51 protein-coding genes, 1 tRNA gene, 2 rRNA genes and 1 pseudogene (1 of these 55 running past the window's edge) are annotated in these 56,924 nt (G+C 63.8%); 24 read left to right on the plus strand and 31 right to left on the minus strand.

Going from position 1 to position 56,924, the window contains the following annotated elements; translation table 11 throughout:
• The first annotated feature begins 217 nt into the window (after window positions 1-217).
• The 5 genes from QRN45_RS14530 to QRN45_RS14550 all read left to right on the plus strand — a co-directional run bounded on the left by QRN45_RS14530 (window position 218) and on the right by QRN45_RS14550 (window position 8,852).
• Window positions 218-3,356: ribosomal RNA gene (locus tag QRN45_RS14530) — 23S ribosomal RNA — on the plus strand.
• A gap of 169 nt (window positions 3,357-3,525) precedes the next feature.
• A 5S ribosomal RNA gene (rrf, locus tag QRN45_RS14535) occupies window positions 3,526-3,642 on the plus strand.
• Between the two features lie 681 nt (window positions 3,643-4,323).
• Window positions 4,324-4,608 (plus strand): HU family DNA-binding protein, encoded by a 285-nt coding sequence (locus tag QRN45_RS14540; protein WP_184739845.1) that lies wholly within the window; start codon window positions 4,324-4,326, stop codon window positions 4,606-4,608.
• 105 nt (window positions 4,609-4,713) lie between these two features.
• Window positions 4,714-6,879: a bifunctional copper resistance protein CopD/cytochrome c oxidase assembly protein gene (locus tag QRN45_RS14545; protein ID WP_284763815.1), complete on the plus strand. Its 2,166-nt coding sequence runs from the start codon at window positions 4,714-4,716 to the stop codon at window positions 6,877-6,879.
• Window positions 6,879-8,852: an NHL domain-containing thioredoxin family protein gene (locus QRN45_RS14550; RefSeq protein WP_284763816.1), complete on the plus strand. Its 1,974-nt coding sequence runs from the start codon at window positions 6,879-6,881 to the stop codon at window positions 8,850-8,852. Before QRN45_RS14545 ends, QRN45_RS14550 begins: the two co-directional genes overlap by 1 nt.
• 23 nt (window positions 8,853-8,875) lie before the next feature.
• On the opposite strand, the gene QRN45_RS14555 is transcribed toward QRN45_RS14550, so the two are convergent.
• Entirely contained in the window at window positions 8,876-9,868 is a 993-nt protein-coding gene (locus QRN45_RS14555; protein ID WP_241710722.1) for a hypothetical protein, read from the minus strand.
• 197 nt (window positions 9,869-10,065) lie between these two features.
• Here QRN45_RS14555 and QRN45_RS14560 point away from each other — a divergent pair, with 197 nt between their 5' ends.
• A complete protein-coding gene (locus QRN45_RS14560) occupies window positions 10,066-10,644 on the plus strand; it encodes a DinB family protein (protein ID WP_241710719.1) in 579 nt (192 codons plus the stop codon).
• A gap of 51 nt (window positions 10,645-10,695) precedes the next feature.
• Here QRN45_RS14560 and QRN45_RS14565 read toward each other — a convergent pair whose 3' ends face one another.
• Complete coding sequence (locus tag QRN45_RS14565) at window positions 10,696-11,217, minus strand: GNAT family N-acetyltransferase (RefSeq protein ID WP_241710718.1); 522 nt, start codon at window positions 11,215-11,217, stop codon at window positions 10,696-10,698.
• Between the two features lie 56 nt (window positions 11,218-11,273).
• Window positions 11,274-13,226, minus strand: coding sequence for an FAD/NAD(P)-binding protein (locus QRN45_RS14570; RefSeq protein WP_284763817.1), 1,953 nt, complete (start codon window positions 13,224-13,226; stop codon window positions 11,274-11,276).
• Window positions 13,227-13,490: 264 nt separating this feature from the next.
• On the opposite strand from QRN45_RS14570, the gene QRN45_RS14575 reads away from it, so the two are divergent.
• The 8 genes and pseudogenes from QRN45_RS14575 to QRN45_RS14610 all read left to right on the plus strand — a co-directional run bounded on the left by QRN45_RS14575 (window position 13,491) and on the right by QRN45_RS14610 (window position 21,676).
• Window positions 13,491-14,573, plus strand: coding sequence for an amino acid ABC transporter permease (locus tag QRN45_RS14575; RefSeq protein WP_284763818.1), 1,083 nt, complete (start codon window positions 13,491-13,493; stop codon window positions 14,571-14,573).
• Window positions 14,570-15,397, plus strand: a complete 828-nt coding sequence (locus QRN45_RS14580) for an amino acid ABC transporter ATP-binding protein (RefSeq protein WP_284763819.1) — start codon at window positions 14,570-14,572, stop codon at window positions 15,395-15,397. The genes QRN45_RS14575 and QRN45_RS14580 overlap by 4 nt, the downstream gene beginning before the upstream one ends.
• A gap of 13 nt (window positions 15,398-15,410) precedes the next feature.
• A complete protein-coding gene (locus tag QRN45_RS14585) occupies window positions 15,411-16,409 on the plus strand; it encodes an ABC transporter substrate-binding protein (RefSeq protein ID WP_241710714.1) in 999 nt (332 codons plus the stop codon).
• A pseudogene (locus tag QRN45_RS14590) lies at window positions 16,406-16,601 on the plus strand (LLM class flavin-dependent oxidoreductase); the annotation flags it as partial. The gene QRN45_RS14585 and the pseudogene QRN45_RS14590, both read left to right, overlap by 4 nt.
• A gap of 150 nt (window positions 16,602-16,751) precedes the next feature.
• Window positions 16,752-17,612 carry a DUF1684 domain-containing protein gene (locus tag QRN45_RS14595; RefSeq protein WP_284763820.1) on the plus strand — a complete coding sequence of 287 codons (861 nt, stop codon included), beginning with the start codon at window positions 16,752-16,754 and terminating at the stop codon, window positions 17,610-17,612.
• Window positions 17,609-18,763 carry an LLM class flavin-dependent oxidoreductase gene (locus QRN45_RS14600; protein WP_241710712.1) on the plus strand — a complete coding sequence of 385 codons (1,155 nt, stop codon included), beginning with the start codon at window positions 17,609-17,611 and terminating at the stop codon, window positions 18,761-18,763. The genes QRN45_RS14595 and QRN45_RS14600 overlap by 4 nt, the downstream gene beginning before the upstream one ends.
• A 9-nt stretch (window positions 18,764-18,772) precedes the next feature.
• Entirely contained in the window at window positions 18,773-20,155 is a 1,383-nt protein-coding gene (locus QRN45_RS14605; RefSeq protein WP_284763821.1) for an NtaA/DmoA family FMN-dependent monooxygenase, read from the plus strand.
• A 570-nt stretch (window positions 20,156-20,725) separates the two neighbouring features.
• On the plus strand, window positions 20,726-21,676 hold the full coding sequence (locus QRN45_RS14610; protein WP_241710710.1) for a tetratricopeptide repeat protein: 951 nt from the start codon (window positions 20,726-20,728) through the stop codon (window positions 21,674-21,676).
• 218 nt (window positions 21,677-21,894) lie between these two features.
• On the opposite strand, the gene QRN45_RS14615 is transcribed toward QRN45_RS14610, so the two are convergent.
• The 5 genes from QRN45_RS14615 to QRN45_RS14635 all read right to left on the minus strand — a co-directional run bounded on the left by QRN45_RS14615 (window position 21,895) and on the right by QRN45_RS14635 (window position 26,152).
• Window positions 21,895-22,467, minus strand: coding sequence for a hypothetical protein (locus tag QRN45_RS14615; RefSeq protein ID WP_241710709.1), 573 nt, complete (start codon window positions 22,465-22,467; stop codon window positions 21,895-21,897).
• 31 nt (window positions 22,468-22,498) lie between these two features.
• Window positions 22,499-22,837 carry a hypothetical protein gene (locus QRN45_RS14620; protein WP_241710708.1) on the minus strand — a complete coding sequence of 113 codons (339 nt, stop codon included), beginning with the start codon at window positions 22,835-22,837 and terminating at the stop codon, window positions 22,499-22,501.
• A gap of 712 nt (window positions 22,838-23,549) precedes the next feature.
• Window positions 23,550-24,500 carry an SDR family NAD(P)-dependent oxidoreductase gene (locus QRN45_RS14625; RefSeq protein WP_241710707.1) on the minus strand — a complete coding sequence of 317 codons (951 nt, stop codon included), beginning with the start codon at window positions 24,498-24,500 and terminating at the stop codon, window positions 23,550-23,552.
• A 141-nt stretch (window positions 24,501-24,641) separates the two neighbouring features.
• Window positions 24,642-25,214, minus strand: a complete 573-nt coding sequence (locus QRN45_RS14630) for a TetR/AcrR family transcriptional regulator (protein ID WP_284763822.1) — start codon at window positions 25,212-25,214, stop codon at window positions 24,642-24,644.
• Entirely contained in the window at window positions 25,211-26,152 is a 942-nt protein-coding gene (locus QRN45_RS14635; RefSeq protein WP_284763823.1) for an AvrD family protein, read from the minus strand. Before QRN45_RS14635 ends, QRN45_RS14630 begins: the two co-directional genes overlap by 4 nt.
• 80 nt (window positions 26,153-26,232) lie before the next feature.
• On the opposite strand from QRN45_RS14635, the gene QRN45_RS14640 reads away from it, so the two are divergent.
• On the plus strand, window positions 26,233-26,829 hold the full coding sequence (locus QRN45_RS14640) for a TetR-like C-terminal domain-containing protein (RefSeq protein ID WP_241710705.1): 597 nt from the start codon (window positions 26,233-26,235) through the stop codon (window positions 26,827-26,829).
• 21 nt (window positions 26,830-26,850) lie between these two features.
• Here QRN45_RS14640 and QRN45_RS14645 read toward each other — a convergent pair whose 3' ends face one another.
• From QRN45_RS14645 to QRN45_RS14655, 3 genes are all read right to left on the minus strand, one after another.
• Complete coding sequence (locus tag QRN45_RS14645; protein WP_241710704.1) at window positions 26,851-27,543, minus strand: ABC transporter ATP-binding protein; 693 nt, start codon at window positions 27,541-27,543, stop codon at window positions 26,851-26,853.
• A complete protein-coding gene (locus QRN45_RS14650; RefSeq protein ID WP_264637056.1) occupies window positions 27,543-29,774 on the minus strand; it encodes a bacteriocin-associated integral membrane family protein in 2,232 nt (743 codons plus the stop codon). Before QRN45_RS14650 ends, QRN45_RS14645 begins: the two co-directional genes overlap by 1 nt.
• Window positions 29,775-29,905: 131 nt before the next feature.
• Complete coding sequence (locus QRN45_RS14655) at window positions 29,906-30,214, minus strand: lactococcin 972 family bacteriocin (protein WP_241709371.1); 309 nt, start codon at window positions 30,212-30,214, stop codon at window positions 29,906-29,908.
• Window positions 30,215-30,527: 313 nt separating this feature from the next.
• Here QRN45_RS14655 and QRN45_RS14660 point away from each other — a divergent pair, with 313 nt between their 5' ends.
• Window positions 30,528-31,037: a GNAT family N-acetyltransferase gene (locus tag QRN45_RS14660; protein ID WP_241709372.1), complete on the plus strand. Its 510-nt coding sequence runs from the start codon at window positions 30,528-30,530 to the stop codon at window positions 31,035-31,037.
• 111 nt (window positions 31,038-31,148) lie between these two features.
• Here the strand turns inward: QRN45_RS14660 and QRN45_RS14665 are convergent, their stop codons facing one another.
• Window positions 31,149-31,607 (minus strand): hypothetical protein, encoded by a 459-nt coding sequence (locus QRN45_RS14665; RefSeq protein ID WP_241709373.1) that lies wholly within the window; start codon window positions 31,605-31,607, stop codon window positions 31,149-31,151.
• 248 nt (window positions 31,608-31,855) lie between these two features.
• Between QRN45_RS14665 and QRN45_RS14670 the strand changes: the two genes are divergently transcribed.
• A complete protein-coding gene (locus QRN45_RS14670) occupies window positions 31,856-32,398 on the plus strand; it encodes a GNAT family N-acetyltransferase (protein WP_284763824.1) in 543 nt (180 codons plus the stop codon).
• A 9-nt stretch (window positions 32,399-32,407) separates the two neighbouring features.
• On the opposite strand, the gene QRN45_RS14675 is transcribed toward QRN45_RS14670, so the two are convergent.
• The 3 genes from QRN45_RS14675 to QRN45_RS14685 are packed head-to-tail and all read right to left on the minus strand — an operon-like array spanning window position 32,408 to window position 34,849.
• A complete protein-coding gene (locus QRN45_RS14675; RefSeq protein ID WP_284763825.1) occupies window positions 32,408-32,842 on the minus strand; it encodes a GNAT family N-acetyltransferase in 435 nt (144 codons plus the stop codon).
• Window positions 32,843-32,867: 25 nt separating this feature from the next.
• Window positions 32,868-33,818 carry a D-2-hydroxyacid dehydrogenase family protein gene (locus QRN45_RS14680; protein ID WP_284763826.1) on the minus strand — a complete coding sequence of 317 codons (951 nt, stop codon included), beginning with the start codon at window positions 33,816-33,818 and terminating at the stop codon, window positions 32,868-32,870.
• 59 nt (window positions 33,819-33,877) lie between these two features.
• Entirely contained in the window at window positions 33,878-34,849 is a 972-nt protein-coding gene (locus QRN45_RS14685; RefSeq protein WP_284763827.1) for an ABC transporter substrate-binding protein, read from the minus strand.
• 423 nt (window positions 34,850-35,272) lie between these two features.
• On the opposite strand from QRN45_RS14685, the gene QRN45_RS14690 reads away from it, so the two are divergent.
• Window positions 35,273-36,262 (plus strand): LLM class flavin-dependent oxidoreductase, encoded by a 990-nt coding sequence (locus QRN45_RS14690; protein ID WP_284763828.1) that lies wholly within the window; start codon window positions 35,273-35,275, stop codon window positions 36,260-36,262.
• Between the two features lie 124 nt (window positions 36,263-36,386).
• On the plus strand, window positions 36,387-39,026 hold the full coding sequence (locus tag QRN45_RS14695) for a trehalase-like domain-containing protein (RefSeq protein ID WP_284763829.1): 2,640 nt from the start codon (window positions 36,387-36,389) through the stop codon (window positions 39,024-39,026).
• Between the two features lie 94 nt (window positions 39,027-39,120).
• On the opposite strand, the gene QRN45_RS14700 is transcribed toward QRN45_RS14695, so the two are convergent.
• From QRN45_RS14700 to QRN45_RS14710, 3 genes are all read right to left on the minus strand, one after another.
• Complete coding sequence (locus QRN45_RS14700; RefSeq protein WP_241709380.1) at window positions 39,121-40,047, minus strand: AEC family transporter; 927 nt, start codon at window positions 40,045-40,047, stop codon at window positions 39,121-39,123.
• A 140-nt stretch (window positions 40,048-40,187) separates the two neighbouring features.
• Entirely contained in the window at window positions 40,188-40,616 is a 429-nt protein-coding gene (gene panD / locus QRN45_RS14705; RefSeq protein ID WP_171983469.1) for an aspartate 1-decarboxylase, read from the minus strand.
• Window positions 40,617-40,671: 55 nt separating this feature from the next.
• Window positions 40,672-40,998 (minus strand): putative antibiotic biosynthesis monooxygenase, encoded by a 327-nt coding sequence (locus QRN45_RS14710; RefSeq protein ID WP_241709381.1) that lies wholly within the window; start codon window positions 40,996-40,998, stop codon window positions 40,672-40,674.
• Between the two features lie 99 nt (window positions 40,999-41,097).
• Here QRN45_RS14710 and QRN45_RS14715 point away from each other — a divergent pair, with 99 nt between their 5' ends.
• A complete protein-coding gene (locus QRN45_RS14715) occupies window positions 41,098-41,691 on the plus strand; it encodes a TetR/AcrR family transcriptional regulator (RefSeq protein ID WP_241709382.1) in 594 nt (197 codons plus the stop codon).
• On the opposite strand, the gene QRN45_RS14720 is transcribed toward QRN45_RS14715, so the two are convergent.
• Window positions 41,675-42,529 carry a LysR family transcriptional regulator gene (locus QRN45_RS14720; RefSeq protein WP_284763831.1) on the minus strand — a complete coding sequence of 285 codons (855 nt, stop codon included), beginning with the start codon at window positions 42,527-42,529 and terminating at the stop codon, window positions 41,675-41,677. The two genes, QRN45_RS14715 and QRN45_RS14720, sit on opposite strands and share 17 nt — an antisense overlap.
• A gap of 150 nt (window positions 42,530-42,679) precedes the next feature.
• Between QRN45_RS14720 and QRN45_RS14725 the strand changes: the two genes are divergently transcribed.
• On the plus strand, window positions 42,680-44,077 hold the full coding sequence (locus tag QRN45_RS14725; RefSeq protein ID WP_241709384.1) for an MFS transporter: 1,398 nt from the start codon (window positions 42,680-42,682) through the stop codon (window positions 44,075-44,077).
• A 69-nt stretch (window positions 44,078-44,146) separates the two neighbouring features.
• Here QRN45_RS14725 and QRN45_RS14730 read toward each other — a convergent pair whose 3' ends face one another.
• From QRN45_RS14730 to QRN45_RS14740, 3 genes are all read right to left on the minus strand, one after another.
• A complete protein-coding gene (locus QRN45_RS14730; RefSeq protein WP_241709385.1) occupies window positions 44,147-45,280 on the minus strand; it encodes a N(5)-(carboxyethyl)ornithine synthase in 1,134 nt (377 codons plus the stop codon).
• Between the two features lie 17 nt (window positions 45,281-45,297).
• Window positions 45,298-45,432: a hypothetical protein gene (locus tag QRN45_RS14735; protein WP_264637052.1), complete on the minus strand. Its 135-nt coding sequence runs from the start codon at window positions 45,430-45,432 to the stop codon at window positions 45,298-45,300.
• A gap of 86 nt (window positions 45,433-45,518) precedes the next feature.
• A tRNA-Gly gene (locus QRN45_RS14740) sits at window positions 45,519-45,592 on the minus strand.
• A 237-nt stretch (window positions 45,593-45,829) separates the two neighbouring features.
• Between QRN45_RS14740 and QRN45_RS14745 the strand changes: the two genes are divergently transcribed.
• Window positions 45,830-46,276 carry an SRPBCC family protein gene (locus tag QRN45_RS14745; RefSeq protein WP_078107360.1) on the plus strand — a complete coding sequence of 149 codons (447 nt, stop codon included), beginning with the start codon at window positions 45,830-45,832 and terminating at the stop codon, window positions 46,274-46,276.
• Between the two features lie 3 nt (window positions 46,277-46,279).
• On the opposite strand, the gene QRN45_RS14750 is transcribed toward QRN45_RS14745, so the two are convergent.
• Window positions 46,280-48,064, minus strand: a complete 1,785-nt coding sequence (locus QRN45_RS14750; RefSeq protein WP_241709386.1) for a CAP domain-containing protein — start codon at window positions 48,062-48,064, stop codon at window positions 46,280-46,282.
• A gap of 148 nt (window positions 48,065-48,212) precedes the next feature.
• Here QRN45_RS14750 and dcd point away from each other — a divergent pair, with 148 nt between their 5' ends.
• The gene (dcd, locus tag QRN45_RS14755) at window positions 48,213-48,788 is read left to right on the plus strand and encodes a dCTP deaminase (protein ID WP_078107361.1); all 576 of its coding nucleotides are present in this window, start codon (window positions 48,213-48,215) and stop codon (window positions 48,786-48,788) included.
• 52 nt (window positions 48,789-48,840) lie between these two features.
• Here the strand turns inward: dcd and QRN45_RS14760 are convergent, their stop codons facing one another.
• From QRN45_RS14760 to QRN45_RS14795, 8 genes are all read right to left on the minus strand, one after another.
• Window positions 48,841-49,359 (minus strand): putative endonuclease domain-containing protein, encoded by a 519-nt coding sequence (locus tag QRN45_RS14760; RefSeq protein WP_264637051.1) that lies wholly within the window; start codon window positions 49,357-49,359, stop codon window positions 48,841-48,843.
• Between the two features lie 24 nt (window positions 49,360-49,383).
• Window positions 49,384-49,782 carry a hypothetical protein gene (locus QRN45_RS14765; RefSeq protein ID WP_264637050.1) on the minus strand — a complete coding sequence of 133 codons (399 nt, stop codon included), beginning with the start codon at window positions 49,780-49,782 and terminating at the stop codon, window positions 49,384-49,386.
• 126 nt (window positions 49,783-49,908) lie between these two features.
• On the minus strand, window positions 49,909-51,114 hold the full coding sequence (locus QRN45_RS14770) for a cation:proton antiporter (RefSeq protein WP_241709388.1): 1,206 nt from the start codon (window positions 51,112-51,114) through the stop codon (window positions 49,909-49,911).
• Between the two features lie 5 nt (window positions 51,115-51,119).
• Window positions 51,120-51,602: a cation:proton antiporter regulatory subunit gene (locus QRN45_RS14775; RefSeq protein WP_059389838.1), complete on the minus strand. Its 483-nt coding sequence runs from the start codon at window positions 51,600-51,602 to the stop codon at window positions 51,120-51,122.
• 77 nt (window positions 51,603-51,679) lie between these two features.
• A complete protein-coding gene (locus QRN45_RS14780; RefSeq protein WP_264637049.1) occupies window positions 51,680-52,465 on the minus strand; it encodes a glucosamine-6-phosphate deaminase in 786 nt (261 codons plus the stop codon).
• Window positions 52,466-52,500: 35 nt separating this feature from the next.
• Window positions 52,501-54,024 carry a glycoside hydrolase family 3 protein gene (locus tag QRN45_RS14785; RefSeq protein ID WP_264637048.1) on the minus strand — a complete coding sequence of 508 codons (1,524 nt, stop codon included), beginning with the start codon at window positions 54,022-54,024 and terminating at the stop codon, window positions 52,501-52,503.
• Between the two features lie 63 nt (window positions 54,025-54,087).
• Window positions 54,088-55,239: an ROK family transcriptional regulator gene (locus QRN45_RS14790; RefSeq protein WP_264637047.1), complete on the minus strand. Its 1,152-nt coding sequence runs from the start codon at window positions 55,237-55,239 to the stop codon at window positions 54,088-54,090.
• A gap of 74 nt (window positions 55,240-55,313) precedes the next feature.
• Window positions 55,314-56,717 (minus strand): MFS transporter, encoded by a 1,404-nt coding sequence (locus tag QRN45_RS14795; RefSeq protein ID WP_264637046.1) that lies wholly within the window; start codon window positions 56,715-56,717, stop codon window positions 55,314-55,316.
• Between the two features lie 86 nt (window positions 56,718-56,803).
• Here QRN45_RS14795 and QRN45_RS14800 point away from each other — a divergent pair, with 86 nt between their 5' ends.
• Window positions 56,804-56,924: the 5' portion of a Na+/H+ antiporter subunit A gene (locus QRN45_RS14800; RefSeq protein WP_264637045.1), read on the plus strand. It continues 2,966 nt past the right edge of the window; only the first 121 of its 3,087 coding nucleotides appear in the window; the start codon lies at window positions 56,804-56,806; the stop codon falls past the right edge of the window.

Genomic DNA, 56,924 nt, shown 5'->3' on the forward strand with positions numbered 1-56,924 from the left:
GGGGGGTGGTTGGTGTGCGGGGGTGTGGTACGGGGTTGTTGTTTGAGAACTACATAGTGGACGCGAGCATCTAGGCACGCGCATGGTCATTGCTTCTTTTGGGGGGTGGTGGTGTGTGTGTGTCTTACAGCAATTTCTTTTTTTGAACCTGGATCCGTTCGTGCTTTTGCATGTGGCGGTTTCCGTGGTTCTCTCGAGAAGTTTTTTGATCTTGTGTGGTCAAGTTTTTAAGGGCACACGGTGGATGCCTTGGCATTAGGAGCCGAAGAAGGACGTAGGAATCTGCGATAAGCCTGGGGGAGTTGATAACCGAACGGTGATCCCAGGATGTCCGAATGGGGAAACCCCGCCAGAGGCTGTGAGGTTATCTGGTGACCCGCATCTGAACACATAGGGTGCGTGGGGGGAACGCGGGGAAGTGAAACATCTCAGTACCCGCAGGAAGAGAAAACAAGAGTGATTCCGTTAGTAGTGGCGAGCGAACGCGGATGAGGCTAAACCGTTCCATGTGTGATAGCCGGCGGGCGTTGCATGGGCGGGGTTGTGGGACTTTCCGTACTGGTTCTGCCGGACCGGTGGGGTGAGAGCATGGACATAGGTGAACGGTCTTGAAAGGCCGGCCGGAGAGGGTGTTAGCCCCGTAACCGTAATGTTGTGTGCCGCCTGGAGAGGATCCCAAGTAGCACGGGGCCCGAGAAATCCCGTGTGAATCTGTCAGGACCACCTGATAAGCCTAAATACTTCCTAATGACCGATAGCGGACCAGTACCGTGAGGGAAAGGTGAAAAGTACCCCGGGAGGGGAGTGAAACAGTACCTGAAACCGTGTGCTTACAATCCGTCGGAGCCAGTCTGATTCTGGTGACGGCGTGCCTTTTGAAGAATGAGCCTGCGAGTTAGTGTTACGTCGCGAGGTTAACCCGTGTGGGGTAGCCGTAGCGAAAGCGAGTCTGAACAGGGCGAGTGTAGTGGCGTGATCTAGACCCGAAGCGGAGTGATCTACCCATGGCCAGGTTGAAGCGACGGTAAGACGTCGTGGAGGACCGAACCCACTTCAGTTGAAAATGGAGGGGATGAGCTGTGGGTAGGGGTGAAAGGCCAATCAAACTCCGTGATAGCTGGTTCTCCCCGAAATGCATTTAGGTGCAGCGTTGCGTGTTTCTTGCCGGAGGTAGAGCTACTGGATGGCCGATGGGCCCTACAAGGTTACTGACGTCAGCCAAACTCCGAATGCCGGTAAGTGAGAGCGCAGCAGTGAGACTGTGGGGGATAAGCTTCATAGTCGAGAGGGAAACAGCCCAGACCACCAACTAAGGCCCCTAAGCGTGTGCTAAGTGGGAAAGGATGTGGAGTTGCGAAGACAACCAGGAGGTTGGCTTAGAAGCAGCCATCCTTGAAAGAGTGCGTAATAGCTCACTGGTCAAGTGATTCCGCGCCGACAATGTAGCGGGGCTCAAGTACACCGCCGAAGTTGTGGATTTCAGATAGTAGACAAGCCTTCGTGGTTCAGTCGTCTGGAGTGGTAGGGGAGCGTCGTGTGGGCGGTGAAGTCGCGGTGTAAACCAGCGGTGGAGCCTACACGAGTGAGAATGCAGGCATGAGTAGCGAAAGACGGGTGAGAAACCCGTCCGCCGAATGATCAAGGGTTCCAGGGTCAAGCTAATCTGCCCTGGGTAAGTCGGGACCTAAGGCGAGGCCGACAGGCGTAGTCGATGGACAACGGGTTGATATTCCCGTACCGGCGAAGGACCGCCCATGCCAAGCGGGGGATACTAACCGCCCGGAGCCTGCCCAATCACCCTTGTGGTGTGCGGGTTTTGGCCGAGCGCGGGACCTGATCCCGGGAGGTAAGCGTATTAACAGGTGTGACGCAGGAAGGTAGCCGGGCCGGGCGATGGTTGCCCCGGTCTAAGGATGTAGGGTCAGCGATAGGCAAATCCGTCGCTGTGTCTTTGATGACGTTCCTGAGATCTGATGGGACCCCCGTCATGGGGGGATCCGGTGATCCTATGCTGCCTAGAAAAGCATCGGCGCGAGGTCTTAGCCGCCCGTACCCCAAACCGACACAGGTGATCAGGTAGAGAATACCAAGGCGATCGAGAGAATTATGGTTAAGGAACTCGGCAAAATGCCCCCGTAACTTCGGGAGAAGGGGGGCCCCAACCTTGAACACCACTTGCTGGTGGGAGGGGATCGGGGCCGCAGAGACCAGGGGGAAGCGACTGTTTACTAAAAACACAGGTCCGTGCGAAGTCGCAAGACGATGTATACGGACTGACTCCTGCCCGGTGCTGGAAGGTTAAGAGGACCGGTTAGCCGCAAGGCGAAGCTGAGAATTTAAGCCCCAGTAAACGGCGGTGGTAACTATAACCATCCTAAGGTAGCGAAATTCCTTGTCGGGTAAGTTCCGACCTGCACGAATGGAGTAACGACTTCCCCGCTGTCTCAACCATAAACTCGGCGAAATTGCAGTACGAGTAAAGATGCTCGTTACGCGCAGCAGGACGGAAAGACCCCGAGACCTTTACTATAGTTTGGTATTGGTGTTCGGAGTGGCTTGTGTAGGATAGGTGGGAGACGTTGAAGCCCGGACGCCAGTTCGGGTGGAGTCATCGTTGAAATACCACTCTGGTCACTTTGGACATCTAACTTCGGCCCGTGATCCGGGTCAGGGACAGTGCCTGATGGGTAGTTTAACTGGGGCGGTTGCCTCCTAAAAAGTAACGGAGGCGCCCAAAGGTTCCCTCAGCCTGGTTGGCAATCAGGTGTCGAGTGTAAGTGCACAAGGGAGCTTGACTGTGAGAGAGACATCTCAAGCAGGGACGAAAGTCGGGACTAGTGATCCGGCGGTACATTGTGGAATGGCCGTCGCTCAACGGATAAAAGGTACCTCGGGGATAACAGGCTGATCTTGCCCAAGAGTCCATATCGACGGCATGGTTTGGCACCTCGATGTCGGCTCGTCGCATCCTGGGGCTGGAGTAGGTCCCAAGGGTTGGGCTGTTCGCCCATTAAAGCGGTACGCGAGCTGGGTTTAGAACGTCGTGAGACAGTTCGGTCCCTATCCGCTGCGCGCGCAGGAAATTTGAGAAGGGCTGTCCTTAGTACGAGAGGACCGGGACGGACGAACCTCTGGTGTGTCAGTTGTACTGCCAAGTGCACCGCTGATTAGCTACGTTCGGATGGGATAACCGCTGAAAGCATCTAAGCGGGAAGCTCGCTTCAAGATGAGATTTCCATACACCTCGTGTGTGAGAGGCCCCCAGCCAGACCACTGGGTTGATAGGCCGGATGTGGAAGACAGGACTAAAGACTGTTGAAGCTGACCGGTACTAATAGGCCGACAACTTACACCACACAAACACGATCACTGCTTGCGTCCACTATGTGGTTCCCGAACAACAACCCGTTCAGGAACAAACCACAACTGAATAACAACACCACCGTTCCCCCGAAAAAGAGGGAACACCTGTTGTAACCACAGTCTTCCCGCCCCGCACCCCGTGCGGGGACCGGGTAACAGGGTTACGGCGGTCATAGCGTGGGGGAAACGCCCGGTCCCATTCCGAACCCGGAAGCTAAGACCCACAGCGCCGATGGTACTGCACCCGGGAGGGTGTGGGAGAGTAGGACACCGCCGGACAACCATTCACAGGCCAGGCCCCGACACACACTGTCGGGGCCTGACCCACTTAAAAAAACAAACACCACCAACACCCGCCCCGCCCCCCGGGACCCCCGCCCCACCTGACGTGAGCGCGCGTCCGGCCCGGACCCGCCATAAGTGAGCGGGCGTCCGGCCAGAACGCGCCATAGGTGAGCGGGCGTTTGGGAGGGGCCCGTCAGAGGTGAGCGGGCGTTCCGTCAGAAACCGTCATATGTGAGCGGGGGTTCGGCGGATCAAACCCCCGCCCACATATGGCCCGGTTTCCACCAACCCCGGCTCACATATACGCCCGTTTCCCCAAACGCCGGCTCACATATCAACGGTTGTGGCAACACCGGATCACCATTGAGCCGGACCGGACCCCCATCCCCGAGCTGCCCTCAGCAGAAGTGAGCGGGCGTCCGGCCCGGACCCGTCATATGTGAGCGCGCGTCCCGTCGGGACCTGTCATAAGTGAGCGCGCGTCGGGGGCCGGGGAGTTCGCCCGCGGCGGAATTGACCCCCAAATGCGCCCGAAATAGGGTGAATTTGGTCAAAAAAGCGCGGAAACACGCGGAATTTGCTGGCCGTGTCCTCCCAAGCTGGTAAGTTTTCGAACAGTGGCTCGCGCGCATGCCGTGTGTGAGCTCCAAAATCGTAAAGTCCAGGAGGACACAAATGGCTAAGAACCGTAGCGAACTGGTTTCCGAGGTAGCTGGCAAGGCTGGCACCAGCCAGGCCGCCGTCAACTCCGTGCTCGATGCCCTGTTCGAAGTTTTCGAGACTTCTGTCGCCGCTGGCGAGAAGATCACCATCCCGGGTTGGCTCGCCATTGAGCGCACCGACCGCGCTGCCCGCACGGGCCGCAACCCGCAGACTGGCGAGACCATCCAGATCGCCGCTGGCCACAGCGTCAAGCTGACCGCCGGCTCCAAGCTGAAGGCAGCTGTCGCCAAGAAGTAAGACACTTCGGCGAACGCCCTGAAAGGCGGCAACCTGCGGGTTGCCGCCTTTCTGCTTTAACCCGCTCGATTCGCCGCGCCGCCGACGTTAGCGGACAATGGATAGGTGCCGTCAGCCAAAACTCCAGCCACTGCTCCTTCGCCCGCTTCGAAGCCGGGAACCAAGGCAGCTGCCGCCGTGGAAGGGATCTCCTTGCCGTGGCAGCTGGCGGGGTTCGCTGCCCTCTTCCTGGCTCTCGTTGGCGCCCTGATTTTCTCCGGTGCGTCGGCCGCGCGGCAGGTCGCTGATCCGGGCGCGCTGGTCCGCTGGGGGCTGCCCGTCGCCAAAGCCCTCCATAATGTGTCCCTGGCGACTGTCATCGGCGGGCTGATCTTCGCCGTCGCCATCCTTCCCCGGAACGCATCCCGATCCAAGGGCGACGATGCCCCTGAACATCCCGCGTTCAGCCGTGCTTTGGCCGTGGCGGCAGCAGCAGGTGCAGCCTGGACACTCTCCGCCGTCGCGGTCCTCGTGCTGACCTACGCGGACGTGGCCGGGCAGAGGCTCTCCGGAGACGCGCAGTTCACTGCGTCCCTCGTCTACTTCATGACGGACATCCAGACCGGCCAAGCGTGGCTCGCCGTGACGATCATCGCCGCGATTGCCACGACGGCGCTCTTCGGGGTCCGCTCGTTGGCTGGACTCGCGCTCACTCTTGTCCTGGCACTGGGCGGACTGGTGCCAAGCGCGCTAATCGGGCACTCCGCGAGTTCCGGCGACCATGAGGGCGCCATCAATTCGCTTGGCCTTCACTTGGTGGGCGTGTCCGCCTGGGTGGGTGGCATCATCATGCTTGCGGTCCTCTCAGGCGTCCTGCACGGTTCCAAGGCAACCGGCACCAAAGACATCACGGATCAGACCCTTCGCCGGTTCTCCACCTTGGCCGGCTTCGCCTTCGTCCTGGTCTTCGCCTCCGGGGTCGTCAACGCAAGCATTCGCATCACGAGCTTTTCGGCCTTGGTGGGCACCCCCTACGGGCAGATCGTCCTGGCGAAGGCATTGGCCACTGTTGTCCTTGGCGGCATCGGGTTCATGCACCGCAAATGGGTGATCCCGCAGCTGGGCCGCAAGTCGATGTCGACGCGCCGCGTGCTGTGGCAGCTTGTGTTGGTTGAACTCCTGGTGATGGGCGCGACGTCGGGACTCGCCGTCGCGCTGTCCAGTTCGGCACCGCCGCTGCCCACCACCTACGCGCCCGACGCTTCGCCGGCCTTCATCCTGTCCGGGTACGAGCTGCCACCTGAGCTGACGCCCGCACGCTGGTTGACCGAATGGCGCTTCGACTGGCTTTGGGTGGCCGTGGCCCTCTTCGGCGCGGCGAGCTACATCCTTGGCGTGGTCAAGGTCCGCCGGCGCGGTGACTCCTGGTCGTGGTTCCGTACCGTTAACTGGATGATCGGCCTGCTGGTCCTGACATACATCACGTCCGGACCGCCGTCGGTCTACGGCCGCATACTGTTCTCCGCTCACATGGTGGACCATATGGCTTTGACAATGGTGGCGCCGCTGTTCCTGGTCCTGGGTTCGCCCGTGACGCTGGCACTGCGTGCCCTGCCATCCCGCGGCGAGGGATCGCGCGGGGACGGTTCCCGCGGTGTCCGTGAGTGGCTCCTGGTGTTTGTGCACTCGAAATTCTCCCAAGTGGTGACCCACCCGTTGTTTGCTGCCGCGAACTTTGCCGGCTCGATCATCCTCTTCTACTACTCGGACGCGTTCGGCTGGGCGATGCGCGATCACGTGGGCCACGAGCTCATGAACCTCCACTTCACGCTAACCGGCTACATCTTTGTCCTCACCATGATCGGCACGGATCCGCTGCCCCGACGGGCGCCCTACCCCATGCGGTTGCTCCTCTTGCTCGCCACGATGGGCTTCCACGCATTCTTCGGCGTGTCCATCATGGGAGGCACCGGGCTGCTCGCTGCCGATTACTTCGGCAACCTCGGCCGGACCTGGGGGCAATCGGCCTTGCTGGACCAGCAGACCGGCGGCGCCGTGGCCTGGGGAATCGGCGAAGTCCCCACCTTGCTGGTGGCGATCGGCGTCGCGGTCATGTGGTCGCGTTCGGACGCTCGTGAGACGAAACGCACCGACCGGGCCGCGGACAGGAATAACGACGCCGACCTGAATGCTTACAACAATATGTTTGCGCGGCTTGCTGACCGCGATGCGAAACTGATTGATCGGGATTCCAAGCAGCCCGAAAGCAATACCAACCTGGAAGGACGCTGATGAGCGAAACCGTACGCACCCAACTGCGTGTCCGCGCCTCTGAACTGGTGGGCCGTAATTGGCTTAACACCGGCGGAAAAACGCTTGACCTGGAAGCGCTGCGCGGCAAGATCGTGCTGCTGGACTTCTGGACGTTCTGCTGCATCAACTGCCTGCATGTCCTGGATGAGTTGCGTCCGCTTGAGGAAAAGTACTCCGACGTGCTCGTGACGGTCGGCGTGCATTCTCCCAAGTTCGAGCACGAAGCCGATCCCGTGGCCCTCGCATCCGCCGTGGAGCGCTACGAAATCCACCACCCCGTCCTTGACGACCCCGAGCTCGCTACATGGAAGGCCTACACGGCCCGCGCCTGGCCGACGCTGGTGGTAGTGGACCCCGAGGGCTACATCGTGGCGCACCTTTCCGGTGAAGGCCACGCAGACGGCCTCGCCGTGCTCCTTGAGGAGCTGGTGGCCGAGCACGAAGCCAAGGGGACACTCCACCGAGGCGACGGCCCCTACGTGGCTCCCGTCCCGACGTCGGGCACCCTGCGCTTCCCCGGCAAGGCGACCCAGCTGGAGAACGGCAACTACCTTGTGGTCGATTCCGGCCACCACCGGTTGGTGGAACTTCGGCCTGACCTGGAGACCGTCGAACGCGTCATCGGTTCGGGAACGAAGGGTTATCTGGACGGAGTGGCGGAAATTGCGCAGTTCAACGAGCCGCAGGGCGTCGCAGTGCTCCCGCCGTCGCTGGCCTGGCAACTCGGGTACGAGGCAGTGGTTGCCGACACCGTGAACCACCGCCTCCGCGGCGTCACGCTCAGCTCGGGTTACGTGCAGACAGTCGCGGGCAACGGCGTACAGCGCCTGCTCGACGCCGGCCCTGCCCGCGTGACGGAAAGCGGTGCCGGCGTTTGGGCTGAACACCACGACGCCGGACCGGCGGACTTCGCTGCCGACGCACTCGACGTCGGGGTACTGGGCGTTGGGACCGGGGTGTCCCTGTCTTCGCCGTGGGACGTGGTGTGGAGCGAGAAGCTGCAGCGCGTTGTCATCGCGATGGCCGGCACGCACCAGATCTTTGCCTTCGAGCCTCTCAGCGGCGAGGTGTCCATCCTGGCTGGCTCGGGCCTTGAAGGTTTGCTTGACGGAGTTGCCGAGGAAGCCTGGTTCGCCCAGCCTTCCGGCCTGGCCGTGGATGCGGAAGACAACATCTGGGTGGCCGATTCCGAGACCTCGGCGTTGCGCCGTCTGGTCCTTGGCGAGTCCGGTGTGACCGTTGAGTCGGCGGTGGGCAAGGGCCTGTTCGATTTCGGTTTCCGGGACGGCGACGCCACGGAAGCCCGCTTGCAGCACCCCCTCGGTGTCACAGTGCTCCCCGATGGCTCCGTGGCAGTTGCCGACACCTACAACGGTGCCGTGCGGCGCTACGATCCCGCGACCAGGGCGGTGTCCACTTTGGCGCGGGGACTCGCGGAGCCGAGCGACGTCGTCGTGGTCTACCCCGAAGGCGGCGAACCGCTGCTGGTGGTGGTCGAATCCAACAAGCACCAACTGGTCCTGGTTCCCATCCCCAAGGAAGCCCAGCAGGTGGACGAGGGAGCCTCCCAGACGCAGCGGCCCAAGAGTCCCGTGGCGCCGGGGAAGCTGGAACTCACCGTGCGCTTCACGGCCCCGACCGGGCAGAAGCTCGACGACCGCTGGGGCGATCCCACGCAGCTGAAGATCTCGTCGACCCCGCCCGAGCTGCTGATTTCCGGTGGCGGCACGTCCGTGGGCCTGCTGCGGACACTGGAGTTGTCCGCGGATGTGCCTGACGGGATCCTCCACATCACGGCCCGTGCCGCTGCGTGTGACGGCCCGGAGACCGAGGACGGCGAAATCCCGGATCACGCCGCGTGCCACCTGTACCAGCAGGACTGGGGCATCCCCGTGGTCCTGCAGGCCGACGGGGATTCCGAGCTGGTGCTCGATCTGCGCGGGATGGACTAAGCAGGGGCTTTCGGGGGCGCAGCCTAGAAGCTCACCATTGGAGTGACCGTGATGGTGTCTGTGCCTATGTCCAGCCGTGTGGTGAAGCTGAAGTCGTGAACGGCGCTGAGATCGCCGACCTGCCCGCTGAAGAGATCGATTTCACGGGCTGTGACCTTGGCCTTGCCGTTGAGGGGAGCCACGACCCACTGCCCGTTGAAGGGGTCGATGCTGACCTTCGGATATTCCGTGATCTGCCATTTGATGGTGCCGTCCACCACCCGGCTGTTGGTGACATGGTAGAACGGGCAGTCAGGTTGGAGTTTTTGCTGCTTGGTGGCGTCAGCGGCGCAGGTGTCCAGGAATTCCTTGACCTTGTCGCTCACTACCTTGATCATGGCGTCCGTGGGCTTGGTCAGAAGGTTGAGGGGTGACTGGGGCAGGGCGCCCGTGGTCACCGAAGTATTGGTCGCCGGCGCCGAGAAGTATTTTCCGGTGAGACTGGCTTCGTACTGGCCGGGGTAAAACACGGCAAAGCTGTTGCGGCCATTGGGCAGGTTCACCGGGACGCCGTTCAGGCTCGCCTCGTTGGCGTTCACCGCGGTGACCTCGATGGTCGGCAAGGATGACGGCACGAAGGACCACTTGCCGAAGAACAGCCACTCGGTGCCCGTCCGTTCAAGCAGGAAATCTGAGTGCAGCGCTTTGCCGTCGATCTGGTAGTCCATGGGGACCGTCACCCGGTTGCCGCCCCGGGATTCGGCGTTGCCCAGCTTGACGTCGGTGATCTTCGACGCCGCCGTCTGGAGGGCTGTACCGTCCAGCATGGCGGCATTGGCGTTGGGCACTGACGCGTGCAGGAGCCCGAGGGCTTCCCCGCCATGCCCCTGCTGGAGGGCCGAGAGGTAGTCGCGCACCTGCTGCTGCGGGCTGGCGATGGAGTTGCTCACCAGGTTGATGGAGACGATCGCAGCGGCCACGGCAAGCATCAGACCGAGCAGCCACCCGGCCGCGGTCTTGACCAACGCTTGACTCAACTGCACGCCCTTTACGTTACCCGCCGGTTTGGCAATACCTTGCCATCGTTTCCCTCACGTGACGGCTGTACACGCTTTGGGGGAAGGGCACGACGGCGGGTGGCAGCTCCGCTTCAGCCGCGCCGACGCGAGGGGAGCAGGTCAGTTTCGCCATGCACAGACGGCACAGGCCCGCGATGCAACGGTATAGTGCCCGGATGGATGACAAAGCGATTCTGCTCAAATATCTGCGCGCCCGCCGGAGCGAGCTCCTCGCCAAGCTCGACGGACTCGACGAGTACGACGTCCGCCGGCCCATGACCCCCACCGGCACCAACCTCCTGGGATTGGTCAAGCATGTGGCCAGTGTGGAGCTTGGGTATTTCGGGGAGGTCTTTGGCCGGCCGAGCGGCCGGGACTTGCCGTGGTTCGCCGACGATGCCGAACCTGACGCGGACCTGTGGGTTGTACCGGAAGAGAGCCGGGACGGGATCATCAAACTGCATCGCTTCTCGGCTGAGCACAGTGATGCGACGATCGAGTCACTGCCGCTGGACGCTCCCGGGGAAGTGCCGTGGTGGCCGGAAGAACGCCGTCACGTGACGCTCCATCAAATCCTGGTGCACATGTGCGTCGAGACGGCCCAGCACTTGGGGCATGCCGACATACTTCGGGAGCTCATCGACGGTTCGGCCGGGAAGGGCCCCGGAGACTTGAACTTGTCACAGCGAAGTACCGAAGAATGGGCTGATCACCGGGCCAGGATCGAGGCCGCGGCGCGCCAGGCTGTGGGATAGCAATCCGGGGGTGAGATCTCGGCCCTTTGAGCTAGCCAAAGGCCCGAGATCTCACGTCTCGATGAGCTCCAGGTCCTTCGTGAACGCCAAGTGCTTGATCTCTTCCGGATCCGCGTCGACGTCGAAGAGCGCGGTGTAGCCCGTGGCCAGGTAGAGGTTCTTGGCCTCGGGCTGCCGCGGGCCGGTGGTGAGGTAGATCCGCCGGTAGCCGCGCCGCGACGCCTCGGCCTCCAGTTCCGAGAGGACCACCCTGGCCAGTCCACGACGCCGGTGCGCCGAATGCGTCCAGATCCGCTTGAGCTCTGCCGTGCCGGAGTCGTAGCAGCGGAATGCCCCGCCAGCCACGGTTTCCCCGTTTTCCTGAAGGATGAGCAGGGCACCGTGGGGCGCGGCAAACTCGTCCGCTGGGTACCTGTTGAGTTCCTCGGCCGCGCCACCGCTGCCGAAGAGGTCGCCGTAGCGCGTGGTGTATTCGACGGCGAGTTCGTCCAGGAGGGGCCTGACGCGGGGATCGCTCATGGGCACGGTCAGGACCGAAAGGCCCGACGACGGCAGGGTTGGCGTTGTTGTCATGACATGCCTTTCGTGAATGTGCCCAACTGACTCGCAGTTGTTGTCGTTATGAGGCGTCAAAACGACAACAAATGCGAGTCAGTTGGGTGGGCGGGGCTGGTTGGGTGGGCGGAGAGTTCGGACAGGAGGCGGCGGGCCAGGGCGTCGTTCTCGCGGAACGGTGCTGCGTTGGTTCCGGGCCGCGCGAACGCACCGGCGCCCCAACCCGAGGTCCAGGGTCCGACGGCGAAAAGCCCCGCCTGCCGAACGCCGTCGGGACCCAGGACTTCGTGTGAACTCGAGACCAACAGCTTACCGGTGGAGTGTGGGCCGTCCGAGGTGGGGAGCGACTGTTCGGTGCCCCATCCGGCGTCGTGCAGGTCCGCCAGCGCGGGGTTGGCCGATCGCGCCACCGACGGCGACGGCAACCGTGCCTCGATGTACGCCGCCGCATCAACCACCACCGGCGATTGGAAGGAACCGGCCACGAATCGGCCGCTGGCCTCGTCAGGACGCACCCACATGCCCGGTCCCAGGAACTGCAGCAGCCCGGCGCGATGCAGGGCGAGGATTTCGCGCAGCCGGTGCGGCGGCGGGCCGGAATCCACGAAACTGAAGAAGCCGTGCCACCAACCATGCACCGCTTGTTGGGAGCGCGAATTGAGCCGCTCCTGGGGGACAAACCGGCCGAGTTCCATGTAGACCCGGAGCAGGGCCGTGAATAAGGCGAGGGTTTCCGAGTGGTCGGGACTCGTGCGGAGCGTGAGATCCCGTTCGATGTGTTTCGCCACGGATCTCTGCACCGCGGCATGGTCCGGGAAGGCGCAGCCGCTGAACGGTTGGTCGAGGGCCTCGAGGTCGAGCCGCAGGGCCGGGTCCGGGATGGCCGCGGCTATGAGGTTCTCGCGGTCGCGGCTGTACCAATCCAGGGCATCGAAGCGTGCCGAAAACTCGTCCCAATCGCCGCGAACGCGTTCCGGGTGGCCGGTGAAGAGCTCGCGGTAATAGGCGTAGCCCGCGTCCTTGGCGATGAGCGGCCACAGCTGGGTCCGGAAATCCAGCTCCTCGTGGGCGGCGAGCAGCAATTCCACGGCGTCCGCGGTGAAGTACCGCGGGGCGCCGACGGGTTCGCCGCGCAGGGCCGACGAGATCTTGGAGTGGTAGGGGACTCCTCGCCGGGATCCTGCCCAGAGCCGCGGTTCGGCGCCGGACGGCACATAGTCCAGGCCGCCGTCGGGCCTGTCTTCGAAGCGGCCGCCGCGGCCCTCGAACAAGAGCACCAGCAGGTCCACGAACGCCAGCCCCATGCCCGAAACCAGGACGTCCTGGCCGGGTGCGATCGCCGAATAGTCGACGTCGGTGGTGTAGGACGGCGCCGCGTGGAACCCGCCGTGGCGCGCGGCGAAGTCCGCCAGACGCGCTGACTCCGGCCCGGCTTGGGAATCCGTGTGGCCCAGCGAATACATCACGATGTCCGCCTCCACGACCCCACCGGAGGCGAGCCGCACGCGGTACTTCGCGCCGCCGTCGGGCCCTGGCGCAAGATGTTCGACGGCGGTGGCCGTGTCCCGGTGGACCGTCACCGAGACGTCCTGGCCGAGGGCCGCGACGGCCCGCCGGAAGAACCACTCGAGGTACTTGCTCTGGAGCTGGCGGCTGGGAAAGGACGCCGGTGTGAGCGTCCGGAGCTGCTCAAGAAGGTGGGATTCCAACTGCGGGACGTCGCGGATGGAACCGTCCAGCACGCCGGCTCCCCACGCAGCCAGGCCCGGACCGTCGACGGCGGGTCCGTCGCAGGCCACGGAGCTGTCGGTGAACATCGTGACGTCTGCAGCCGTGGAGTTGAGCAGGAGTCCCGGGTTCTGGTCATAGCGCCAGATCCTCCCGGAACCGGGTTCGTACGGCTCGACGATATGGATGGCGGGGGGTCCGTCGAAAAGGCCATTCCTGTTGGCCGCGAGCCGTTCGAGGATGCCGGCTGAGCGCGGACCACCGCCAATGAACACGATGGTGGGGGCGAAGGGCGGCATGACAACTCCTGTTGGCGGTGGCTGGTGCTACCCGAGCCTAGGGACGTGGCGGGCCCTTGGTCGAGGCGCTGGTAACGGCCGTTCACTGCACGTCACGGTGGGTCAACAAGCGCAAAGAACGGACTCATATGGCTCCGTATGAAGCGGCGCGAAGCGCCATGAAGCCCGATGAAGAAGTGCAAAAATCCGCCTTGCAGCCGCTTCGAGAATGCCCCTAGGTTGGCAGCCATCCGATCAAACAAGCGATACGAAGCGAGGTGGCGCATGAGTTCAGCAGCAACCACAGTGGCGCAGTCCGCACAGCAATCTGCACCGGAACCGGCGCCGGCCAGCACCTTTTTGGAACACAGCGCCGTCGAGGAAAGCCCGACGGCGACCGCGGCCCAGGGTGCCGCGGCCCAGGGTGCCGTCGCCCGGCCCGCAGCCGGCTACTCCGGCTACAAACTGGTCCCGGCCCGGCATCCATGGCGCTGGGTAGGCACCGTTGTGGTGGCGCTAGGCGTCGTGGCGGTGGCCTGGTCCCTCGCGACGAACCCGCGCTGGGAGTGGGGCGTGGTGGCGCAATGGTTCACCGCGCAGTCAGTGGTGAACGGCCTGGTGGAGACACTCAAGCTGACGGCCATCTCCGGCGCGCTCGGCTTTGTCCTCGGCTTCATCCTGGCGCTCATGAGGCTCTCGGCATCGCCGCTGCTGCTCTCAGTGTCCTGGACGTTCTCGTGGATCTTCCGTTCCACGCCATTGTTGGTGCAGATGCTGCTTTGGTACAACTTCGGTTATCTCTACGAGAAGATCAGCTTGGGCATCCCCTTCACGGATATCCGATTCTTCGAGGTCCAGACCACCACGCTCATCAGCCAATTCGCAGCCGCCGTCCTGGGCCTGACCCTCAACCAGGCGGCGTACTCGGCGGAGATCATCCGCGGCGGCATCCTCTCGGTGGACCAAGGCCAGCTCGAGGCAGCCGCGGCCCTGGGCATTCCGGCCTGGCGACGCTCCACCAGGATCGTGTTGCCGCAGGCCATGCGGGCCATCCTGCCGACGGCCTTCAATGAGATCATCGGCCTGGTCAAGGGCACCTCGATCGTCTACGTCCTGGCCTATTCCGAGCTGTTCTACACCGTGCAGGTCATCTACAACCGCACCCAGCAGGTACTTCCGCTGCTTCTCGTGGCGACCCTCTGGTACGTGGCCATTACCTCGGTCCTGAGCATCTTCCAGTACTACATCGAGCGGCACTACTCGAAGGGCGCCGTTCGCAACCTGCCGCTCACTCCGTTGCAGAAGGCGAGGAAGTTCTTTTCCACCCACCCAGCCGTGAATTTTAACCGAGCGAAGGACGCCCGATGAGTACCGCCGAAAGCCCGACGACGGCGGCGGCCGCCGCCGCTGCAACCCGCGGCCACGTGGAAATCACCAACGTCCGCAAGTCTTTTGGGGGCACCGAAGTCCTCAAGGGTGTTTCCCTGACGGTTCCGCCAGGCGGCGTCGCCGTGATCGTGGGACCCTCAGGCTCAGGGAAATCGACCCTGCTACGCACCATCAACCACTTGGAAAAGGTGGACGGCGGGTACATCACCATCGACGGCCAATTGGTGGGCTACCAGCTCCGTGGGAACAAGCTGCACGAACTGCGTGAAAAGGACATCCTCAAGCAGCGCACCGACATCGGCATGGTGTTCCAGAACTTCAACCTGTTCCCGCACCTCACCGCGTTGGAAAACGTGACCGAAGCACCCGTCGTCGCGCTCCACCGGAACAAGGCCGGATCGCGCAAGCGTGCACTGGAACTCCTGGACCGGGTGGGACTCAAGGACCGGGCCGATGCCTATCCGCGGCAGTTGTCCGGCGGCCAGCAACAGCGGGTTGCCATCGCACGGGCGCTGGCCCTTGACCCCAAGATCCTGCTCTTCGACGAACCCACTTCGGCGCTGGATCCGGAGCTCGTCAACGAGGTCCTCGATGTCATCCGCGAACTCGCCACCTCGGGTACCACGTTGATCATCGTCACGCACGAAATGGGCTTCGCCCGGGACGTTGCGGACACCGTGGTCTTCATGGACGAAGGGCAGATCGTGGAGCAGGGCAGTCCCCGGGAGATCTTCGCGAATCCCCATGAACCCCGGACGCGGAGCTTCTTCTCCAAAGTCATCGAACCAGCTTTCAACATCTGAGGAATCTTTGAAAATGCCACGCATCAGAACCAGGCTTCTCGCGCTAGCGGTGCTGCCCGCCGTCGTGCTCCCGGCGCTCGCCGGCTGCTCCGACCCTGGCGCGTCCGCTGCCGCGGCCAGCCCATCCGCGAGTGCGGCCCGCAACGGCGTCGTCTACAACACCTCGCCCGAGCAGAACCGCATCCGGGCACAGAAGGACCCCACCGCGGCAGCCGCGGTTCCCGCCGCGATCGGCAAGGACGGCAAACTGACCGTTGCCACCACCGCCGGATCCATCCCGCTGTCCTTCCACGCCACGGATGACAAGACCCCGATCGGCGTCGAGGTGGATATCGCGCAGCTCGTGGCCGACAAGCTGGGCCTCGCGCTGGACGTGCAGGTAACCTCCTGGGAGAACTGGCCGCTCAAGACGCAGTCGGGTGATTTCGAAGCTGTGTTCTCGAACGTCGGCATCAACAAGGACCGGGTGAAACTGTTCGACTTCTCCACCTACCGCGCCGCGTACATGGGATTCGAAGCCAAGAAGTCGTCCACGTACAACATCAAGGGCGCGGATGATATCTCCGGGCTGAAGGTCTCGGTGGGCTCGGGCACCAACCAGGAGAAGATCCTCTTGGCCTGGAACAAGGACCTCGAATCCCGCGGCAAGGCCCCGGCAACCCTCCAGTACTACTCTTCCGACGCCGACACCATCCTGGCGCTGTCCTCCGGCCGGACAGACTTGAACATCGCACCCTACCCGTCCGTCTCGTACCGCGAGAACACCCGGAACGACCTGAAAGTGGTGGGCAAAGTCAATGCCGGCTGGCCCTCCGAGACCCTCGTCGCGGCTACCACCCTCAAAGGCAACGGCCTGGCTCCGGCCATCACGGATGCCTTGAATTCGGCCATCAAGGACGGTTCCTACGGCAAGGTCCTGGCGCGCTGGGGCCTGAGCGAAGAAGCGCTGCCGGAATCAAAGACCGTGACCGAGGCCAACTTCGGGAGTGCCCAGACAGGGAAAACACAGTGAAGTTCCAGGTACTCGACATCATTCCGCACCTGCAGAACCCGGTGACGGGGGAAATCGTTTCGACGGCGGAGCGGCTCAACCAAGTGGTGGAGACTGCGCGCCGGGCCGAGGAACTGGGTTTCGACAGTTTCGCGGTAGGGGAGCGGCATGCCGGTGAGTTCATCTCTTCGTCCCCGACGACGGGCCTCGCGCTGGTGGGCAGCCCGGTGGTCCGCGCAGCCGCGCCCACCACCTTGTGGGAGCCGACGGATCCCTACGGCGGTCGTCCGGAGTTCGCCGGAGCCACGTCGCCTGACGCCGCGGGAACCGTCACCGCAGACTACACCAACCACAGGAGTGAAATTGTCTACGCCCACTGAAACGGCTGTCCCCACCACCGCGGCCTTCACCGCCGCGTGGCAGGAATGGCACGCCGCGCATGAGCGCCACCGCGCCGATCCGCACGGATTCCTCGCCGTCACCCACCTGCATTGGCTTGGGCATTCGCATCGGCCTGGCGGCGCGGCTCCACTGGACGGGGTGCCCGGCATCTGGAGTGTTGAGAACGACGTCGTCACCGTGGTTTTGGGGGTAGGCGAAAGCCTGCTTCGGGACGGCCACGAACTCAACCCCGACGCCGCAGGGGCCACCGTCACTTTCGGCCCGATCGCCGAACGCGACGGCCTCACCCTCAAGTCGGGGGACGCCGTCGTCGAGCTTGCCAAGCGCGGCGGCGAGTACATCGTCCGGCCGCGGCACCCCGGGAACCCGCTGCTCAATGAATACCGCGGCACACCGGCATACGCGCCCGATGCTTCGTTCGCCGTGAACGGTACGTTCGTGCCGTTCGAGTCTCCACGTCCCACCACGGTAGGCGCCGCCGTTGAGGGCATCCAGCACGTCTACGAAGCACCGGGCGAGCTCCATTTCACGCTCGCGGGCCAGGACCTGGTGCTGACGGCCTTCAATGGACATGCTCCGGGCACGCTCTCGGTGTTGTTCACGGATGCGACCTCGGGCAAGACCACTTATGCGGCCAATCGCTCGCTCACGGTTGTCCCGGATGGGGACGGATCCGTGGTGCTCGATTTCAACCGTGCGGTCAACCTGCCGTGCGCCTACACGGACCTTGCCACGTGCCCGTTGCCGCCTGCAGAGAACCGGCTGGCCGTGGCCATCGAAGCCGGCGAACAGATTCCATACGAAAGGCGGGAACAGCAATGAGCGGCAACACCCAGTCTGGCTTTTTGGCTCTGGAGCTCGACGGCGACGGCGCCCACCCAGCCGCCTGGCGCAAAGCCCGGCATGTACCGGATGGGTTGCTGAACGGTGCGCGGATTCGGAGCACAGTCTTGGCGGCGGAGTCGGCGGGGTTCCATGTGGCGACGTTCGCCGATGGGCCGGTGAGTTCCGGACGTGACGTTGCCGGCCGCCTGAACGCCTTGCAGCGGGCCGCCTTCGCCGGGCCGGTGACAAGTTCGATTGTGCTGGTCCCTGAAGTCGACACGGTTTACACCGAGCCCTTCCACGTTTCGACGCAGCTGGCGAGCCTTGACTATGTCTCGGGCGGACGTGCCGGTTGGCTCGTCGCGGCGAGTGGCTCCGCGGAGGAGGCAGCCGCCGTCGGGCGCTCTTTTGCTGAAGGGGCCGCCTTGGCGCAGGAGGCTGCGGCGTCCGTGGAAGTGAGCCGGCGGCTCTGGGATTCCTGGGAGGACGGCGCCGTGATCCGGGACGTGGCCACCGGGCGGTACCTCGACGTCGACCAACTCCACTACGTCGACTTCGAGACGCCAGCCGATTTCGCGGGGCCCGGGTATTCCGTGAAGGGGCCCTCCATCATTCCGCGCCCGCTGCAGGGGCAGTTGCCCGTGGTTGCGCAGGCCGGCTTGCTTCCTTCGGACGCCGATGTGGTGCTGGTGTCCGCTCCGACGCCTTCACTGCTCGTGGCGGAGGTTGCGGAGGTGCGTCGGGCTATTGCTGGGGGCGGCGCCGTTGTTGGGGGCGGCGCGACCCGTGCGGGAGGCGCCGCTGTAGTGGCGGAGCTCGACGTCGTCCTTGACGCGCGCGGGCAAAGCGCCTCCGGGCGGCTCGCCGAATTGGACGCCTTTACTCCGTGGTCCAGTTCCCGAGCGCGCTTCGTCGGCACGGCCGCGGAGCTCGTTGATTTCCTGGCGGAGCTGCTTGTGGTGGCCGACGGCGTGCGGCTGCATCCCGCTGTCCTGGACGTAGAGCTCGAGGAGCTGGCGCAGTTGGTGCTGCCCGAGCTTCGGCGCCGCGGGGCGCTTAAGCCTGTTGCCCAGGGCGGCACGTTCCGGGAATTGCTGGGTCTTGAACGGCCGCTGAACCGGTACGCGAGCGTTGGCTCGGAAAACTGAGGAGAGAACATGACACAGCACAACCGTGCTAAATTCCAGCCGAGCGGGACAATCCAGTTCGGGATCTTCTTCCAGGGCGTCAACTCCGGCACCATCTGGAAGGCGCCCGAATCCGGTTCGCAGACTGACTTTGAGTCATTCCGGAGGATCGCCCAGACCGCCGAGCGTGGGCTGTTCGCTGCCTTCTTCCTGGGCGAAGGCCTGCGCTTGCGTGAACACCTCGGCCGTCCGCATGCTTTGGATGTCGCGGGCAGGCCGGACGCGCAGACGGCGCTCGCGGCGCTCGTGTCGGTGACGTCGAACATCGGGCTCGTGGCAACGCAGAACACCACGTATAACGATCCCGCCGACCTCGCTCACCGGCTCGCCTCGCTCGACTTGCTCTCCGGCGGGCGGGCAGCCTGGAACATCGTCACCACAGATAACGCGTGGACCGGGGCCAACTTCCGGCGGGGCGGCTACCTGGACCATGCCGATCGCTATGTCCATGCCGAAGCCTTCGTGGAGACCGCCAAGAGGATTTGGGATTCGTGGGAGGACGGGGCGGTTTCCTCGTCCGTTTCCGCGGATTCCTGGGCGGTTCCATCGCATGTCCGGAGTGTGCACCACTCGGGGCAGCACTATTCCGTGGACGTCACGCCCCGGTTGCCGCGCAGCGCCCAGTACAGGCCGGTGTTGTTCCAAGCCGGCGACTCTCCCGAGGGCCGTGACTTCGCCGCCCGCCAGGCGGATGTCATCTTCTCGGCGCACCCGAAGTTCGACGATGCCGTGGAGTTCCGCGCCGATATCGTCTCGCGCTCCCTGGCGGCCGGGCGGGGTGCCAACGACGTCCAGATCATGCCCGCCAGCGAGTTCATCCTCGCGGCGACCGACGAGGAAGCGCGCGAAAAGAAGGAATGGGTCCGCAGCCTGCAGATCGGGCCGCAGCAGGCAGTTGCGTACCTGGAACAGTTCTGGGGCCGGGAGTTGTCCGCCTACGATCCCGATGGTCCGCTGCCGGAGATCGATCCGGTGGTAGAGGAGACCTCCGAGACCCGGGGCAGTGGTTTCCACGGTGCCAGGGCCCTGCAGCTCGCCGAGCAGTGGCGCGCCGAGGCCAAGGAGAAGGGCCTGTCCATCCGGCAGTTCGTGAGCTCCCGGACGTCAAGGGTGGACGCGACGTTCACCGGATCCTACGCAGCGGTGGCCGACACCCTGGCCGAATACGCCCGGGTGGGTGCCGTGGACGGTTTCAACATCTCGCCCTGGCTCATCCCCACGGGCCTGGATGACATCGTGAACCATCTTGTGCCCGAGCTTCAGGAACGCGGTGTGTATCCCACGGAGTACGCCGGCTCGACCCTCCGAGAGAACCTGGGGCTGGCGACGCCGGTGCGTTCGGAGGCGTTTTGAATCGGTGAAGCTTTGAACTTCCATCGATTGCTTCGTAGACGCCGTTTTGAGCGTCCAAAACGGCGCTCTGGGCCCACGCCGGCACGGTTTCCTGGCCGAACTTGTGAGGCGAGGGGGCCGGTGGGGAACGGCGGATACAACCATGACGGACTAGTGCGGCTCAAATTAACAGTGTGGGAACAGTGGCTCTAGAACGGATTCATCAAAGAACCGGAAGACCTGATGAGAACGTCCACCTGATCCGGGGTTCCAAGGCAAAGCCGTGGCCTTGGTGGAGGCGGCGAGCCGGGCTCGTGTCTCTGCGGTTACGAGATGACGTGGCGTGTAGCGTTTAGGGCACCTTCACCGGGCATTTAATCGGGCGGGTCACACGGGAATCAGAGAGTGCCTGCACATCGGTTTTCTCGAAGCTCAGGCGTGAAGGTGGCGAGCTGTCCGGCGGAGGACCGGCTTACGGACGTCACCGAGTTCGGTGCCGTGGCCAGCAGGGGGATGGTTTTGAACACGGGTCCTGTGGTTTCGTGCTCCGCGTGGCTGTCGAGCAGGGAGGTGCATGTTGCTACTGTTCAGATGGTGGGAAGAACTTGGGCGGGGTTTAGGAAGAAGCGGACGCCGCACGAGGTGTGGTCAGAGTGGAAAGCCGCGGATGAGGCGGGGGACTCCAGCCTTGCGACAGTTCTGGCCTCCGAGCTGCTGGAGCTGACACCTGAGTCCTATTACAGCTGGTTTCAGGCCGGTCTGCTGTCCAAAGCCCTTGGCAACTGGCCGGAAAGCCTGGACCGCAACGCGCAGGCACTGAGACTCTTTACATCGAAAGATGCCGAGGAGTTCAACGGCGCCAATCCTGCTGCCTGGAACATGGGCATCGCATCAACAGCGTTGCGTGATTGGTCCAAAGCCAGGGATGCGTGGGCCGCCTACGGTCTGCATAGATTTCAAATCGAGTCCGGGCCCATCGACGTCGATTGCGGCATGGCTCCCATCCGGCTGAACCCCGACCAGGCCAGCCTCCCTCACCAGGTCCTGTTTTCGGTTGGGGAGACTGAGGTGGTTTGGTGCTGGCGCCGGAGTCCGGCCCATGCAATCATCGCGAGCGTTCCCCTGCCGGAGTCCGGCCATCGTTTCCGAGATACGGTGCTTCACGACGGGGAACCCAAAGGGACCCGGAGGCTCGATGGACAGGAGGTTTCGGTCTTCGACGAGCTGGGACGTCTTGAAGATTCCGGTGTTCCTACATGGCAGGCGCAGATAGTGGGTGCGACCGATGAGGATATCCAGGCGCTGTCGGAGCTCCTCGGACAGCGGGGGCTGGGGCTCGACGATTGGTCTGGAATCCGGCTGATGTGCTCGAAGTGTTCGCACGGCGCACCCGATGACGGACACGAACACATCTCCTCCACTTCAGAGGATGCGATACGACTTGGCCTTGCAGGGCACGAAGCCGACCTCGGCAGTGTTATTGACGATTGGCTGGCCGGCAGGCATGGCATCGACGTGCTCGCCCTCGACCTGCTCTGGTAGTCCGCAACGTCCGGTCAGCCGATTCAGAGAACTCGGCGGATGCGGCGGCGCGATAGCCTCGGGTGCTCCCCTGATTAGACGGCCCAATCCGCAGCGTCCGGTGAGGGATCCCTTACCGGGCACCCCACCGGCGCAACTCGAGCCCGGCTGCACCACATAAGATGCACGGCTACCTCCACTTGCCGGGGCTTCCGGCAAGGAGCTTGACGGAATCATTTTCAGGGCGAAGACCCTGGACTTGCGGATTCTCCACGACCTGACAGTACAGCCGTTGCTAGCCTGTCCAGCGACTCCGGTCTTGCGGCGAGGTCCACGTTGCCCTCGTCTGTCAGTAAGGTCACGGATTGGTACCCGTATACCGGCATATATTTGCGCTCCTTGCCGGCGACTTTCCGGCGCTCCGGAAGGACTTCCTGCACTTTCAACTCCGTCGGCCGTCCGGATGGCTCCAGGTTGCCGTAGACTGCGGGCTGGAACCGGATGGATCCCGCGCCGGGCGTTGCAATGCCTTGGTTCCAGATACCGCTGAGCGAATCTGGACGGGAGTCCGGGTAGCGGATAAAAGCCCTGAACTGGCCGTTTTGGTCGAGGCGCTGCTTGGTCTTACGTACATTTCGTACGTTGAACAGTGCGAAAAGCCAGTAGACCAAGGTGTTCGTGAAAGTCCTGAACAGGACGGTTGCAGGGTCGCCTGCATCAAAGACCAGCCAAGCAGAGGCTACCAAGACGAAGACCAGAACGTAACCGAACGCCAAGGTCAGATACGGGTGCCCCCGGACCCACTTCTTCATTACGACCTTCCCGTGCGGGGGCGACTGGCACTCATCCGACCTGAGCCTGGTCCAAGGCCCTATTTAGCCCGTCGATGTCATCTACGTCGTAGAAGGCGACCGCCTGTCCCATGCCGAGGCTGAAAAAATCGAGCCCCGTATTCTGGTACATGCCCAAAAGGCCCATAAGGCCTTGGTATCCGAACGTCACGCTTACATGCCGCCCGTCCCTGGCCCGGTCCACCTTTGTGGGCATCGCGATGACTGGGGAATCGGCTACTGACCTGTCCCCCGTGCAGACGATGGCACGCGAATTGGTCAGGCCGTAGATCGTTGCTCTCTTCCGCCGCTTTTTGAAGATGAAACGCCCGAAAATGAAGTAGAGGCCCACCAGAACAAAGGGAATGCCCCAGATGACAAAAGGGGCTGCCTGACTGTCGTAATGGCCGCAACCTCCCAAAGGACCGCAAACCCTCCCCAGAGGACACTGAACGGCACAAGGAAGGCGTCAGCCGAAGTGAAGCGAACCCGCGGATCCGGTTGTCCCACCCACAACAATCGCTCACCTTGGCGGAGGAGGGGAAGGAGGCGGCTTCGTGGATCGTTCATGCCGGAAGTCTTGCACAGCCCGCTCCCTACTGGAATGGGCGGCACTACCGAAACCTCGAGACCGAGATTCGCATGCCTTACGGCGCCCGTAAGCCGATTGTCATATGGGACAGCAGCTCCCGACGGCCAGGCCCACGCTTGCGCCATCACCCGACCTCTTTCTTCTTCCGTCGACCGAAGAACTCGCAGCTGATTGCCCGTCACTACCGGACTCGCCTAAGAGGTCTTGGAATCATGGTGGCCTCCTGTTCGGCAGTATCGGCGAGACTACTGTGGGCTGCCGCCCCTCCGGACGAGCTGAGAGTCCTCGAGCCGATGGTGACCAAAACCGCCCTGATCACACTTCTGGCAGTCCTGGGTAGGGTTTTACCTCCGGGTGTCCGCGATCACCCCCCCCGATTGGCGTCACCTTCCACGACACGACGCGACATCGTTCATCGCGGTCATTGGAACGATCGGCATGGCTGTCGCCAGTATCCCGGCTCTCCGTGAGGCTATTGAGGATCCGGAGAACCTTGGTGTGGGGCAGGTCTAGCGGGCCAGATGGTCAGGGCACGTCCTGCGTCCTGTTCGTACACGATGCTGTCTTCATCCGAGCGTTCAGCGCCTTGGTTCCCGCCGGTTCCTGGTTGGTCTATGCTGCGGTTTGCGGCCATTGCACGCAGGCTGAGATGTGGTGCCGGGCGGGCTCCCAGCGTGCTTCCCCCGCTGACGTCAAGGGTGGCGCCCGTGGTCCGGGAAGCGTGAGCGGAGAGTAGGAACGCGACAGCCTCGGCAACGGTCTCGGGGTCACTGATCCCGCCGAGCACGGCGAAGGTGGACAGGTATTCGCGGACCTCGTCGATACGGAACGCGCTATGCCCGTTGTCGGTAAACCCGGGGATCACGGTGTTGATCCGGATCGCGCGTGTTGCGAGCCATTCTGCCGCGTTCATTGTGAGGGACTCGATCGCGGCCTTGCTCATGGCATAGACGATGTCGCCAGGACTTGAGAAGTGTGCGCCTGCAGAGGATACGTTCACGATGCTGCCACCTGGGTGCATCCGGGTGACGAGCCGCTGTGTTAGGAAGAATGGGGCCTTCACGTTGAGTGCAAAGTACTCGTCGAACTGAGCCGGCGTCGCGTCGGAGAACGACGGACCGAGGAGTTTCGCGGCGTTGTTGACGAGGGCATGTAGAGCATGTGTCGGTTGCGAACGGAGGAGATCGTCGACTGAATCCACAAGTTGACCCACTCCTTCCTCGGTTCGTAAGTCAGCTTGCACCATCGAGCATGTGCCGCCGAGTTCCCCAACTTCGCGTTGAAGTTTCGATGCCCGGTCGGAGTTGCTCGCGTAGTGAGCGATGACTACCGCGCCGCCGACGACGAGCCGATGGACGATTGCAGTGCCGATGCCTCCGGTGGCGCCGGTGACCACGGCGACATGCTGCGGATGCTCAGCCATGTTGCGCCCAAATGGGGTGCATGCTGTATTTCGGAATGCGTTCGGCGCGGATCGGATCACGCATCACGGAGTTCAACTGAGGTTTCGCGTCGGACAAGCATAAGGATCGTCTTGAGTATGGCCTCAAGCCTCGCGGGTGCCTCAGTCCAGGCGTTTGCGGGACGCCAAGAGGTCCTTCGTTCCCATGCCCGCAGCGACGATGAGCCAGACGGTCTCGTCGAGATTGACCCTGTCATGAAGCAGCCCCATGTCCTTGGCTTCATCGAGTTGTCTGAACACGGAGTCACGCCAGACGGCGAACGGATCGAGCCGTCGTTCGGGAAAGTGTTGCCGGGACTCATCCGCCAGGCGGACTCCAGCCCTGACGACAACATCGTTGGCCAGGTCGGCGCCGATGGAACGAAAGACGTAAAGCAGACGTTCGATAGGATCGCTGGTTCGTTGGTCTGCTTCCCGTTGAGTTCGTTGCATGCATTCACGTTCGTAATCCAGGACAGCCGCTCCCAGCGCGTGCATCGTGGGGAACCACATTTCGAGATTCTCGATGGGCACGTGAACGATCGCTGCGATCCGCTCAAGAGTGACGGTGGTGTAAGGTTCAGCGGCAAGCATTTCGGCGGCGGCCTGGAGAATGGATCCGCTCGATGATGCATCCTGCCCGAAGGAGCCGGCGCTTGCGGGTGCACCCGGATAGCCATAAGAGTCCTTGCTCATGGTTGCCGGGCTTCTTCGTAGGCCAATGCTGCCCGTGCCGTTACACCGGATGACGCCTTTGAGTCGACTCGAACATCGTGGAGCTGCCGGCCGGTTCCGGCGACGGTGCGGTCGCGAACGAGACGTGTAGATGTGTGAAGAGATGCGGGCACACGTGTCGGGGGAGAAGGGAGTCTGAGCTGCATGGTGCGCATCCATAGATTGCCCGCGCCTGATCTGCCTGTCTGCGCTGACTCGTAGATTGCAACCTGAGTGAGCTGTCCCATGGTGACCAAGTAATCGACGGCCGTCAGTGCGGGCCAGAAGACGGACTCCAGCCCTCCCGGTGTCCGCGCGTCTGAGGCCGGGCCGGAAAACTCGTGTTCTGCGCTAAGAGTTTGCTGGGTTGCTTTGTACGCGGTGAGCAGTGTTCGCGAAACTGTGTTCCTATAGAGCCCGCCATATACCGTGCTGCCAGCGGGCGGCGGCCACTCTGTTTCTCTTCGCGCGTCGCCGGTTGCATTTTGCGTGGACAGGGTCAGCCGGGCGCGGATGTTTCCGACCACCGCAGCGACCACAAGTGTATGCCCGTAAACGTCGATTTCGACTGCAAGCGGCACCCGGTCCAGTTCAAGCCATGGCACGCTGCCGGATCTCAAGTCAACACACTGAACCCAGCAGTTTCCCAGCACCCCTGGGAAGTCGACCGGGTCCGATTGTTCAAGGAGCACCAAGGGAAGAACGATTGCGTCGACGGAACTCAGGTGTGCGACGCGGACACCACCGTCGGGGTTAGTCGACCAGTCCTGCGGATACACAACCGAACCTACGGCTTCGAGTGGGTGCCCTGGTCTCCTGCGGCCGGAGGCTTCCACCAGGTGTGACACCCGGCGGTAACCCGCAGCGAAGTAGCGGCCGTTTGCCGGCCCAAGAGCCTCCTCGATCGAAACCCCAATCATGCTGCTACGTTACAGACCTATCTGTATTTTTAGAAGCATTTTCCCGGCTGTGTGCCGAGGGCGCTTGATAAGGTTACGTAGTGACGAATAATCAAACAGGGCGCCCTTTCGTCCCGGGCATTACGGAAGCCCTGATCCAGGCCGCTGAGCGGATCATGGTAACCGAGGGTTTCTCGGGACTCTCCATTGACGGGCTCGTCACGGAGGTGGGCACGACAAGGCCTACGTTCTACCGCCGGTACCCCAGCATCGCCCATCTCGCCTTCGAGGTCATTGAGGCCCGTTTCGGAACCGGCATGCAGGTCGACACCGGTTCACTATACGGAGATCTCCTGAAGCTTCAGCGTGAGGATATCGCCATGTTCGCTTCTCCGCTTGTCCGAAACAACCTGCCTGGACTTCTGGAATCTGTTCGCACGGACCCGAGGGTGCGCGACAGGTACCGTGACGATTTCGTCGGCCCGCGTCGCGCGAACGTCGCGAGAGTGATAGCTGCGGCAGTCGAACGTGGGGAGTTGGCCGACCGGAGCGTCGACGTCGATATGGTGTGCGACCTACTTGTTGGCCCTATCCTGGCTCGCACCTTGCTGCCCGTGGCGGTGTCCGCCGATGACCGTCTCGCCCGGCAAACCGCACATTTTGTAGTGGGCTATCTCCAATCGACGGTCGTGGAGTGACGGAACCCCACTAGCAGCTGATCACGACCGATCGCACTGTTGGCTTGACACGGCTGGGCTTCTCTTTGCGGCGCCGAGGGTGATGTGTCGATCGCTTCGTCCGGATACTGAGTCGTCATGCGTCACGACGATCACGGCTTTGCCGGCCTCGGCCAGGGTTCTGGTGAGGGTCAGGACATGGTCGCGGTTGGCATTGTCGAGGGAGCCTGTTGGTTCGTCGGCAAGGATCATCTGGCACGGTTTGAGGATGAGGCGGGCAATGGCGAGACGTTGTTGTTCTCCGCCTGAGAGTTCGTAGACTTTGCGATTCGGGTCAAGGTCGAGGCCTACCCGTTCCATCGCGCTTGCCCGGGAATCGCTTTTTTCCTTGCGCGTTCCCGGGGTGTAGGTTTGTGCGATCTTGAGGTTTTCGGTCACGGTCGCGTTGTCGATCAGGGCGTAGTTCTGAAAGAGATATCCAAGGCGCAGCCTCAGGTGCAAGCGTGCGCTGCGGCTACCCGGGTGAGGGGCGCGGCGGCCGAATAACTTGATCTCGCCCCTGTCAGGCCGATCAAGCAGGCCAAGCATGTTAAGGACGGTTGTCTTCCCGCTTCCGCTTGGACCTGTAATAGCGACGATCTCGCCTGAGTGCACCTTCAAGCTCAGGTCCGAGATGATTTCATGGCCCCGGAAACCTTTATGGACATTCAGGAATTCGCATACGACGTCGGACATTAGAGTTCCCCTTTCAGGATGTTGGGAGTGCGCCGCCGTTCTGTGAGCCACAGGACTCCTACAGCGACCAGGCCCTGAACGGCGCTGACGGCAACAGCCGCGGTGAGCGTGGAGAGCGGCCCGGTGTCGGCAAAGGAGAACGGCCGGAAACCGGCCAATACCAGCCCGGAACCGAGCACGGCCTGGACAGCCCACACAATTGCTCCAAGCTTGATGAACTCGCGGTAGCGCCTCCATGTTGACAGGCCGAACAGGCCGCGGACGACGATCCTGCGCGCGAACCGCTCGAACGCGATCGTCAATGTCTGCGCGGTGACAATGATGAGCAATACCACCAGAGCGGCCAGCACGATCGTGGTGTTGCGGAGGCTCTCCTGGAGGTGGCCGATCTTGGCGAGCTGATATTCGTTGATGGTTACCAGGTGACGCAGGTTGTCGTCCAAGCTCAGCCTTTTGAGCAGGGGCCGGAGGGCTGTGATCGTGGCCTGGGAGCTCCCTTCTACCAGCGGGACCTTCAGTCCGGCGCTGGCGTCACCCGTGACGGCGTTGAGCCGGTCCACCCCCAGGCTGTTGGCCCGGGTGATCACTTCAACGATGGGGTCCTCCACCGAGCCGCCGGAGGAGGTGGCGACGTCGGGGTTGAATGTGAAAATTCGCTGGCGGTTGTCCGTCCAGATGATCCGCACGCGGTGATCTTGCGCAGCGATGCTCTTGTCGCGGTGGAAGATCGTCTTCTCGGCGGAGAATGCGCTATCGCGTTGGGCCCGGAAATATGCGGTGATCTCTCGTTCCTGGGAGCGGAATTGCTCGGGCACGAGCAATATCCACGACGATTCACTCTCATCGACCGTGACCGGCCGGCCGTTTGCGTCACGGATCGGGTATGTGTGGAGGTAGGCAGGATTTACTTGCATTGATCGGTACTGGCCGGCCTGTTGACTTTGCTGGAGCGCTGTCTTTGAGAATGCGCCGGCGTACACATAGAGGGCCCCGCGGGCGGTGAGTGCGTCGTAGAGGTCGGTGGCTTGAACGATGGATGAACCGGGCTGGCCGGTCTGCAGGTCCACTGCATCGTTGCCGTTGCTCACCGGAACGAAAACACCATACCCGGTTGTCGAGGTCCAATGTTGCAGCGATTCGCGTTCATTGTTGATCGCATCCACGTTGGACCAGGCGCCCGCAGCGACCACTACAAGGGCCGACGAAGTCACAACGGACAGCGCGATTCCTGCACCAAACAAAGCTCTGGTGTCACGTCGGTTCTTCAACGCGTCCGAGACTCGCATCCTTGCCACGTACGGTATGGTCAGCAAGCTGGCCGCAATGAGCAAGCCCACGGCAATTATCTGGTCGAAGACCACAACTGCAACGAATCCGCTGTCCGCGCCAGGCAGAAGGGCCGAGATGGAAACGAGAGCGACGCCGGAAGCAGTGCCGACGACGATCACTGGCCGCCCTGTGATCGTCCACCACACCCTAGTCGCACCGTAGCCAAGCAAGCGCATCGCGCCAGCTCTCTTTGCCTCATATAACTGTCGATATACAGCAAGCACCGCAGTGAGGAGAAGCCCGACGAAAACCGCGAGTTGCAAGTAGACCGGCGGGACGTTTGTCGGGACAATCAATTGCTGATTCGGTGCGCTCAAATCCGTGGCCTCGAAGGACCGTCCGGCAATGTGAGTAGTGAGCGCGGCAGCTACTGCGTCCACAAAGGCCGCGCACCCGGCGGGCCCACACTCGGCATAGTAGGTTCCCGGCGCAGGCATCGTGTCGAACGCTGTCCGTAGTGGACGGAATGAGAAACGCTCTCCGGCCCCCAGGACACGCAGAACACCAACCGTGTTCGGGCTGGTGTCCGGTGACGCGACCGAAGCGTCGCCTTCCTGTGACTCTTGGACGGTAAGGAATCTCCCCGATGAGAGGGCGGTCCCGTCGAAGACGCGAGTATCCGGCCGGGTCAAAAGCACGTACTGAGTCACGAACGCACGGTCGTTTTCATCCACCCCAACCACCGTCCTGAAAACGTTGCTGCGAGTGGCTGCGGCTGCGCTTCTCAACGTGGACAGCACTGCATCAGGATCCGCCGCATCGCCCGGGACTGAAAACGCCTGTCCGGCATCAGCTGCCGCGCGCGCCACGGCCGTGCGTTCTTCATTGATTCCGTTCACGACGCTCACACCGAACGTTGCCGCGCATACTACGATCACCAGTCCCAGCAGGACATGTTTCATCGGCCGACCACACCTTCAACTCTTCGACATTTCCGTTCGCCGCCCACAAACAAACAAGTCGGCGGGCCCAAAAGGGACCCGCCGACCGACACCCGCTGTGACGGCATCAGCGCATCGGGGACGGCTGCTACTCAGTAGGTCGCCCAATATTGAGCGGCATTCTCGCCAGCGCCGCACTGGGTATCAGCGTTGGCCCAGCTATTGGCATTGGCATAGACCTTGACATTGTTAGGGCCGCCAATAGCCGTAGCGGAATGGTACGCGCTTGGGTGAACGTAGTGAGACCAGACGTTCTTGAACCATGGTGGTTGGAACGCGGTCCCGTAATTCCAGGTGCCGCCACCGACGTTGGTGATCGTTCCTGCGAGTGCAGGAGCTGCTGCACCGATCGTCAACACACCGACCAGGGCACCCCCTGCCAGCAGACGGTTAACATTCATGACATTCCCCATTCTTCTACCGGCCAGAGTTGGCCCTTACGGAGTAATGATTCGCTTGAGCCTTACCGATCAGAGGCCTCTTTCGATACGGATTAGTGTGTAATGTAATGGCAGTTGGAGTCAATAGCTGAGCTCGTCAGCATCCACCTCGTCAGAGCCAACAGTCTCGGGGGGCAAGCGCGGCGAATTCGGCTGGGGACTTCCGGCGCTAAATGTCACCGCTGGTGCCCTTCAATCAGTCCTCCACCGCGAAGGCATCACGCCGGTCGATCGCCCACTGCGCCCCGCCGCGCGTCGACTGTAGCGTTGGACTATGTCTTTGCTCGTCCGGCCCTCGGTTGCCCTGCACGCGGCGTGGATGGAGGCGCACAAAGAATGGGGCGACGGTCTCCGTGAAGATGGTTTCGGTTTGGTGGAGGCCGACGACGTCCGATCGTTGGAAGGATTCCGAGTGTTCGTCGATCGGCTTTTGGCCAAGGAAGCGTCGAACTGCGACGACGGCTGCACCTTTCGGTGGATCGTCGAGGACGGCGAAGTCCTCGGGGGAATCGCTCTCCGCCACGAACCCACACAGGGTGCGGAAGCCCTCGGACATGTGGGCTATGGACTCCGGCCGTCTGCCAGAGGGCGTGGCCTCGCCGCTGCAGCGCTTCGGGAGATGCTGTACTTGGCGAAGGCCCGCAACATGGATCGAGTGGTGCTGGCCTGCTTCGTGGACAACGTTCCCTCGGTGAAGACTATTGAACTTTGCGGAGGCGTTCTGAACCGAATTGTCACGACAGACCGAGGAGAAGTCGGCCGCTACACGATCAGGCTCTCATAGCGTCGAGTGATCTCTGAGAATCGAACCGACTCGGTGAACCCGAGTTTCGCCGCGATGCGTCCTGATTGGTCGCTGGTATTTGCCCATTCGGCGGTGAGTCTGAACGGCAGCTCACGGGGAGGGGGAGTTGCTCGCTGTGGCGTGCGGGCCCTGCCGCTGAGGGGTGTCGACGAGCCGGCCATCGGGTCCGAGGGTCAATCGCCTGATGGTTATGGCCTGGCTGGTCCCGCAAGGGCCAACGACGGTTTGGTCGGCGAGTTCGACGCGCTCTTGGATCACCAGTGCGCCTGCGCTCTTGAGCGTAAGGCTGTAGGCGCCCTCATGGTCTTCGGGCGGAGCCTGGACAGTGGTGAGTTCCCGGCTAGGCGAGAGTAGTTCGCAATTCGCCGCAAGGCAGAGTTCGAGGGTCGTGCCCGGGTGGACACGCAGCCAGGGCCCTGCGTCAAGCTCGACTTCCGGCGCACCCGCGGCCGGCCCCGCACAGGCACGCGGGATAGCTGGCGTGCAGGCAGAGGCCGCCGCCAGCGCACAGGCTGCAGCCGCGATCCGAAGAACCCTCGCGATGCACATACCCGCATGCTACGCCGCACGATGCCGGACGCAGTGAGGCCGCGGCATCACACCGACGCTGAACTTGTCCTACTGGACGATCGCCGATCCCGCGACGGAGCTCCTGCCCGAGGCTGGCCAACCCGCGCGGTGGGTCGATGTTCGCTCGGACTGGCGAACGTTCCATAAAGCGGATGCGGCTGTGATAGCCCGGTTTGCCGAGCAACAAAGCACTTATTGACGGCTGCGATCTGGTCTAATGTTGACCGATGATTGAACCGCGCCAACTTAGTGAGAGCGTCAGCATGCGCGTGTTGCGCGTCAGTGATGCGGCAGCGCTCGCAGCCGCATATGTGCGCAACCGGGCCTACCTTTCGCCTTGGGAGCCAATGCGGCCCGAGGAGTATTACACCGAAAAATGGCAGGCGGCCGACATTGCCAAGCGACTCGTCGCGCATGAAGCCGGGGAAGGGCATCCGCTCGGCCTGTTCGACGGCGATAGACTCGTCGGCCGGTTCAACATGGCAGGAGTCGTCCGCGGTCCTTTCCAGAGCGCGGGGCTGGGCTACTGGGTGGACGGCGACTACGCGGGCCGTGGCCTGGCGTCCGCAGCGGTCCACGCAATAGTCGACATGGCCCGCGACGAACTCGGACTGCACCGCATCGAGGCAAGCACCCTGCTCCACAACGCTGCCTCGCAGCGGGTGCTGCTCAAGGCCGGGTTCCAGCACATTGGCATGGCACCGCGATACCTGCTGATCGCCGGAAAATGGCAAGACCACAACCTCTACCAAGTGGTCCTTCACGACTGACAGGCTCAGTCAGCCCGCGACCATGAAAACGTCCACCGGATCCTCGGTTTCCAGGACAAAGCCGTGGCGTTCGTAGAGGCGTCGGGCCGGACTGCCCTGGAGCACGTTGAGCCGGAACGGCCGGTGGTCCTTGGGCTCGCCCATGATCCGACGCAGCACTCCGGCTCCAAGTCCTTGCCCCTGGAACTCCGGAGTGAGGTAGAAGTGTTCGATCCACAGAGCATCGGGTTCTTGGCGCACTGCGATGACACCGGCAACCTGCTCTTCGACGGCAACGAGGAAGGTGTGTTCCGGCTGGAACGTGTTCAAGAAGCGCTCCCGGACCCGCACGGGATCCCAACGGCCAAGCCGCTCCAGATCGGGTCGCATGACGACGGCGCGCAGTTCCGCGATCCAGCCGGCGTCGGAGGGCAAAGCGGGACGGAGCGAGAAGTCAGCAGACACGGGACTATTCAACCCCATTGAGGCGTCAAGAAATGAGCACCCGCACCGGATTCCCCCGCACCCACGCGCGGACGTCCTCGAAGGCCTCGCCGTAGAAGTGCGCGTAGCTTTGCGACGTGACGTAACCCAGGTGCGGCGTCAGCACGGTGCGGGGCGCCGTGAGGAGGGGGTGGCCCGCCGGGAGGGGCTCGACGTCGAACACGTCCAGGGCCGCGCCGCCGAGCCAGCCCTCGTTGAGCCCGCGGAGGAGGGCAGCCTCGTCCACGATCGGCCCGCGGGCCGTGTTCACCAGGACGCCTTCCGGGCCGAGGAGCCGCAGTTCGTCCTCCCCGACGAGCCCCCGGGACCGCTCCGACAACCGTACGTGGACGCTCACGACGTCGGCCTCCCGGAAGAGTGCCTCCTTGCCCACCATCCGGGCGCCTGCCGCAGCGGCAGTCTCTTCCGTGAGGTTCGGACTCCAGGCGATGACCTCCATGCCGAAGGCTTTGCCGTAACCGGCGATTTTGCTCCCGATCTTGCCGAGTCCCAGCACCCCTAGCGTCTTCCCGGACAGTTCGGAACCCACGGTGCCCTGCCAGTTTCCGGCGCGCAGCCGGCGGTCCTCGAACGGCACCTTGCGTGCGAAAGCCAGGAGCAGGGCCCACGTCAGCTCGGGCGCCGCGGCCGGTGAGCCGCCCGTCCCACAGACAGTGATGCCCTGCACCTCGGCCGCGCGCAGATCGATGGCTGCGTTGGCCATCCCGGTGGTGACCAGGAGCTTCAGCTTCGGCAGCTGCCGGAGGAGCCCGGCGTCGAAAGTGGTCCGTTCCCGCATGGCCATGACGATGTCGAAGTCGCGGAGGGCGGCCACCGAGTCAGCCAAAGGCTCCGTGAAAACGGAGACCTCGACCCCGTCGTCGGCGAGCTCGGCCCACGGCGCATAGTCGTAGGCGACCGCTTGGTAGTCATCAAGGATGGCAAGGCGCTGGACCATGGAATTCCCTTTCGCTGTGAGGGGCCGCGGCTATTCGTAAGCTACCCCCGAAGCGAACCCTAGCTCTTCGGCAGGCCCGGCGGGTTCAGTTCAGACTTCTGGATGCCTTCCGCGGTGAGTCCCCAGCGGTCCAGGATCTTGGCGTAGGTTCCGTCCTTGATGAGGGCGTTCAGGCCGGCCTGGGCTGCTGCCGCGAAACCGTTGCCCTTCTTCGTGGTCACCGCGATGCTCGCCTTGAGCGGCCACCCGCCGTCCACCAGGCCCACGTTCTTGGTCTTGCCATCGGTCTGCGACTTGTAGGACGCGGTCGCGTTCGGTCCGAACGTGAGGTCCGCACGGCCCGACTGAAGCGCGAGCGTGGAGGCCGAGTCGTCGTCGTAATACTGGAACTCAACCGGCTTCAATCCGTTCTTCTTGTTCTCGGCGTCCCAGCGCAGCAGGATAGCTTCCTGGTTGGTGCCTGAGCCCACAATGATCCGCTTGCCCGCCACGTCCGGAGCCGAGTCCACCTTGGTGATGGGGCTGTCGCTCTTCGCGTAGAAGCCCAGTTTGTCCTCGCGGTAGCTGGCGAAATCGAACTTGGTCTTGCGCTCTTCCGTCACGGTGACATTCGATATGACCGCCTCGTACTTGCCCGATTCCACGCCCAACGGCCAATCCGCCCACGCCGTCGGGACGACGTCCGCCTTGAGTCCCAGCGATTCGGCCAGCGCAACGGCGATGTCCACCTCGTTGCCCACCGGCGTCTTGTTGTCCGTGGCATAGACGGCCAACGGCGCAGCGAAGGGACTCACCGCGACGGTCAGCTTCCCGTCTGCCTTGACGGACTCCGGCACCAGGGCGGCGGCTTCCGGGGAAACCTGCACAGGGAAGCGGTTCTGCTCGGGAGCCAGGTTGAAGGTTTTGCCGGCGGAGGCCGACGACGGCGCTGGCGCGGCCGAGGCGCCCGGGTCCGAGCACGCGGCCAGGCCGAGAGTCGTGGTTACGGCGAGTGCCAACGCGGTGCCTGTTTTGAGGCGTGAGAAAGCCATGGAGTCCCCTTCGAAAGTGATGGATGGTGTGCGTTGCTGCAACTATCCGGCAGGGACAAGACCCGGTCAAAGCGCTCTGAAACGCTGGGAGACAGGGGTTCACCGGGCTTCATTGGAGGTCCCGAAGGGTCACAAAACAGCCGCGGGGTAGGCTTCCCACACAACTGCCGGACACGTGAGGTGATTTTTCGTGGGCTACGGGCAAACCCCGGTCAATCAGGCGCTGGAGGTGCAGTCCGTGGCCGGGGAGGACGTGGCTTTCGGACATGCGGCCGTCACCTTCGCCGGGATCTCGGCATCTTCACGAGTTGAGACGGACCCCACGCAAGCGGGAGAAATAACCCGGGCGCCGCCGTCGTTGTCGAAAGAGTGGCCGGGAAACCGGCCCCTCGAACGAAACCACCTTCGAAAGGCCGGCATCACGTGACTGTTCCCCTCTCCATCCTCGACCTGGCAATCATCGGCAAAGGCCAGACGGCGGCGGAGAGTTTCGCCGGGAGCGTCGCGATGGCGCAACTGGCCGAACGTCTCGGCTACCGCCGGATCTGGTACGCCGAGCACCACAACATGGGCTCGATCGCGTCCTCGGCCACGAGCGTGCTGATTGCCCACATTGCGGCAAACACAAGCAGCATCCGGCTCGGCGCCGGCGGCGTCATGCTGCCCAACCATTCGCCGCTCACCATCGCGGAGCAGTTCGGCACCCTTGAGACGCTGCACCCGGGCCGGATCGACCTCGGCCTCGGAAGGGCGCCCGGCAGTGACCAGAACACGATGCGTGCACTCCGTCGCGATCCGATGGCCGCGGACACCTTCCCGCAGGACGTCCTGGAACTGCAGGGGTACCTCACGGGACCGACGCGGATCCAAGGGGTCGAAGCGACGCCGGGCAAGGGCACCAACGTGCCCCTCTACATCCTCGGGTCCTCGCTCTTCGGGGCGCATTTGGCGGCTCAGCTCGGCCTGCCCTACGCCTTCGCCTCGCACTTCGCGCCCAACGCGCTGCAGGACGCCGTCGCCGTCTACCGCCGCGAGTTCAAGCCATCCGAGCAGCTCCAGGAGCCTTACGTGATCGCGGGCGTCAACGTCGTGGCCGCAGATTCGGCGGCCGAAGCCCAACGGCTCTTCCTTGAGGTCAAGCGGGACCGCGTCTCGCGCTTCCTGGGTGGCGGACGCGAATTCACCGACGCCGAAGCGGACCTTATTCTCGACTCGCCCCAAGGCCAGCACATCGCGCAGCTGGTGAAGTACTCGGCGGTGGGAACGCCGGAAATGGTGCGCGATTACCTCGACGAGTTCACCCGCCACGCCGATGCCGACGAACTGATCGTTGCCCACCAGAGCACGGGCACGGAGCAGCGCCTGCGTTCCGTGGAGCTGGTGGCAGAAGCCGTCGGGCTGACGCGGGTGTAGCAAGGGAACTGCACCGCCCAAACGTAACCAAACAAACTCGTTACACCCCGGCAATACGCGGGTCACGGAGGCGAAACCAGCCGGGCGGAAACTGGACGAATCCACCCCGGAAGGATCGTCCCCCATGGCTACTCCGCTCAATTTGTCCGTGGCCGATTCGGCGTTGCTGACAAAGTCGCTTCCTCTGGGCCTCCTGCGGACGGCAGTCCAATCCGAGGCCGCCCACGATGGAATCACTCCGGAGCTGCTGGCGGAACTGAGGATGCTGGCCCGCACCCCGGGGCTCCTGGTGGCCTGCAACTACGGTGGAACCCTCTGTGCCGCGGAAGGCGTATCCACCGAGACGCTCCCGTTGGGGAGTGCCGCCGTCGCGCTCCGGGCATTGGCGGCGCTGCCGAACACGCACACGGCCGTCATCTCCGGCAGGTCGCTGCGGGACCTTGCCGCAGTGTCGCGCCTGCCGGCGGAAGTCCACCTGGTGGGTTCGCACGGCGCCGAGTTCGACATGACCTACGCGTACAGCGTCACGATGGCCACGGAAGCCGTCCTTCAACAGGCAGCCACCGCCCTCAACGAATCGATCGGCTTCGAAAAGGGCATCAGCATCGAGCGCAAGCCCGTGGCCGTAGCCATCCACACCAGGCCGGCCACTCCCGCCGTCGTGGCCCGGGTGACGCGTGAGGCGCACCAGATCGCCCGCGAATTGGGCTTGTTCTTCATTGTGGACGGCTCCGTTCTGGACTTGTCCATCGTGGAGCCCTCCAAAGACGCCGCGCTGGAGCATCTGCGTGCACAGTTGGGGGCCAGCGCGGCCCTGTTTGCCGGCGATGCGGAGAGCGACGAGCTCGCGATCGCCACCTTGCGGGGCCCGGATCTTGGCCTGCACGTTGGCGATGCAGAAACCAAGGCGCGCTACCGCTTACCGGACCCGGAGGCCTTCGCCAAAGTGCTCGCCATCCTGTTCGAACTGCGCCGAGCGTGGTTGTTCGGCGAGGACGCGGTGGGGCTGGAGCGGCATTCGATGATCGGCAACGGGACCTCCACAGCGCTGCTCACCCCGGAGGCCAAGATCTGCTGGATGAGCCATCCCCTCCCGGATTCCGGATCCTTGTTCGCGCACATCCTTGGTGGAGACCCGGCCGGCCACTTCAGCGTGGAGCCGGTCAAGACGTCGAAGGTGCTGGGACAGCGCTATGTGGACAACACCATGATCGTGGAGACGCGCTGGGCCGACGTTACGGTCACGGACTACCTTGAGCCCGCCCCGGACGGCATCACCAGCCTGGTCCGGGTCCTGTCCGGAACCGGCAGCGCGCGGATTGTTTTCGCACCGCGGCCGGACTACGCCAACGCCCCGTTCAATATGGAAATCCGTGGCGAAGAGCTGCACGTTGTGGGCACTTCGGATCCCATCGTCCTCTTCGCTCCCGGCGTGTCCTTCACGGTCACGAGCGACGGCAAACACGGCACCGCCACCGCCGAAGTCAGCCTCGCGTACGGTCCCGTCGTCATGAACCTGAGGTGCGGAGACACTGAGCCGACGACGCCGGACCCCACCGGAGAGCTCGCCCGGCGGGCCGCCGTCGCGCACCAGTCCCGGCAGTGGGTCCGCGGGCTGGAACTGCCCGACATGAAACCGTCGCTGGTGCGGCGTTCGGCATTGGTCCTGAAAGCACTGGTGCACGAGCCGACCGGGGCGGTCCTCGCCGCTCCAACCACGTCGCTGCCGGAGGGGATCGGCGGCACCCGCAACTGGGACTACCGCTACTGCTGGCTCCGCGACGGCTCCATGACGGTCAATGCGCTCGTGGACCTGGGTTCCACCGAGGAAGCAGACGGGTTCCTCCGTTGGCTGGGCCGCATCCTGGAGAACGCTCCCGGTCCGGAATGGCTGCATCCCTTGTACTCGGTGACCGGCTCCCCGCTGTCTACGGAGGCCATTATCGAGAGCTTGCCCGGTTACGCCGGTTCGCGGCCGGTGCGGATCGGGAATGCCGCCGACCACCAAGTGCAGCTGGATGTCTTCGGGCCGATTGCCGGGCTCATCCAGGCCCTCGGCAAGCGCCGCGGCACGTTGCCGGACGAGCACTGGAAACTCATGGAGCAGATGGCCTCGGCCGTCCTGGCCCGCTGGCACGAAGCGGACCATGGCATCTGGGAAGCCCGGCGGGCGCCACGGCACCACATCTACACCAAGGTGATGTGCTGGGTGACCCTGGACCGGGCCATGCAGACGGCGGTGCGGTTCCGGCGCCCCATCGGGGCCGAGTGGGAGGAAACGGCCAACATCATCCGCGCGGAAGTCCTCCGCGAGGGCTGGGATGATTCCGCGAACTCCTACACCGTGGCCTACGACAGCCCGGACCTCGACGCGGCCGTGTTGCATATCGGACTCTCGGGCCTGCTGGACGTCCGCGACCAGCGCTTCCTGGACACCGTCACCGCCGTCGAGCGCGAACTGCGGGTGGGTCCCACCGTGTTCCGGTACAGGTACGACGACGGCCTGCCGGGTCTGGAGGGCGGGTTCCACATCTGCACCACCTGGCTCATTGAGGCGTACCTGGCTGTTGGCCGGCTGGACGACGCGCTCGAGCTGTTCAACCAGCTCGTGGCGCTCTTCGGTCCGACCGGGCTGCTTCCCGAGGAGTTCGACCCGGGCACCGAGACCCACTTGGGAAACCACCCGCAAGCATATTCGCACTTGGGCTTCATCCGCTGCGCGCAACTCCTGGACAGGTACCTCGACTCGGTGGACGAAGAGTAGGCGCGAGGACACCAACCAGCCGGGCCGACCCAACTGACTCGCACTTAGTGTCGTTTTCAGCGCTCAAAACGACACTTACTGCGAGTTAGTTGGGCTAGGTGAGCAGGAGGGCCACGGCGATCATTGCCGGGACGGCCACCACGGTGGTGATCAGGACAGTATCCTTCGCCACGGTGATTCCCGTGTTGTAGCGGCTCGCGGCCACGAACACGTTCTGGGCAGTGGGCAGGGCGGCCGTGACCACCACCGCGAACAAGGCGTGCGCCTCAAGGCCGAGCGCGAAGCGGGCAAACAGGTAGGCCATCGTGGGGTGGACAAAGAGCTTGAAGCCGCTGGCCAGGAGCGCATCCGTCCGGCGCCCCGTGTCTTTTTGCAGCGGCCGGGAGCCGTTCAGGCTCATCCCGAATGCCATGAGCATCGCGGGAATGGCGGCTCCACCGATCAAATGGATCGGGTCCATGATGAGCGAGGGCACTTGCCAGCCCGTTCCGGCCACCACCAAACCGAGGGCCGATCCCACGATCATCGGGTTCCGCACGATCATCAAGACGAACCGCAGGGGAGTGGTGCGGTGGGCGCTGGTGCTGGCATCGAGAGCCATCAGGTACATGGGCGTGAAGAACGCGAGCTGGAAGATCAGCAGCGGTGCCACGTAGCTCGCGTCGCCCAGGACAAACACGGCGATGGGGATGCCGAGGTTCGCGGAGTTGGCCAAGGAAGCGCTCATGGAGGACATCAGCGATTCGGGGAGGGAGCGTTTGAGCCAGAACTTCACGATGACGAAGAACAAGCTGCCGGTAACGACGGCGCCCACCGCCGTGACCAGAAGCGGAGCGGCAAAGATGTCGCGAAGATGGGCCTTGCCGAGGGTTTCAAAGAGCAGCGCGGGACTTGCGACGAAGAAAGTCAGGGCGCTCAGGACCGAACGCGCGTTGTCTCCCAGGATTCCGCGCTTGCCGACGAACATGCCCACCAGAATGATGGCCCACACCACGAAGAACCCGGAAACGACGCCCAGCACTACGGCATCCGGAGGGGGACGGGTGCGGGGCGGCGGGGGTTCACAGTCCCAGCCTAAATCAGCTTTATTCGGCTGTAAGGCCCGACGGCGGCATGTCCCGCCATGTGGACCGCGAAGAAGGGGTCCCCGGGGCAGGGGAGTTAGTTCAGGTTCGCGTTGTTGAGGGCGTGCGGGGGGCGCATGACGCCCGGAGTGATGCCTTCGGCTGGATCACTGCCGAGCTGGACGATCTTGTTGGCCCTGTCCACATGGACAACCTTGGGTTGGTAGCCCTTGGCCTCTTCGGTGGTCATCTCCGCATAGGTGATGAGGATGACGACGTCGCCCACGTGCACCAGGTGCGCTGCGGCACCGTTGATGCCAATGACGCCGGAGCCGCGTTCGCCGGCAATCGTGTAAGTCTCGAGGCGTGCGCCATTGGTCACGTCGACAATGGAGACGAGCTCGCCGGGGAGAATATCCGCAGCATCCAGCAGATCCAGGTCAACCGTCACTGAACCTACATAGTGCAGGTCGGCATGGGTCACCGTGGCGCGGTGGATCTTGGACTTAAACATTGTGCGGTTCATAACGTGACAAGTTTAGCGCGTGGCCGCCCGATTGCCGGGTGATACCTGCCACAGGCTAGGCCTTGGCGGCGGCCTTTCTTGCCTGCCGCCGCTTCAGCGAGCCGTAACCGGCGAGCAGCTTCGGGACAACCAGGTAGACGGCGGTAGGAACGACGACGAGCGTCAGCACGAGGGCGCGCAGCGCGGGGTGCCATGACTCCGTGATCGGAGCGAGGATCGTCATGCCGATCGCGACGAGGGGGAAAATGGCCAGCCACGTGATCACTGCACGCGTGTGCACGGAAGGCAGGTGCACAGGGTGCGCGGAGTGCGGAGCGGGCTCGGCAACCGCCGCAACCGCGGCGCTGTCCGCGGGGGCGGCAACGGGGATCTGGGTGCTCATGGGATTCTCCAACTAATTGGTTGCTTTCGGCGTGAGTTCAGACTAGACCTCACCGCCAAAAACTGCAACTACTTGGTTGGAATCTGTTAAGGTGGACACATGGCATGGGATACCGAGCGGACCAAACGACTCCTCCTTGAGGCAGCGACCGCCGAGTTTTGCCAATTCGGACTAGCCGGCGCCAGGGTGGACCGCATCGCGGCTGCGGCCGGAGTCAACAAGGAACGCATCTACCAGTACTTCGGCAAGAAAGATCTTCTCTTCGACGCGGTGATCGCATCCCAGCTCAGCAAAGTAGTGGACGAAGTCCGCATCGAGGGCGATGGTCCCGAAGCCTTGGCCGATTACGCCGGACGCCTGTTCGACCATCACCACCAAGATGCCACCCTTCCGAGGCTGCTGTTTTGGGAGGGGTTGGAACGGGGGGAATATGTGGTCAACCGTCCGGACCGGGCCGCGAACTGCAGGAACAAGGTTGATGGTGTCATCCGGGCCATCCCGGGGACGTCCAGGGAAGATGCGGCCGATCTGATGCTCACCATCATTGCGTTGTGTGACGCCTGGCCGGTACTGCCGGAACTGGATGGCCTCATGGCCGGTAGCAAGGGGTCAAGCAGGGCGGAGCGGCGCCGCAAGACGATCGTCCAAACCGTCCTCCTCGCCGCACGGGAGCTAGCTACGCCTGCTTGTTGAGCGTTCTGCCGATGATCGCCTGCGTCAGTGCGTCCACTACCTCGGCGTTCGCCAAAGGGTTGCGGATCAAGGTGAAGTCCACGTCACCCACCGGCGGGAGGTCGAAGCGCTTGGTGATCACCGTGAGGTCCTCGGGAACCAGCGACGACGGCATCACCGCGACGCCGATGCCAGCGCGCACCGCTGCCAGGACGCCGGCGATCTGCCGGGTGGAGCAGGTGACCCGCCACGTGCGGCCCATGGCCTCCAGCGCGTCGATAGCCAGTTTCCGGCTGACGCTCGGGGCCGGATAGCAAATCAGCGCCACGGGGCTGGCCGGGTCCAGCGCCGTCTGTTCGACGCCCACCCAGGCGAACTTGTCGTGGCGGACCACGGTGCCGTCCTTCGCCTCGCCCACCCACTTCACGAACACGAGATCCAACTGGCCCGCATTGACGCGTTTGTAGAGCTGGTCGCTCTGGCTGACGGTGAGTTCCAGGTTGATCTGGGGATACAGCTGCCGGAACTCGCGGAGGATCCGGGGCAAGCCCGTGATGGCGAGATCGTCGGCGGTGCCGAACCGCAGCCGGCCACGCATCGCGGAGCCGGAAAAGTACCTGGCTGCGGAATCGTGCGCGGAGAGGATGTTGCGGGCAAAGCCTGCCATCGCATCGCCATTGTCCGTGAGCCGGACATCCCGGGTGTCGCGCGCTACGAGCGCTCGTTTGGCCGCCGTCTCCAGCTTTCTTACGTGCTGGCTGACCGTGGGCTGGGCGAGGCCGAGGCGCTCGGCTGCCTTCGTGAAACTCAAAGTCTCGGCCACGGCCAGGAAGGACCGCAGCTGCACGGGTTCGAACACGGAGCTCCTTGAATAGGTATGTCCACCACTACTCACGCGGGTGTATTGCATTTCGCAATGCTAGTTATACAGCCAATTCACTTCCATAATCACCGCGGCCAACCCTAGCGTTAAAGGCATCCCAGCGAAACGCCTATCCAAGGACTACTTGTGGCACCCCCACCGCCCGCAGCGGCAAACGTCAGCCAGCCCACCATCGATTCGCTCGCCGCAAGCAGCCGAATTCCGCACGCTGCCGACCCGGACACGGTTACCCAGCCGATCGCCGTCGTCAGTGAACGGCTCCCCTGGCGGCACACCTTCATTTCCCTCAAAGTACCCAACTTCCGGATCTTCGCCATGGGCCATTTCGTGGCCGTCATCGCGCTCTGGATGCAGAGGATTGCGCAGGACTGGTTGGTACTCCAGCTCTCCGGATCCGTCACCGCAGTCGGAATAACCGTGGCATTGCAGTTCACGCCGTCGCTGTTCCTGGGCCCATGGGGCGGAATGATGGCGGACCGCTTCGCCAAGCGGCGCATCCTCATCTTGTGCCAAAGCGTCGCGGCCTCCTTGGCGGCCATCCTTGCCGTCTTGGCCCTGAGCCAGCACATCGAGGTGTGGCACGTTTATGTGATCGCCTTTGTCCTGGGCCTGGTGACGGTCCTCGACCAGCCCGCCCGGCAGGTCTTCGTCAACGAGCTTGTGGGACCGAAATACCTCCGCAACGCAATCAGCGTCAACTCCACCACGTTCCAACTGGGCGGACTGATTGGTCCCGCCCTGGCCGGCGTGCTGCTGACCGCAGTGGGCGCGGGGTGGGCTTTCGCCGCGAACGCGGTTGCCTGCTGCTCCACCGTGACCATGCTCCTGATGCTGCGCAAGAACGAACTTTATGTCAGCACGCCTGTGCCAAAACGCAAGGGAATGCTGCAGGAGGGCCTGCGATACGCCCTCAGCAAGCCCACCATCTACTGGCCGTGGCTCATGGCCGGCTTTGTAGCGGTCTTCGCGATGAGCCTGCCTGTGCTTCTCGCCGCCTTTGCGGACAACGTCTACCATGCGGGCGCGGGCGGCTACGGCTTGCTCAACGCCATGGTTGCCCTTGGCGCGCTCGCCGGGGCAATCACCTCCGCCCGCCGCCGGCAATTGCGCCTGCGCTCAGTGGTGCTGTGCGCCGGGATGTATGGCTTGATGCTGTGCCTGGCGGCGTTGGCCCCATCCATGGTGTGGCTGGCCGCTGCGATGGTTCTTTCCGGATTCTGGTGCCTCATGTTCCTGACGGCCGCCAACCAGTTGGTCCAGGTCAGCGCCAATATGAGCATCCGCGGCCGCGTCATGAGCCTCTACATCATGGTGCTCATCGGTGGCCAAGCCATCGGCGGACCCATGATGGGCTGGCTTGCCGAGCACCTGAATCCGCACGCAGCGCTGTTGGTGTCAGGCGGGGTGCCGGCGCTCGCAGCGGCGACAGTCGCCGTCGTGCTCGCCCGGAAGTCCGAGTTGCGGGTCAAAGTGGATGTCCGGGACCGACGGCGGATGGTGCGGATCGTCCCGCAGTCGGCGTAACGCCGAACCCGGCCGGGCCGGGCGCCTGCCAGGCGCCCGGATCAGCCGCATTCCGAGGCTACAAGTCCACTACGCCACAAGGTGCGGATAGTCCGCTGCGCGCCCCTGGAACTGCAGCACGTCCGGGTTGCGGATGATGCCGTCCCGGATTTCGATGGCCCGGGAGATCGTCTCATTGGCGGCCCAGGCCTCGGGGCCCGAAATGACCGTTTCGAGGAACGGCAGGAGCGCTTCGCTGATCTCCCAGCTGGACGAATTCCACAAGTAGGACGGGCTGTGGTCAACCGCGTAGTAGTTGATGTGGTCCCCCACCGTGAACATGGGCTCGGCGAACGTCGTGGTCCGCGCCCAACTGAAACCCATGCCTTCGTCGCAGGAGACGTCGACAATCAAGCTGCCCGGCTGGAACGCGTCCAGGTCCTCGGTCCGCAGGTACGTCAGCGGCGAGTTCGGGTCCTGCAGCGTGCAGTTGACCACGATGTCGCTCGCGGCGAGGAACGGTGCCAGTGGCAGGCGGCCACGGTCGGTGATGACCTCGCTCAGGAAAGGGGCGTTCTGGTCGTGATCGAACTGCACTATGCGCACCGAGTGGATGGGGGAACCGACCGCAGCAACGCCGCGGTTGGTCAGCACCTGGACGTCGTGGATGCCGTGGGCGTTCAGGGCGGTGACCGCGCCACGCGCCGTGGCGCCGAAACCAATCACGACGGCGCTCAGCCGCCTCCCGTAGTCACCCGTCGAACCCGTCAGGGCAAGTGCATGGATGACGGAACAGTAGCCCGCAAGTTCGTTGTTCTTATGGAAAACGTGGAGTCCGAAGCCGCCGTCGCTCGCCCAGTGGTTCATCGCCTCGAAGGCGATCAGGGTCAGCTTTTTGTCGATCGCGAGCTGGGTGATGGCCCGGTCCTGCACGCAGTGCGGCCAACCCCAGAGGACCTGGCCGTCCCGGAGGTCGGCGAGGTCTTCCGGTTGCGGTTTGGGCAGGAGAATAACATCCGAATTCGAAATCAGTTCTTCACGGCTTGCCATGCCACCGACCAGCGGCTCAAGTTGGCTGTCCGAAAAGCCGAAGCGCTCGCCGTACCCGCGCTCGAGCCGGATGTGTTGCCGGAGCTCCGGGGCAATGCGCTCCAGATGCAGGGGATGGACAGGCAGCCGGCGCTCGTCCGGCTTCCGCGATGACGAGAGGATGCCGAGGGTCATGGCGCCTGTATGGCCGCTCACTTTTTGTTGCCGGTTGCCGGCTTGGCCACGGTGGTGGCGGAGGACTCAGAAGCCCTCTTGTCCGCGCGCTTTTCTTTGATGGATTTGCCGGATTTTTTCGATGCAGCTTGGCGAGGTGATTTGTCAGCCATGATCGCTCCCTTAGAGCAGAGCCGAAATGGCTCCTAGCTCCTGACGATACACCCAGGGAGTTGGGCACCTTGTATCCGGGCAGAGATGGAGCGGGCGACGGGAATCGAACCCGCGTATCGAGCTTGGGAAGCTAGCGCTCTACCATTGAGCTACGCCCGCAATGCTCCGCGCATCAGCCGGAGCAGATCCCAGCTTAGCGCAGATGCCATGGTGATCCAGACACAGACTCACCGGTATCACGGTCCCATCAAATTCCCTGCGGAGCTCGTAAAGATTCGATTACGGCTCGACGCGGGTGTGTTGCGGTGCGCCGCGCCTGACTATTCTGTAGCAGTTAGCTGCTGTGTCATGGGGAACCCGGCTATGTCTATGAGCCGTACGCCGAAAGAGGATTCCGTGGCATTTGCAGAGCATGAAGTACTCATTGGTCGCGACGCCATGACCGTTTACCAATTTCTGGTGGACGGCCTGAACAACCCCCTGTGGCGCAGCGGAATCCGCAGCATTTCCCTTCGCTCGGGGCACGCTGGCGAAAAAGGCGCCGTCTACCAGCAGACCCTGTCGGGTCCGGGAGGGCGGCCGATCGCGGCTGACTTCCAGATCACCGAGGCCAGGCCAGGCGCTGAAGTGCGGTTCGCCGTCGTCGCCGGCCCCGCGCGGCCCACCGGCGGCTATTACCTCAGCACCGAGGGCCCCAATACCCGCCTGCGGTTCGCCCTGGAGTACCACCCCAAGGGCCTGCAGAAACTGATGAACACCATGATCCAGAAGACCATGGAAGGTGAAGTGGTCCAGCTGGAGCAGCTCAAATCGGTCATCGAGGAGCAAACCCCGGAGGCATGAGCGTTACTGCGCCAGCTTCAGTCCGCCCAAACCGCTTATCGGGGTGCTCGGCGTCGTGAGGCGTCCACCGGTCAGGTCCCAGTATTCGATCGTTCCGTTGCTCAGCAGGCCTGCGACTCCCGTGGAGTTGAGGCCGGTGACGCCCTTGAGCGAGCGCAATCCGGAGTAGTCCGTCCATCCGGTTCCCACGACCAGCCGGGCCTCTGCCTTGGGCGTGGTGAGTCCCGAACCCCGGTAGAGGCGCAGGTTCCCGTTTGCTTCCACGGCCAGCAGGTCCTGGAAGCCGTCGGCGTCGTAATCCACCATGCTGAGCCGGATCGCACTGACGCCCGAGCCCACCTGGGTCCGTCCGACCAGCGCGGTGAGTCCCAGGTTCCGGTACAGGTAGAGAGCACCGGTGGAATCGGTGGCGAGGATCTGCGGGAGCCTGTTGTTCCCGCACCAGGTGCCCACCGCCATGGTCATCGTCTGCCAGCCCGATGAGCCCAACGTCACGGGTGCCTTGAATCCTCCGCTGACCACCCCGGGGTACAGCAGGAGCCTGCCGTCCAGCATTTGGACGATGACGTCGATCACGCCGTCGCGGTCCCAATCCGTGGTCATCACTTCTTTCGCCCCGGCGAAACCGGAGCCGACCGTCCGGGCAGGGCCGAAGGTGCCGTTGCCGAGTGCCGGGTAGTCCCTCAGGTTTCCGGAGGGGTCGACGGCGACCAGGTCGCCGGTGCTGCGGATGGCTGCCGCACTGAGGTCCAGGGTGGGCGGCTGGTGCTTCGCGATGGGGTCGCAGACGCTCGGTGGCGGAAGCTGGGGAGGGGCTGTGCCCGCGCCGGGGCTGTTGACGGTTCCGGCGGGGAGGGTCGTATAGCCGAAGAGATTGACCACGCCCCACATCGTGTAGCTATTGGGGGTGGTCTGGTAGTTGCCGTCCGTGAAAGTGATTCCGACGCCGATCACGTTGAATCGGGGGTCGCGAAGCAGAGCATCGTGGGCGGGTGAGCTCTTCCACCATTCGACAAGCTGGGCTGCATCCCGGTCCCAGCGGACAGCGATGATCTCGCCCGCACCGTTGTTGGGGTTCAAGGCCCTGGGATCGGTCCAGAAGTTGGGGCGGTGCTCGATCACTTGGCGGCTGGCGATGTTGTTGGACCAGTCCTGCGACAGCGTGGACACCGTGGGGTTGTATTTCACCGGGTTCAAGCCAAGCGACGTCCGGTAGGCATTGATGGCGTTGAAGACGGCCAGCACCTGTGCCGAATTGTCGTCGTTGACCAACGCGTGCGGCGAAACCAGCGGGACGGCCGCGGGGGAGGACTTCGCCTGGGTTTGGGTCGGATCCGGGACATTCCCGGCCGGGCTTCCGGGAAGCGGGTCGGGGCCGGATGCCGGTGGGATGGAGGGGATCGGGGGCGGCCCGTCCACTGCCTGGGGCGACGTGCCGTTGCCCGGGGCGACGGCGGGGTTTGCCTGCGCGGGCGTCGTCGCCGTTTCGACGGCGTGCGTGCTGCCCCAACCCACGGGGGCGGCTGGAGCCGGGGCGGCTGCGGCTGCCGGGGTCGGGATGGTGGGCGCGGTGGCCGTTGGTGACGCCGGCGAAGGTGCGGCCTGCGGCAGGCCGGATCCCGACGGCGGTGCAGACGCCGTCGTCGTACTTTCAGTACCGGCGGCGGTGCCTGGGGTGGAAGGCGCGGCTGCGGCGGACGTTCCGGCGAGCTGCGCCGGAAGGGCGATTGGTCCGGAGGCAGGGGCCATCACCGTGACAAGGCAGGCCACCAGTACGGCAACGGGCACCGCAATTCGTCTCAATGTTTCCCCAGATTCGCGTCGTGCCACCGTCCCCAAACGCAACAGCGGTAACGGTAGTCTATGTGGTGCACTATAGTCCCATGCGCCACTCCGGCACCACGGGGTACGCGGCGCATACGGTACTTTTGATCCTGTGCTGATCTCTGACCGCGACATACGTGCCGAAATCGACTCCCGACGTATCGTCCTGGAGCCCTACGACCCCGCAATGGTTCAGCCGTCCTCGGTGGACGTCAGGATTGACCGCTTCTTCCGGCTGTTCGACAACCACAAATACGCGCACATCGACCCCTCCGAGGAACAGCCTGAGCTGACCCGCCTGGTGGAGGTCGAGGGCGACGAGCCTTTCATCCTGCACCCGGGCGAGTTCGTGCTCGGTTCGACTTACGAGACCGTGAGCCTGCCGGACGACGTCGCCGCCCGGCTTGAAGGAAAGTCTTCGCTGGGACGCCTCGGTCTGCTGACGCACTCCACGGCCGGCTTCATCGATCCCGGTTTCTCGGGCCATGTGACGTTGGAACTGTCCAATGTGGCTACCCTGCCCATCAAGCTGTGGCCCGGCATGAAGATCGGCCAGTTGTGCTTCTTCCGGCTCTCGTCGGCCGCCGAGCATCCCTATGGTTCCGGCGGTTACGGCAACCGTTACCAAGGCCAGCGCGGCCCTACCGCGAGCCGCAGCCACCTGAACTTCCACCGGACGTCTGTTTAGCGCATCGAGAGGTGAGGTCTCGCCCCTTTGATGCAGCGAAATGGCCGAGATCTCACGTCTCGCTGACCCAAGCTGCGCGGGCAAGGGCGTCTCGCACGCGGGTTACGACTCCGTCGAACCCCCCGGCGTTCACGTGCCGTGCCGTAATTGTCACCGAAGTCCAGCCGATCGCGGCGATGGATTCGTCGCGGCGAATGTCAGATTCCTTCTGAGTGGCTGTCAGGTAGTGACTACCGTCGTAGTTGACGGCCACTTTATGCCTGGGGAAGGCCAAGTCCGGCCACGCCAACTCCCATCCGCTTGAATCCTGGACAACAAATCGCAAGACAGGTTCCGGCAATCCCTGCCGGCCGATGGCAAGGCGGAGCTTGGTTTCCGGTACGGATTCGGCTCCAACCCTCGCGAGTTCCAGTGCCAACCGGGCATTCTTGCGTCCGCGGATCCCCGGGTTTCCCTCCACTTGCGAACGCAAATCCTCAAGGGAACAAAGCGCGGCGCGGTTGTGGCCGAAACTGGGGGACTGGCTGCAGATGAAATGGTCGGCCGCGGCGACGAGATCGTCGAGGGGCAACAACGGAGCCAAATCAAGCCAGGTTCAGGCAGGGCTCGTGATGGGAATGCCATCGAGGGTTCGACGGTCCGCGGCACCCAAAGATACCCGGCGCCCGGCAACCCCCTTGCGAACCGGCCGGTTCCCGCCGTCCCACCGCAGCAAATGCACCAACGGCTGGCGTTCGAGATCACGGGGGAGGTGACAGCGCCACAGGATTGCCGCCGTCGGGCCGCAACACACGGTCCCGGGCGAGATGCCCGTCAACAACCGTGCCGTATGGGAAAGCTCCTGGACGGCACCCCAAGGAACGCGGACTCCACGGCTGGCCACGCGAAGGTCCTTGTTCCATGCCCGGCTCTCCGAAACCCCGGCAGCGCGCTGTTCGGAGAGCGTGAACGAGCGGCCCCTGACGGTTTCAGGAAGAGGTCCGGGACTGCGCATGCACCAATTCGTGGCACAGAACAGGGCCTGCCAACCGGTTATCCACAGTGGGGGGAGTAGTGAAGGCCCGCCTACAGATCGAGACGTGAGATCTCGCCTCTTTGAACCCTCGAGAAGGCCGGGATCTCACGCCTCGAGGGACGCAATAGGCTCCGACGCTTTCGATTTGCGGGGAGACTTGCGGAAGACTTTGACCATAGGCTCCACGAAGCGGGCTGCGAGCGGACCGAAGATGGCCATGAGCAGCACATACGCGGTGGCGAGGGCGGCAAGCTCGTGCGGTACGACTCCCGAGGCTACGGCCAGGCCCGCAATGACAATGGAGAACTCGCCGCGGGCGATCAGGGCGGCCCCGGCGCGGAAACGCCCAGGAACGGCGATCCCTGCACGCTTTGCCGCCCAGAATCCGGTCAGCACCTTGGTAAGGGCTGTTGCGAGGGCGAGAAGCAGCGCCCAGCCCAGCACTGGCGGGATCTTGGATGGGTCCGTGTTGAGGCCGAAGGCTACGAAGAAGATAGCCGCGAAGAGATCCCGCAACGGTTCAAGGATGCGCGTCGCGTTGTGGGCGGTTGCCCCCGAAATGGCGATGCCCAGCATGAACGCCCCCACGGCCGCGGAGACCTGGAGTGCGGACGCGATGCCGGCCACCAGAAGTGCGGCCCCGAGGAGATTGAGCAGGAAGACCTCGGAGTTTTCGCTGTGCACGGCTTGGGATACCCGATGGCCGTGTTTGAGGGCCACCACCAGTACGAGGGTGACGACGGCCAACGCTATGCCCACCGTCTGGAGCCCGCCCAGGAAGCCCACGCCCGCGAGGATCGCCGTCAGGATCGGAAGGTAGATGGCCATGGTCAGGTCTTCGAACACCAGGATGGCAAGCACCACGGGCGTCTCTCTGTTACCGATCCGGCCGAGGTCAGTGATCACCTTCGCCGCGATCCCGGAGGAAGAAATGTAGGTGACGCCGCCCATGACGATCGCGCCCACCAGCCCCCAGCCGAGCCACACCGCTATGCCCGCACCCGGAAGGAAGTTCAACACCAGGTCCAGTACACCGGCTTGCCAGGAGCGCCGCAGCCCGGTGACGAGCTCCGCGGCCGTATATTCCAAGCCGAGCATGAGCAGCAGGAGGATGACGCCGATTTCGCCGGAAAGGTGGGCGAACTCCTGCATGCCGTCGAGCTTGACCAGTCCACCTGCCCCGAACGCGAGTCCCCCCACCAGATAGAGCGGAATGGGGGACATGCCGATCCTGCCGGCCAAGCGTGCCAAGAGGCCGAGGCAGAAAACGACTGCGCCCAGCTCAATGAGGGTCAGGGCCAGGGGGTCCATAAAGGTCAGCCGTTGCGCAGAATGGCAGCCGCAGAGTCAAGACCTTCCTGCGTACCGACAGCCACCAGCAGATCACCCGTGTGAAGGACGACGTCGGGAGCCGGTGAGGGAACCACTTCGCCTTCGCGCATGATTGCCACGATCGAGACACCACTGCGGGTGCGGATCTGGGCTTTGCCCATGGGCTGGTTGTTGAAAGGGGAGTCAGCGGTGATGGAGAACTGCCGCGTGACAATGCCGGGGATTTCCTTGTGGGCTTCGGCCAGGCGCATGGCGATGTGCTGTCCGCCCAGAAGGTTGCCCAGGGCGGCGGCTTCGTCTGCGGTCAACGGGATGGATGCCTGGCAGGTATCGGGATCGTCCCATGTGGAGACGAAAAGCTCGGTCTCACCCTCCCGCATCTCGACGACACCGATGCGGCGTCCCGAGGCCGTGATGAAATCCTTGCGGACCCCGAGGCCTGGAAGTTCTGTCTCATCCACGTTCATAAGTCCACCCTAGCCCTCTTGAAGGGGCGGCGGAATGACGCCGCTCGAGCCCTTCGCGCAAAGCGGTCCGCGCCGTTCTACGGGGCAAAAGCCAGGCCGCGCGCGGCGTCGTCGTAGTATTCGCGGTTCGCCAATCCGGCGGCTGCTGCCTCGTCCAGGACCACCACGGCGTCGGCATGCCATTGCAGGATCGAACCCGGGCACGACGCCGTCAGCGGCCCCTCGACGGCGGCAGCGACCGCAGCGGACTTCGCGGCACCCGTGGCGATGAGCACCAGCCGGCGCGCCTCCAGCACGGTCCCCAATCCCTGGGTGATGCAGTGGGTCGGGACGTCGCCGTGATGACCGAAGAACCGGGCGTTGTCCTGCCTCGTGCGGGCCGTCAGCCGCTTCAACCGGGTCCGGGAAGACAAGGAGGACCCGGGCTCATTGAAGCCGACGTGGCCGTTGGCGCCGATGCCGAGAATCTGCACATCAACGCCCCCGGCATGGCGGATCGCGGCGTCGTAGGCGGCAGCTCCGGTTTCGAGCTCGGCCTGCGTGGCGCCGGTGCCGTCAGGGACATTCAGCCCGGCCAGTGGAAGCCCGATCACCTCGCAGACCTCGCGGACGAGGACCTGGCGGTAGGACTGGACATGTCCAGTCGGAAGGCCCACATATTCGTCCAAGGCGAATCCCTTGGCGGCCGAGAAATCCACCCGGCCCGCAGCGGCCGCAGCCGCGAGTTCCGCGTACAGCCCGAGCGGGGACGAGCCGGTGGCCAATCCCAGTACTGGTCCTCTGCCCGCGGGGAGTCCTGCGAGGACGGCCTGGGCAGCGGCCGAAGCGGCCGATTCCGGGGTGGGCGCGACAATGACTTCCATGGCAGCTTTCTGTCGATGGGTTGGGCGGGCTGCAGTCAGGCCTTGGTGCTGCCGTTAAGCAGCGCCGTCAGGGCCTGGGACACCGTGAGTGACGCACCATAGGTGACGATGTCCGCCCCGCCGCGCGGCCAGCCGCACTCGACGGCGATCACCGCGTGCCCTTCCGCCCTCAAGCGGGCAAAGACGGTCCACAGCGGGTGTTCGGCATCCAGGCCGCGCCCGACGACGGCGACCCTCGCGCCGTCGGGAACTTCGCCTTCTCGGACCACTTCCGACGTTGTGGCGGCAGGGCCCCACGGCACGCGACCGACCGCGAAGTTGGACCCGGTCTCAACCTGCACGATCGCCACGGGTTCCGCCCGTGCAAGCCACCTTTGAGCGGCTTCGGAGACCTCGAAGGCCTCGGCGATGCGTTCGCCGTCGAGCGCGTTCGCATCGCCGGGAACGCCGGAGCGTTGCGGCTCGCCCCGCAGCCCCAGCTGGCCCCTGACGGCGGCCTCCTGGATTTCAGCAGCGCCGGCAGCGGGGAAACGCGCGGACAGTGCTGCCGTGCGGGCAACGGCGTCCGCGAGGCGTTCCATGGGCAAGCGCCCCCCTTCCACGGCATCGGAGATCGCGGTGAGTGTTTGTTCGAAGAGGGCCGGTCCCGTTTCGGAACCAAGGCACAACAGGTCTGCCCCGGCCATGAGTGCACGGACGGCTGCTTCCGGAATGCCGGTCTGGGCGGACGCGCCGGCCATGTCCAAAGCATCGGTGATGATGAGGCCGTCGAACCCCATGTCACGGCGCAGCAGGTCCTGCAGGATGCGCGAGGAGAAGGTCGCCGGGTGGTCCGGGTCCAGGGCTTCGACCAGGATGTGGCTGGTCATGACCGTGGCTCCGCGAGCCGCCACGAGCGCCCGGAAGGGGACCAGTTCGCGGGCATCCAGGGTGGCGGCGTCGGCGGTGACCCGGGGGAGCGCCAGGTGGGAGTCCGTGGTGGTATCGCCGTGGCCCGGGAAGTGCTTGGCGCAGGATGCCACGCCCGCGTCTTCGAGGCCACGGATCCAGGCGGCAGTATGCCGGGCCACCAAGTCCGGTTCGGCCCCGAAGCTGCGCACGCCGATCACGGGATTATCCGGAGCGGAATTGACATCGGCATCCGGGGCCAGGTTCACGTTGATGCCCAGGCCTGCCAGTTCGTGGCCGATGGCGCTGGCGCTCGCGGCGGTCAGTTCGACGTCGTCGAGGCGCCCGAGCACGGCGTTCCCGGGCTGCGTGGATCCCGTGAGGTAGTGCAGCCTCGTGACGTCGCCGCCCTCTTCATCGACGGCGATGAGCGTGTTCGGGGAATGTGCCCGCAGCCCGGCGCACAGTTCGCGCAACTGGACGGGGGACGCCACGTTGGTGCCGTAGAGGCACACAGCCGCGAGCCCGGCGTCGTACGCTTCAAGAATCCAGACGGGGACCGCGATGCCGGTGAATCCGGGCATGAGGGTTCCTGCCGCGAGGCGGCGCAGGTGGTCGCGGGCGGGCCTGGTGGCAAAGGACTGGGTAGCAGGGGACTGAATCGTGTCCATGTCCGGCTCCTTCGAAGGGATGCGTGGCTGGTTAGTCGGGGCTGGAAACGGCGCAGGCGGCACTCAGGCCACACCAAGCTGGTTCCAGAGGACCATCACGGCGGCGCCGCGCAGGACAATGTCCTGTGCGTCTGCCGCGAGACGGACGGACACCGGTGAGGGGTCCTGGTGCAGGAGCCGCTCAAGCAAGGTCTGCTGGACGGCGTTGAGAAGGGGGCCTTCCAAAAGCTCCCGGGGTCCGCTGAGGACCACTTCGCCCAAATCGAGGGCGCCAACCACGGGGGCGAGGGCGATGGCGAGCCGCTCGCCTGCTTCCCGGAGTACGACGTCGGCCGCGGCCTCCGGTTCGGAGCTCGCCGCAGCTTCGGCGAGGGCCCGTTCGAGGCTGGGGACGGACATCCAGGTTTCGAGGCAACCAGTCTTACCGCATTTGCAGATGGTTCCACCGTCGGTGCCGACCGTGACGTGGCCGATTTCGCCCGCCGCGGAGTGGGCGCCCCTGGTGCGTCTACCGCCCACGATGAGGCCTGAACCGACACCGCGCCCGATTTTCACGAGAACCATGTCGTCACTGCCGCCGCCGAAGGTGTAGTCCGCGTGGACTGCCGCGTCGGCGTCGTTGGAAACGAGGGTCGGCAGGCCGGTGCGCTCCTGGAGGAGGTCGCGCAGGGCGACGTCCTTCCATCCGAAGTTGGGGGCCGTGGTGACCACACCGTCGGCGTTGACGATGCCGGGGGTCCCGACGCCGATCCCGAGCAACGTGGCAGTGGCCCGCGCTTTTGCCTCGGACGCCAGTGCGAGGACCTGGTTGACTACGTCTTGTCCGGTTTCGTCCGAGAGGGTGCGTTCCGCACGGTCGAGGATGTTGCCGTCAAGGTCGAGGACAGCGGCGCGCAGCACGGAATTTTCGGCGAGATCCATGCCGATGACTTGGAGGCCCTGGCGGTTGATGTCCACCAGAATGGCCGGCTTGCCGGGGCGGACTTCATCGGAGTGCCCCAGTTCCACCACATGGCCGCGTTCCAGGAGGTCCGAGACGAGGTCCGATACCGTCACGCGGGTCAGGCCCAGGGTCCGGGAGAGATCCGCGCGGCTCATTGCCCCGGCCGAGTGGAGGGTCTGGCGCACCAGGGAGAGGTTGTGGGCGCGCCCGTCGGAAGGCAGGGTTGCCGCACTGGTCCGATCTGTGCGCTGGCGGTCGCGAAGGGCTTCCATGGGAGTTAGTAAACTCTACTAACAATCAAAGATCAAGGGTTTTTTGCAGATTGTGTGGAATCAAGCACCGTCTGTCAGCTCAGCGGAACCGTGGCGATTTCCGTCTTGCTGGGTGATTTTACGGGCAGGATCACCAACAAGCCGGCCAGGAGCACCACCATGATGCCGAGGATTCCCCAGCGTTGGGCCCCGCCCGAGGCCACCAGGGGCGTCGCCACGGTGATGCACAGGGTGAACAGTGCCGGCGCCAGGAAGCTCACCGCCCGGCCGGTGGTGGCGTAGAGCCCGAACAGTTCGCCGGATTCGCCGTCCGGCGCCAGCCTTGCGAGATAAGCCCGGGAGGACGCCTGGGCTGGTCCGACGAACAGGCAGAGGAACAGCCCGAATACCCAGAACGTGGTGCTGCCTGCCCAAGGGGCTCCGAAGAACACGTAGTCGCCGTTGCCAAGCACCAGGATCACGGTGCCGGCTGCCAGGAGTCCGATGAGGGAAATGACGATGACGGACTTGGGCCCGATCCTGTCGTCCAGGAATCCGCCGATCATGGCGCCAACGGCTGCCACCACGTTGCCGAAAATCGCGAAGAAAATGACTTGTTTGAGCTCGAATCCAAAGGTTCCCGCAGCAATGACACCGCCGAAGGTGAAGACCGCCGCCAGGCCGTCGCGGAAGATGGCGCTCGCGAGCAGGAAGTAGATGGTGTGCGGGCTGGTCCGGTAGATGGCCCTGATCCGGCGGACCAGCAAACTGTAGGATGCGAGGAATCCGAGCCGGGATTCCGGTTTCCTGACGGAGAGCTCCGGCACAGCGAAGAGCACAGGCAGCGCGAAGATGAAGAACCAGAGCGCGGAGAAGACGGCAACGAGCCTGATATTCAGGCTGTCCTGGGTGGATGCCCCGAACCACTCGAAAGACGGTTGGACGAAAAGCTGCAGCACCACGAGCAGCGCGACAATGCCGCCCAGGTACCCCATTCCCCAGCCGAAGCCACTCACTTTGCCGATGTTGGCAGGAGTGGAGATCTGGGCCAGCATGGCGTTGTAATTGACGCCCGCGAACTCGAAAAAGATATTGCCGAGCGCAACCAGCGAGACCCCCAAGAGCAGGAACTCGGGTTTGGGGAAGACGAAGAAGCATGAGCCAGTGAGCACGGCCACAATGGCTGTGTTGACGCCGAGCCACAGTTTCCTGCGCCCACCGGAGTCGGAACGTTGACCGGTGACGGGTGCCAGGAGCGCAATCGCGACGCCGGCAATCGCCAACGCGGCACCCAAGGTGGCTGACGCGGAGTCTTCCCCGCCAAAGGCCTTGGACGTCAGGTAGACCGTGAACACGAAGGTAGTCATGACGGCGTTGAACGCAGCGGAACCCCAGTCCCAGGATGCCCAGGCAAGGATCTGGCCCTTGTTGGACAGGACAGGCCCCGAAGCGAGCTCGGATGCCGGGTGCGGGGCTTCAGGCGCAGTTGCCATGTTCATGGTTGATAAACTACCTGCACCGAACCCAACGTTTGACCGCCTGCTCCAACTTTTGACAATTCATTCCTGACTTTGCGGAGATTCCAGTGATCACAGTTCTTGCCGTGACCTTTGCAGCGGCAACTGTGGCGCCCTGGATCTTCCGGAAACTCCAGCGGAATGCCTTCTATGTCCTCGCGGCGGTTCCGGCCGCCGCGTTTGTCTGGC

This window comes from Arthrobacter sp. efr-133-R2A-63, assembly GCF_030209795.1.
GTDB classification, from domain to species: domain Bacteria; phylum Actinomycetota; class Actinomycetes; order Actinomycetales; family Micrococcaceae; genus Arthrobacter; species Arthrobacter bambusae_A.

Coding starts and splice junctions, on each gene's coding strand:
- QRN45_RS14665 (WP_241709373.1), bottom strand. CDS start 31,607: ATGTGCATCGCGAGGGTTCTTCGGATCGCGGCTGCAGCCTGTGCGCTG.
- QRN45_RS14600 (WP_241710712.1), top strand. CDS start 17,609: ATGAGCGGCAACACCCAGTCTGGCTTTTTGGCTCTGGAGCTCGACGGC.
- QRN45_RS14605 (WP_284763821.1), top strand. CDS start 18,773: ATGACACAGCACAACCGTGCTAAATTCCAGCCGAGCGGGACAATCCAG.
- QRN45_RS14615 (WP_241710709.1), bottom strand. CDS start 22,467: ATGAAGAAGTGGGTCCGGGGGCACCCGTATCTGACCTTGGCGTTCGGT.
- QRN45_RS14790 (WP_264637047.1), bottom strand. CDS start 55,239: ATGGAAGCCCTTCGCGACCGCCAGCGCACAGATCGGACCAGTGCGGCA.
- QRN45_RS14765 (WP_264637050.1), bottom strand. CDS start 49,782: ATGCGCAGTCCCGGACCTCTTCCTGAAACCGTCAGGGGCCGCTCGTTC.
- QRN45_RS14730 (WP_241709385.1), bottom strand. CDS start 45,280: ATGACCCTCGGCATCCTCTCGTCATCGCGGAAGCCGGACGAGCGCCGG.
- QRN45_RS14575 (WP_284763818.1), top strand. CDS start 13,491: ATGAGTTCAGCAGCAACCACAGTGGCGCAGTCCGCACAGCAATCTGCA.
- QRN45_RS14585 (WP_241710714.1), top strand. CDS start 15,411: ATGCCACGCATCAGAACCAGGCTTCTCGCGCTAGCGGTGCTGCCCGCC.
- QRN45_RS14625 (WP_241710707.1), bottom strand. CDS start 24,500: ATGGCTGAGCATCCGCAGCATGTCGCCGTGGTCACCGGCGCCACCGGA.
- QRN45_RS14710 (WP_241709381.1), bottom strand. CDS start 40,998: ATGAGCACCCAGATCCCCGTTGCCGCCCCCGCGGACAGCGCCGCGGTT.
- QRN45_RS14680 (WP_284763826.1), bottom strand. CDS start 33,818: ATGGTCCAGCGCCTTGCCATCCTTGATGACTACCAAGCGGTCGCCTAC.
- QRN45_RS14695 (WP_284763829.1), top strand. CDS start 36,387: ATGGCTACTCCGCTCAATTTGTCCGTGGCCGATTCGGCGTTGCTGACA.
- QRN45_RS14645 (WP_241710704.1), bottom strand. CDS start 27,543: ATGTCCGACGTCGTATGCGAATTCCTGAATGTCCATAAAGGTTTCCGG.
- QRN45_RS14775 (WP_059389838.1), bottom strand. CDS start 51,602: ATGAACGTGGATGAGACAGAACTTCCAGGCCTCGGGGTCCGCAAGGAT.
- QRN45_RS14685 (WP_284763827.1), bottom strand. CDS start 34,849: ATGGCTTTCTCACGCCTCAAAACAGGCACCGCGTTGGCACTCGCCGTA.
- QRN45_RS14660 (WP_241709372.1), top strand. CDS start 30,528: ATGTCTTTGCTCGTCCGGCCCTCGGTTGCCCTGCACGCGGCGTGGATG.
- QRN45_RS14785 (WP_264637048.1), bottom strand. CDS start 54,024: ATGGACACGATTCAGTCCCCTGCTACCCAGTCCTTTGCCACCAGGCCC.
- QRN45_RS14580 (WP_284763819.1), top strand. CDS start 14,570: ATGAGTACCGCCGAAAGCCCGACGACGGCGGCGGCCGCCGCCGCTGCA.
- QRN45_RS14630 (WP_284763822.1), bottom strand. CDS start 25,214: ATGAGCAAGGACTCTTATGGCTATCCGGGTGCACCCGCAAGCGCCGGC.
- QRN45_RS14560 (WP_241710719.1), top strand. CDS start 10,066: ATGGATGACAAAGCGATTCTGCTCAAATATCTGCGCGCCCGCCGGAGC.
- QRN45_RS14770 (WP_241709388.1), bottom strand. CDS start 51,114: ATGGACCCCCTGGCCCTGACCCTCATTGAGCTGGGCGCAGTCGTTTTC.
- QRN45_RS14795 (WP_264637046.1), bottom strand. CDS start 56,717: ATGAACATGGCAACTGCGCCTGAAGCCCCGCACCCGGCATCCGAGCTC.
- QRN45_RS14570 (WP_284763817.1), bottom strand. CDS start 13,226: ATGCCGCCCTTCGCCCCCACCATCGTGTTCATTGGCGGTGGTCCGCGC.
- QRN45_RS14735 (WP_264637052.1), bottom strand. CDS start 45,432: ATGGCTGACAAATCACCTCGCCAAGCTGCATCGAAAAAATCCGGCAAA.
- QRN45_RS14540 (WP_184739845.1), top strand. CDS start 4,324: ATGGCTAAGAACCGTAGCGAACTGGTTTCCGAGGTAGCTGGCAAGGCT.
- QRN45_RS14635 (WP_284763823.1), bottom strand. CDS start 26,152: ATGATTGGGGTTTCGATCGAGGAGGCTCTTGGGCCGGCAAACGGCCGC.
- panD (WP_171983469.1), bottom strand. CDS start 40,616: ATGAACCGCACAATGTTTAAGTCCAAGATCCACCGCGCCACGGTGACC.
- QRN45_RS14550 (WP_284763816.1), top strand. CDS start 6,879: ATGAGCGAAACCGTACGCACCCAACTGCGTGTCCGCGCCTCTGAACTG.
- QRN45_RS14655 (WP_241709371.1), bottom strand. CDS start 30,214: ATGAATGTTAACCGTCTGCTGGCAGGGGGTGCCCTGGTCGGTGTGTTG.
- QRN45_RS14650 (WP_264637056.1), bottom strand. CDS start 29,774: ATGAAACATGTCCTGCTGGGACTGGTGATCGTAGTATGCGCGGCAACG.
- QRN45_RS14565 (WP_241710718.1), bottom strand. CDS start 11,217: ATGACAACAACGCCAACCCTGCCGTCGTCGGGCCTTTCGGTCCTGACC.
- QRN45_RS14610 (WP_241710710.1), top strand. CDS start 20,726: ATGGTGGGAAGAACTTGGGCGGGGTTTAGGAAGAAGCGGACGCCGCAC.
- QRN45_RS14715 (WP_241709382.1), top strand. CDS start 41,098: ATGGCATGGGATACCGAGCGGACCAAACGACTCCTCCTTGAGGCAGCG.
- QRN45_RS14670 (WP_284763824.1), top strand. CDS start 31,856: ATGATTGAACCGCGCCAACTTAGTGAGAGCGTCAGCATGCGCGTGTTG.
- QRN45_RS14780 (WP_264637049.1), bottom strand. CDS start 52,465: ATGGAAGTCATTGTCGCGCCCACCCCGGAATCGGCCGCTTCGGCCGCT.